53 protein-coding genes and 1 pseudogene (2 of these 54 running past the window's edge) are annotated in these 56,178 nt (G+C 67.2%); 35 read left to right on the plus strand and 19 right to left on the minus strand.

Going from position 1 to position 56,178, the window contains the following annotated elements; translation table 11 throughout:
* The 3 genes from ACQCVD_RS05780 to ACQCVD_RS05790 all read left to right on the plus strand — a co-directional run.
* Positions 1-462: the final stretch of a muconate/chloromuconate family cycloisomerase gene (locus ACQCVD_RS05780; protein ID WP_426822766.1), read on the plus strand. 660 nt of this gene lie to the left of the window's left edge; only the last 462 of its 1,122 coding nucleotides appear in the window; its start codon lies beyond the left edge, outside the window; its stop codon occupies positions 460-462.
* Between the two features lie 36 nt (positions 463-498).
* Positions 499-792, plus strand: coding sequence for a muconolactone Delta-isomerase (catC, locus tag ACQCVD_RS05785; protein WP_426822767.1), 294 nt, complete (start codon positions 499-501; stop codon positions 790-792).
* Positions 793-888: 96 nt separating this feature from the next.
* Positions 889-1,173, plus strand: a complete 285-nt coding sequence (locus ACQCVD_RS05790) for a muconolactone Delta-isomerase family protein (RefSeq protein WP_426822768.1) — start codon at positions 889-891, stop codon at positions 1,171-1,173.
* Positions 1,174-1,241: 68 nt separating this feature from the next.
* Here ACQCVD_RS05790 and ACQCVD_RS05795 read toward each other — a convergent pair whose 3' ends face one another.
* Together ACQCVD_RS05795 and ACQCVD_RS05800 are read right to left on the minus strand one after the other, a co-directional pair.
* On the minus strand, positions 1,242-2,537 hold the full coding sequence (locus ACQCVD_RS05795) for an MFS transporter (RefSeq protein WP_426822769.1): 1,296 nt from the start codon (positions 2,535-2,537) through the stop codon (positions 1,242-1,244).
* Positions 2,538-2,816: 279 nt separating this feature from the next.
* Positions 2,817-3,140: a hypothetical protein gene (locus ACQCVD_RS05800; protein ID WP_426822770.1), complete on the minus strand. Its 324-nt coding sequence runs from the start codon at positions 3,138-3,140 to the stop codon at positions 2,817-2,819.
* Positions 3,141-3,516: 376 nt separating this feature from the next.
* On the opposite strand from ACQCVD_RS05800, the gene pcaH reads away from it, so the two are divergent.
* From pcaH to ACQCVD_RS05825, 5 genes are read left to right on the plus strand one after another with little or no spacing between them, the layout of a single operon-like run.
* On the plus strand, positions 3,517-4,209 hold the full coding sequence (gene pcaH / locus ACQCVD_RS05805; RefSeq protein WP_426822771.1) for a protocatechuate 3,4-dioxygenase subunit beta: 693 nt from the start codon (positions 3,517-3,519) through the stop codon (positions 4,207-4,209).
* A gap of 45 nt (positions 4,210-4,254) precedes the next feature.
* A complete protein-coding gene (gene pcaG, locus ACQCVD_RS05810; RefSeq protein WP_426822861.1) occupies positions 4,255-4,878 on the plus strand; it encodes a protocatechuate 3,4-dioxygenase subunit alpha in 624 nt (207 codons plus the stop codon).
* A gap of 10 nt (positions 4,879-4,888) precedes the next feature.
* On the plus strand, positions 4,889-6,034 hold the full coding sequence (locus ACQCVD_RS05815; protein WP_426822772.1) for a lyase family protein: 1,146 nt from the start codon (positions 4,889-4,891) through the stop codon (positions 6,032-6,034).
* On the plus strand, positions 6,031-6,432 hold the full coding sequence (gene pcaC, locus ACQCVD_RS05820; protein ID WP_426822773.1) for a 4-carboxymuconolactone decarboxylase: 402 nt from the start codon (positions 6,031-6,033) through the stop codon (positions 6,430-6,432). Before ACQCVD_RS05815 ends, pcaC begins: the two co-directional genes overlap by 4 nt.
* Positions 6,433-6,485: 53 nt before the next feature.
* Entirely contained in the window at positions 6,486-7,676 is a 1,191-nt protein-coding gene (locus ACQCVD_RS05825; RefSeq protein WP_426822774.1) for a 4-hydroxybenzoate 3-monooxygenase, read from the plus strand.
* Between the two features lie 40 nt (positions 7,677-7,716).
* Here the strand turns inward: ACQCVD_RS05825 and ACQCVD_RS05830 are convergent, their stop codons facing one another.
* The 6 genes from ACQCVD_RS05830 to ACQCVD_RS05855 form a co-directional block, all read right to left on the minus strand.
* Positions 7,717-9,948 (minus strand): LuxR C-terminal-related transcriptional regulator, encoded by a 2,232-nt coding sequence (locus tag ACQCVD_RS05830; protein ID WP_426822775.1) that lies wholly within the window; start codon positions 9,946-9,948, stop codon positions 7,717-7,719.
* Between the two features lie 154 nt (positions 9,949-10,102).
* Positions 10,103-10,828 (minus strand): SDR family oxidoreductase, encoded by a 726-nt coding sequence (locus ACQCVD_RS05835; protein WP_426822776.1) that lies wholly within the window; start codon positions 10,826-10,828, stop codon positions 10,103-10,105.
* 313 nt (positions 10,829-11,141) lie between these two features.
* Complete coding sequence (locus ACQCVD_RS05840) at positions 11,142-12,473, minus strand: benzoate/H(+) symporter BenE family transporter (protein WP_426822777.1); 1,332 nt, start codon at positions 12,471-12,473, stop codon at positions 11,142-11,144.
* A gap of 32 nt (positions 12,474-12,505) precedes the next feature.
* Entirely contained in the window at positions 12,506-13,264 is a 759-nt protein-coding gene (gene pcaD, locus ACQCVD_RS05845) for a 3-oxoadipate enol-lactonase (protein WP_426822778.1), read from the minus strand.
* Positions 13,265-13,267: 3 nt separating this feature from the next.
* Positions 13,268-14,506 carry an acetyl-CoA C-acetyltransferase gene (locus tag ACQCVD_RS05850; RefSeq protein WP_426822779.1) on the minus strand — a complete coding sequence of 413 codons (1,239 nt, stop codon included), beginning with the start codon at positions 14,504-14,506 and terminating at the stop codon, positions 13,268-13,270.
* 17 nt (positions 14,507-14,523) lie between these two features.
* Positions 14,524-15,300: an IclR family transcriptional regulator domain-containing protein gene (locus tag ACQCVD_RS05855; protein WP_426822780.1), complete on the minus strand. Its 777-nt coding sequence runs from the start codon at positions 15,298-15,300 to the stop codon at positions 14,524-14,526.
* 129 nt (positions 15,301-15,429) lie between these two features.
* Between ACQCVD_RS05855 and ACQCVD_RS05860 the strand changes: the two genes are divergently transcribed.
* Both ACQCVD_RS05860 and ACQCVD_RS05865 read left to right on the plus strand, forming a co-directional pair.
* A complete protein-coding gene (locus ACQCVD_RS05860; RefSeq protein ID WP_426822781.1) occupies positions 15,430-16,173 on the plus strand; it encodes a CoA transferase subunit A in 744 nt (247 codons plus the stop codon).
* Positions 16,173-16,823: a CoA transferase subunit B gene (locus ACQCVD_RS05865; protein ID WP_426822782.1), complete on the plus strand. Its 651-nt coding sequence runs from the start codon at positions 16,173-16,175 to the stop codon at positions 16,821-16,823. Before ACQCVD_RS05860 ends, ACQCVD_RS05865 begins: the two co-directional genes overlap by 1 nt.
* An 84-nt stretch (positions 16,824-16,907) precedes the next feature.
* On the opposite strand, the gene ACQCVD_RS05870 is transcribed toward ACQCVD_RS05865, so the two are convergent.
* Positions 16,908-17,342 carry a PACE efflux transporter gene (locus tag ACQCVD_RS05870; protein ID WP_426822783.1) on the minus strand — a complete coding sequence of 145 codons (435 nt, stop codon included), beginning with the start codon at positions 17,340-17,342 and terminating at the stop codon, positions 16,908-16,910.
* A gap of 261 nt (positions 17,343-17,603) precedes the next feature.
* On the opposite strand from ACQCVD_RS05870, the gene ACQCVD_RS05875 reads away from it, so the two are divergent.
* Together ACQCVD_RS05875 and clpX are read left to right on the plus strand one after the other, a co-directional pair.
* Positions 17,604-19,073 (plus strand): aldehyde dehydrogenase family protein, encoded by a 1,470-nt coding sequence (locus ACQCVD_RS05875; protein ID WP_426822784.1) that lies wholly within the window; start codon positions 17,604-17,606, stop codon positions 19,071-19,073.
* 673 nt (positions 19,074-19,746) lie between these two features.
* Positions 19,747-21,021 (plus strand): ATP-dependent Clp protease ATP-binding subunit ClpX, encoded by a 1,275-nt coding sequence (clpX, locus tag ACQCVD_RS05880; protein ID WP_426822785.1) that lies wholly within the window; start codon positions 19,747-19,749, stop codon positions 21,019-21,021.
* Between the two features lie 34 nt (positions 21,022-21,055).
* Here the strand turns inward: clpX and ACQCVD_RS05885 are convergent, their stop codons facing one another.
* Positions 21,056-21,802 (minus strand): TetR/AcrR family transcriptional regulator, encoded by a 747-nt coding sequence (locus ACQCVD_RS05885; RefSeq protein WP_426822786.1) that lies wholly within the window; start codon positions 21,800-21,802, stop codon positions 21,056-21,058.
* A 362-nt stretch (positions 21,803-22,164) separates the two neighbouring features.
* Between ACQCVD_RS05885 and ACQCVD_RS05890 the strand changes: the two genes are divergently transcribed.
* The 3 genes from ACQCVD_RS05890 (at position 22,165) to ACQCVD_RS05900 (ending at position 25,106) form a co-directional block, all read left to right on the plus strand.
* On the plus strand, positions 22,165-23,139 hold the full coding sequence (locus tag ACQCVD_RS05890; RefSeq protein ID WP_426822787.1) for a malate dehydrogenase: 975 nt from the start codon (positions 22,165-22,167) through the stop codon (positions 23,137-23,139).
* A 122-nt stretch (positions 23,140-23,261) separates the two neighbouring features.
* A complete protein-coding gene (locus tag ACQCVD_RS05895) occupies positions 23,262-24,779 on the plus strand; it encodes an Hsp70 family protein (RefSeq protein WP_426822788.1) in 1,518 nt (505 codons plus the stop codon).
* Between the two features lie 39 nt (positions 24,780-24,818).
* The gene (locus ACQCVD_RS05900; protein ID WP_426822789.1) at positions 24,819-25,106 is read left to right on the plus strand and encodes a hypothetical protein; all 288 of its coding nucleotides are present in this window, start codon (positions 24,819-24,821) and stop codon (positions 25,104-25,106) included.
* Positions 25,107-25,167: 61 nt separating this feature from the next.
* Here the strand turns inward: ACQCVD_RS05900 and ACQCVD_RS05905 are convergent, their stop codons facing one another.
* Together ACQCVD_RS05905 and ACQCVD_RS05910 are read right to left on the minus strand one after the other, a co-directional pair.
* On the minus strand, positions 25,168-25,935 hold the full coding sequence (locus tag ACQCVD_RS05905; RefSeq protein ID WP_426822790.1) for a hypothetical protein: 768 nt from the start codon (positions 25,933-25,935) through the stop codon (positions 25,168-25,170).
* Positions 25,932-26,657, minus strand: coding sequence for a MerR family transcriptional regulator (locus ACQCVD_RS05910; protein WP_426822791.1), 726 nt, complete (start codon positions 26,655-26,657; stop codon positions 25,932-25,934). Before ACQCVD_RS05910 ends, ACQCVD_RS05905 begins: the two co-directional genes overlap by 4 nt.
* Positions 26,658-26,719: 62 nt before the next feature.
* Here ACQCVD_RS05910 and ACQCVD_RS05915 point away from each other — a divergent pair, with 62 nt between their 5' ends.
* The 3 genes from ACQCVD_RS05915 to ACQCVD_RS05925 all read left to right on the plus strand — a co-directional run bounded on the left by ACQCVD_RS05915 (position 26,720) and on the right by ACQCVD_RS05925 (position 31,464).
* Positions 26,720-29,449: a valine--tRNA ligase gene (locus ACQCVD_RS05915; RefSeq protein ID WP_426822792.1), complete on the plus strand. Its 2,730-nt coding sequence runs from the start codon at positions 26,720-26,722 to the stop codon at positions 29,447-29,449.
* 123 nt (positions 29,450-29,572) lie between these two features.
* A complete protein-coding gene (gene folC, locus ACQCVD_RS05920; RefSeq protein WP_426822862.1) occupies positions 29,573-31,045 on the plus strand; it encodes a bifunctional tetrahydrofolate synthase/dihydrofolate synthase in 1,473 nt (490 codons plus the stop codon).
* Positions 31,042-31,464: a DUF4233 domain-containing protein gene (locus tag ACQCVD_RS05925; protein ID WP_426822793.1), complete on the plus strand. Its 423-nt coding sequence runs from the start codon at positions 31,042-31,044 to the stop codon at positions 31,462-31,464. Before folC ends, ACQCVD_RS05925 begins: the two co-directional genes overlap by 4 nt.
* A gap of 41 nt (positions 31,465-31,505) precedes the next feature.
* On the opposite strand, the gene ACQCVD_RS05930 is transcribed toward ACQCVD_RS05925, so the two are convergent.
* The 4 genes and pseudogenes from ACQCVD_RS05930 to ACQCVD_RS05945 form a co-directional block, all read right to left on the minus strand.
* Positions 31,506-32,201 (minus strand): aspartate/glutamate racemase family protein, encoded by a 696-nt coding sequence (locus ACQCVD_RS05930; RefSeq protein WP_426822794.1) that lies wholly within the window; start codon positions 32,199-32,201, stop codon positions 31,506-31,508.
* Positions 32,202-32,310: 109 nt separating this feature from the next.
* Complete coding sequence (locus ACQCVD_RS05935; RefSeq protein WP_426822863.1) at positions 32,311-32,775, minus strand: carboxymuconolactone decarboxylase family protein; 465 nt, start codon at positions 32,773-32,775, stop codon at positions 32,311-32,313.
* Between the two features lie 11 nt (positions 32,776-32,786).
* On the minus strand, positions 32,787-33,140 hold the full coding sequence (locus ACQCVD_RS05940; protein WP_426822795.1) for a GNAT family N-acetyltransferase: 354 nt from the start codon (positions 33,138-33,140) through the stop codon (positions 32,787-32,789).
* Between the two features lie 4 nt (positions 33,141-33,144).
* A pseudogene (locus ACQCVD_RS05945) lies at positions 33,145-34,168 on the minus strand (pirin family protein).
* Between the two features lie 126 nt (positions 34,169-34,294).
* Between ACQCVD_RS05945 and ACQCVD_RS05950 the strand changes: the two are divergent.
* Together ACQCVD_RS05950 and ndk are read left to right on the plus strand one after the other, a co-directional pair.
* Positions 34,295-34,615 (plus strand): hypothetical protein, encoded by a 321-nt coding sequence (locus ACQCVD_RS05950; RefSeq protein ID WP_426822796.1) that lies wholly within the window; start codon positions 34,295-34,297, stop codon positions 34,613-34,615.
* Positions 34,616-34,708: 93 nt separating this feature from the next.
* On the plus strand, positions 34,709-35,119 hold the full coding sequence (gene ndk / locus ACQCVD_RS05955; protein WP_426822797.1) for a nucleoside-diphosphate kinase: 411 nt from the start codon (positions 34,709-34,711) through the stop codon (positions 35,117-35,119).
* A gap of 196 nt (positions 35,120-35,315) precedes the next feature.
* Here ndk and ACQCVD_RS05960 read toward each other — a convergent pair whose 3' ends face one another.
* Positions 35,316-35,936 carry an isochorismatase family protein gene (locus ACQCVD_RS05960; RefSeq protein ID WP_426822798.1) on the minus strand — a complete coding sequence of 207 codons (621 nt, stop codon included), beginning with the start codon at positions 35,934-35,936 and terminating at the stop codon, positions 35,316-35,318.
* Positions 35,937-36,060: 124 nt separating this feature from the next.
* Between ACQCVD_RS05960 and ACQCVD_RS05965 the strand changes: the two genes are divergently transcribed.
* Positions 36,061-37,008, plus strand: a complete 948-nt coding sequence (locus ACQCVD_RS05965) for a GlxA family transcriptional regulator (protein ID WP_426822799.1) — start codon at positions 36,061-36,063, stop codon at positions 37,006-37,008.
* Between the two features lie 32 nt (positions 37,009-37,040).
* Here the strand turns inward: ACQCVD_RS05965 and ACQCVD_RS05970 are convergent, their stop codons facing one another.
* Positions 37,041-37,760: a hypothetical protein gene (locus ACQCVD_RS05970; RefSeq protein ID WP_426822800.1), complete on the minus strand. Its 720-nt coding sequence runs from the start codon at positions 37,758-37,760 to the stop codon at positions 37,041-37,043.
* Positions 37,761-38,011: 251 nt separating this feature from the next.
* Between ACQCVD_RS05970 and ACQCVD_RS05975 the strand changes: the two genes are divergently transcribed.
* From ACQCVD_RS05975 to ACQCVD_RS06020, 10 genes are all read left to right on the plus strand, one after another.
* Positions 38,012-41,572, plus strand: a complete 3,561-nt coding sequence (locus ACQCVD_RS05975; protein ID WP_426822801.1) for a translation initiation factor IF-2 N-terminal domain-containing protein — start codon at positions 38,012-38,014, stop codon at positions 41,570-41,572.
* 200 nt (positions 41,573-41,772) lie between these two features.
* Positions 41,773-42,078 carry a 50S ribosomal protein L21 gene (gene rplU, locus ACQCVD_RS05980; protein WP_426822802.1) on the plus strand — a complete coding sequence of 102 codons (306 nt, stop codon included), beginning with the start codon at positions 41,773-41,775 and terminating at the stop codon, positions 42,076-42,078.
* A gap of 45 nt (positions 42,079-42,123) precedes the next feature.
* Positions 42,124-42,405 carry a 50S ribosomal protein L27 gene (gene rpmA, locus ACQCVD_RS05985; protein WP_426822803.1) on the plus strand — a complete coding sequence of 94 codons (282 nt, stop codon included), beginning with the start codon at positions 42,124-42,126 and terminating at the stop codon, positions 42,403-42,405.
* A gap of 278 nt (positions 42,406-42,683) precedes the next feature.
* Complete coding sequence (gene obgE / locus ACQCVD_RS05990) at positions 42,684-44,201, plus strand: GTPase ObgE (protein ID WP_426822804.1); 1,518 nt, start codon at positions 42,684-42,686, stop codon at positions 44,199-44,201.
* A 246-nt stretch (positions 44,202-44,447) separates the two neighbouring features.
* The gene (gene proB / locus ACQCVD_RS05995) at positions 44,448-45,551 is read left to right on the plus strand and encodes a glutamate 5-kinase (protein WP_426822864.1); all 1,104 of its coding nucleotides are present in this window, start codon (positions 44,448-44,450) and stop codon (positions 45,549-45,551) included.
* A 24-nt stretch (positions 45,552-45,575) separates the two neighbouring features.
* Positions 45,576-46,508, plus strand: a complete 933-nt coding sequence (locus ACQCVD_RS06000) for a D-isomer specific 2-hydroxyacid dehydrogenase family protein (protein WP_426822805.1) — start codon at positions 45,576-45,578, stop codon at positions 46,506-46,508.
* 83 nt (positions 46,509-46,591) lie between these two features.
* Positions 46,592-47,506, plus strand: a complete 915-nt coding sequence (locus ACQCVD_RS06005; protein ID WP_426822806.1) for a D-isomer specific 2-hydroxyacid dehydrogenase family protein — start codon at positions 46,592-46,594, stop codon at positions 47,504-47,506.
* Positions 47,507-47,520: 14 nt separating this feature from the next.
* Positions 47,521-47,724 carry a hypothetical protein gene (locus ACQCVD_RS06010; protein ID WP_426822807.1) on the plus strand — a complete coding sequence of 68 codons (204 nt, stop codon included), beginning with the start codon at positions 47,521-47,523 and terminating at the stop codon, positions 47,722-47,724.
* On the plus strand, positions 47,721-48,116 hold the full coding sequence (locus ACQCVD_RS06015; protein ID WP_426822808.1) for a hypothetical protein: 396 nt from the start codon (positions 47,721-47,723) through the stop codon (positions 48,114-48,116). The genes ACQCVD_RS06010 and ACQCVD_RS06015 overlap by 4 nt, the downstream gene beginning before the upstream one ends.
* Before the next feature lie 261 nt (positions 48,117-48,377).
* Positions 48,378-49,670, plus strand: a complete 1,293-nt coding sequence (locus ACQCVD_RS06020; RefSeq protein ID WP_426822809.1) for a glutamate-5-semialdehyde dehydrogenase — start codon at positions 48,378-48,380, stop codon at positions 49,668-49,670.
* A gap of 115 nt (positions 49,671-49,785) precedes the next feature.
* On the opposite strand, the gene ACQCVD_RS06025 is transcribed toward ACQCVD_RS06020, so the two are convergent.
* The gene (locus tag ACQCVD_RS06025; protein ID WP_426822810.1) at positions 49,786-52,644 is read right to left on the minus strand and encodes an FAD-binding and (Fe-S)-binding domain-containing protein; all 2,859 of its coding nucleotides are present in this window, start codon (positions 52,642-52,644) and stop codon (positions 49,786-49,788) included.
* Positions 52,645-52,919: 275 nt separating this feature from the next.
* Between ACQCVD_RS06025 and ACQCVD_RS06030 the strand changes: the two genes are divergently transcribed.
* The 4 genes from ACQCVD_RS06030 to nadD form a co-directional block, all read left to right on the plus strand.
* Complete coding sequence (locus ACQCVD_RS06030) at positions 52,920-53,573, plus strand: GntR family transcriptional regulator (RefSeq protein ID WP_426822811.1); 654 nt, start codon at positions 52,920-52,922, stop codon at positions 53,571-53,573.
* 97 nt (positions 53,574-53,670) lie between these two features.
* On the plus strand, positions 53,671-54,816 hold the full coding sequence (locus ACQCVD_RS06035; RefSeq protein ID WP_426822812.1) for a cutinase family protein: 1,146 nt from the start codon (positions 53,671-53,673) through the stop codon (positions 54,814-54,816).
* A 93-nt stretch (positions 54,817-54,909) separates the two neighbouring features.
* The gene (locus tag ACQCVD_RS06040) at positions 54,910-55,824 is read left to right on the plus strand and encodes a hypothetical protein (protein ID WP_426822813.1); all 915 of its coding nucleotides are present in this window, start codon (positions 54,910-54,912) and stop codon (positions 55,822-55,824) included.
* Between the two features lie 50 nt (positions 55,825-55,874).
* Positions 55,875-56,178, plus strand: the 5' portion of a protein-coding gene (gene nadD / locus ACQCVD_RS06045) for a nicotinate-nucleotide adenylyltransferase (RefSeq protein ID WP_426822814.1). The gene runs 341 nt beyond the window's last position; only the first 304 of its 645 coding nucleotides appear in the window; its start codon is at positions 55,875-55,877; its stop codon lies off the right edge, out of view.

Below are 56,178 nucleotides of genomic sequence, written 5' to 3' on the forward strand. Positions count from 1 at the left end.
GAGCTCTTCGAACAGCCCACGCCGGCGCATGATCTGGATACCCTGCGCGAGATCACCACCCGTATCGGTGTGCCGGTCATGGCCGACGAATCCGTCTGCTCCCCGGCCGACGCCCTCGAGGTGGTCAAGCGCCAGGCAGCCGATGTCATCGCCCTGAAGACCACCAAGTTGGGTGGCCTCAAGGAGTCGGCCAAGGTCGCCGCGATCGCCGAGACCGCCGGTCTGGCCTGCCACGGAGCCACCAGCCTGGAGGGTCCCTTCGGCACCGCGGCGTCCCTGCACTTCGCGGCCGCCACCCCGGCGATCTCCTACGGCACGGAACTCTTCGGTCCGATGCTGCTCAAGGAGTCCTACACCACCGAGGACCTGGTCTACGAAAATGGTGTGGTGAAGCTGCCCGAGGGCCCCGGTTCCGGACTGGAGCCGGACTGGGACAAGATCGAAAGCTTCACCCGCAAGTAATCCGCCCCGAGATCTGAAATCAGGAGATTTTCACACATGCTGTTTCTGGCACGAATGGACGTCCACTTCCCCGAGTCGATGGACGCTGACACCGTCGCCGACTTCCAGGCGAAGGAGAAGGCCTACTCCGGCGATCTGCAGGAGAAGGGCATCATGAAGGCGATCTGGCGCGTGGTCGGCGAGTACGCCAACTACTCCATCTACGACGTCGACGACCACGACGAACTGCAGAGCATCTTCCAGAACTTCCCGATGTTCAAGTACATGGACGTGCACGTCACCCCGCTGGCCAAGCACCCCAACGCGTTGGAGTACTACCTGCGCGGTTAAGCTCAGCTGCTGACCGGGGCCCTTCGGGGCCCCGTTTTTCTTCGTTTATCGATGCCGCGGCGGGCAACCGCTGCCCACCGCCCCAAGGAGAGGCACATGAGTATCTTCCACGTCCTGCTGAGCGAGCAGATCCCGCACGACATGGACCCGGAGATCAGGGCCGACCACCGCGACCGGCACCGCACCTATCTCCGTGAGTTGCGCGAGGCCGGCGTGCTCCTGCACTCGTGGCGGGCCGTCGGCACCCGCGATGATCTCGCGGTCTTCCGGGTCGCTGACTCGGCGGAGTTGCACGCGGTACTGCTCGCGGCGCCGTTGTTTGATTTTCTGCGGATGGAGATCACCGCCCTGGTGGAGCATCCGGATCCGGAGCGGGGATGAGGAAACCCCGGTCCCTGCGCGGGGGCGGAGCCGAGAGCGCGGGGCCGGGGCGTCGTGAAGCAGCGGTGTCAGACGTTGAGTTTCTCCGGGATGGCCTCCGCCTTCTTCTCGGAGTAGGGGCGGATGCCCACCAGGACGAAGGCCGTCAGGGCGACGATGACCGCCGCTCCCGTGTAGAGCGCGGTGGGGGACCAGCCGGCGTCGAAGAGGTAGCCGACGACCACCGGTGCGGAGACCGCCCCGACGCGGCCGGCCGCCAGGGCCACGCCCACCCCGGTGGCGCGCAGGGTGGGGGAGTAGCTCTCCGGGGTGATGGTGTACATCCCGGTCACGCAGCCGTTGAGCAGCATGCCCACGGCCACGCCGGCGGCGAAGGCGATCGACGGCAGCGCAGTGGTGGTGATGAAGACGACCAGCACCACGGATGACAGCAGGGAGAAGACGATGAGCAGACGGCGGGCGTTGAGGCGCGTGGTCAATGCACCGTAGATCAACGAACCGATGGTGCCGCCGAAGGAGAGCATGATGCCACCCACGATTCCTTGTTCTGCGGACATGCCGGTTTCCGTCAGGAGCTTCGGGGTCCAGGAATTGGCGAAGTTGAAGCCGAAGTTGATCAGACAGAACGCTGCCCAAATCTTGAGGGTGACGGCCAGGTAGCGGCTGTTGAACAGGTCCCGGATGCGGGTCTCGCCGACGGTTGACGCAGGCTCACCCAGGGTGACGGGCTGCCGGTGGCCGAGACGCGCGGCGATGGCCCGGACCCGTTCCTCGTCACCGGGGGCACGGCGCGCGCGCAGGAACTCGGTCGACTCCGGGAGGAAGATCACGGTCAGCACGAGGGCGACCGCGGTCAGGACGGCGCCGGCGAAAAACACCGACTCCCAACCGTGGGTGGGAATGAAACGGTTCGCCAACAGTCCGCACAGGGACGCGCCCAGGCCGTAGCCGGCGGCGTAGATGCTCATCGCCAGGCCGCGGAAGCGGGCGTTGGAGTTTTCGGAGACGATGACCGTGACACACGCCAGAACACCACCGACGCCGATGCCGGTGAACACGCGGTAGAACAGGAGTTCCGCGTAGGAGTCCGCGGTGGTGGACAGGATGAGCCCGGCCAGGTCGATGATGGTGGCGGTGACCAGCAGTTTCTTGCGTCCCCACCGGTCGGCCAGCGGTGCCAGGAGCAGAGAACCGACGCCCACTCCGAGCAGCGCGGAACTGAGCAGCCAGCCGAGCTGGGTACCGGAGAGCCCGAAGTCCTCGGAGACGGCGTTGGCGGTGAACGCCATGGCCACCAGGTCGTAACCGTCGAGGGCGTTGAGGAACACCGTGATGGCGATGATGAACCACTGGTAGGTGGTCATGCGGGAAGAGTCTATGAGCTGACGGATGTCCACGGATTGCCTTTCGTGGTCGAGCCGCACGGGGCGGTACCGTGCGGGTGGACGAATCTGATTCGTGGATATGGCAGCTGCACCCAACCCCTCGGGACCGGGGCTCCGGGGAGGGATGAAGAACAGGAGGCATATCGCTGTGCCCGGTTGCATACCGAGCTGTCTATGGACAGTAGTGCAACAGCACCGGGGGCGAAACTCTTTGGTGAATTTTATTCATCGGGTTCGGGCGGGTGTCGAGATCCTGACTCACATCCCGCAGAGGGCCACCACCAGCGCCAAGGCGAACGTGAGCGGCAGACTTTTGAGGTGATAACCCATCATCCCCGATGGCGCGTTCACCCCGAATACGATGTCGACCATGGTCAGATCGGTATTCGCGCGGGGTCGCCCTCGTCGGTATCCGGTCCACAGTACCGCTGCCAACACCAGCGGAACCGTCAGGGCCGGCAGGCTCATGCCCCAGATGAAGCAGATCATGCCGGCTGCCATGAGGCCGTGGATCAGCAACACCACCAGGGGCAGCCGGGAGGGGACCCCGATGCGCGAGAACAGTCCTGTCAGCTGTGGCAACCTCCAGCACACTGTCTGATGGTACTGGGGCGGGGCGGGCCCGGCTCCGGGGGAATGATCTGTGCGTGGCCCGCAAGGCATACGTAAGTTACCGTCGGAAAATGCTGGATTCGCCCGGAAAAGCCGCGCAACTCACGTATGGATTGCTCCGGCAGGTGAAAACCCGTGGGAAAGTCGCCATTGCTCAGGTTCAGGCCAATAACCCTTAACTACACCCCTGGCCCCACCCTGGGTCAAACTGTAATCTGCATCTCTGCAGGTCAATGGCGGGCGACCAGAATCCTCTCGTTCATATAGCGAACGACTTTGTGCTCTGTGACCTGAGTCCTACCGTAGGTACTCAACACCTCCCGTCACGCAACTGAAAGGGTTGACTGTGCCTCTTCCTCTCTTCGCCCCCACCGAGGGTGCCTACGCACCGTTGCACTTCCCGAAGTACAAGACCACCATCAAGCGCAACCCCAACAATGACCTGATCATGGTCCCGCAGCGCCTCGGCGAGTTGACCGGCCCGGTCTTCGGGGAGCGCGACTTCGGCGACGTCGACAACGACATGACCAAGGCGAATGACGGCGAGGCCATCGGCCAGCGCATCTTCGTCCACGGCCGCATCCTCGGCTTCGACGGCAAGCCTGTCCCGGAGACCCTGGTCGAAGCGTGGCAGGCCAACGCCGCCGGCCGCTACCGCCACAAGAACGACTCCTGGCCGGCACCGCTGGACCCTCACTTCAACGGCGTGGCCCGCACTCTGACGGACAAGGACGGCAACTACAGCTTCTACACCGTCATGCCGGGCATGTACCCGTGGGGCAACCACCGCAACGCCTGGCGCCCGGCCCACATCCACTTCTCCCTCTTCGGCCGCCAGTTCACCGAACGTCTGGTCACCCAGATGTACTTCCCGGGCGACCCGATGTTCTTCCAGGATCCGATCTACAACTCCGTGCCCGCCGGTGCCCGCGAGCGCATGGTCGCCACCTTCGACTATGACGAGACCCGCGAGAACTTCGCCGTGGGCTACAAGTTCGACATCGTCCTGCGCGGCCGCAACGCCACCGTCTTCGAGTAGCCCCCGCCCAGCTCATCCACCTTCAGCCAAGGAGAAGCAATGACCATCATCGACAGCGACCCGAACAACGAGATGCGTTGGGAGGTCTCGAACATCCGCGACCAGGACGAGGCTGAGGCGGGCATCATGCCCTCCCAGACCGTGGGCCCCTACGTCCACATCGGCCTGACCCTCGACGGCTCAGAGGTCATGGTGGAACCCGGCACACCGGGCGCCACCCAGGTCACCGTCTCCGTCACCGACGGCGATGACCACCCCATCGCCGACGCCATGATCGAGATCTGGCAGGCGAACGAGGAAGGCGTGTTCAACTCCCCGCTGGACCCGCGCACCGGGGAGCAGGCCACCGCCGAGGGCTTCCGCGGACTGGGCCGGGGCATGGTCGACGAAAACGGCGCGGTCACCTTCACCACGCTGGTGCCCGCCGCCCACGACGACGAAGAGGCCCCGCACCTGAAGCTGGGGGTGTTCGCGCGCGGCATGCTCGAGCGCCTCTACACCCGGCTGTACTTCCCGGAGAACGACAACAGCACCGACCCGGTCCTGAACGCCGTTCCGGAATCCCGCCGGCACCTCCTGATCGCGGAGAAGACGGACAATGGCTACCGGCTGGACATCCGGGTCCAGCACGAAAACGCCGACCGGGAAACTCCCTTCTTCGGACTCTAGGAGCAGACATATGTCGTTGAGCAGATCAGATTACGTCGACCTGGCGGGCGGAAACACCGCCGCTCACCGCCACCTCTCGGACGAGGCTTTCCTACGCCAGATCCTGCGTTTCGAACGCGAGTTGGCCACCGCCGCGGGCTCCGCTGACGTGCTCGACGACACCCAGGTGGCCGCCGCGCACGCCACCATCGACGGCTTCGACCTCGACGTCGACGCCATCGCCGCCGCCTCCGCCAGCGGCGCCAATCCGGCGATCCCGATCGTCAAGGCGCTCAAGGCCGTCGACGCCACCGGCATCCACCCCGGGGCGACCAGCCAGGACGCCATAGACACCGCGCTGGTGCTGTGTCTGAAGGAGGCGGGTGAGCCGTTGCTCACCCAGCTGGCCGAGGTCCAGAAGATCCTGGTGGAGCTCGCCGAAACCCACCGCGACACGAAGATGATCGGCCGTACTCTCGGACAGCAGGCCACGCCGACCACCTTCGGGGCCGTCGCCGCCGGATGGCTCGAGGGGACCACCGCCGCCACCGCAGACCTGGCCGACGCCCTGCTCGACCTGCCCGTCCAGTACGGCGGGGCCACCGGCACCCTGGCCGCCACCCACCCGCACGGGCTCGAGATCCAGGCGCGGCTGGCCGCACAGCTGCGGCTGCGCCCCACCCCGATCGTCTGGCACACCAACCGCTACCCGCTGATCCGCGTGGCCACCGCACTAGCCGCCGTGGCCGGGGCGGTCCGCAAGATCGCCGGCGACGTCGTCTGGCTCTCCGCCACCGAGATCGGCGAACTCCGCGAGGCCAGTCCCGGCGGTTCCTCCGCCATGCCGCACAAGGCCAACCCGGCTGCGGCAGTGGCCTGCGACGGTTACGCCCGCCGCACCCCGGCCCTGGCCGCGACCATGCTGGACGCGATGGACAGCCGCCACCAGCGCGGGGTGGGAAGCTGGCACGCCGAATGGCCCACCATCCGTGAACTGGCCGCGGCCACCGCCTCCGCCGTGGCCCGGATCCACGCCAGCCTGAACGGGATCACCGTCGACGGCCAGGCCATGGCCCGCAACCTCGAATACGCCGCCACCGGCGACCAGTCCACCGGACACGCCGGGGAACTGGTCGACGCGGTGCTGCACAACTGGAAGGAAGAACAGCACTCATGAGTGAGAACCAGGAATACGAGACCGGTCGCGCCGCCGCCCACGAGGTGGGCATGGCAAACCGACGAGCCGTGCTCGGCGACGCACACGTGGATGCGGCCGTCGCCAAGCAGACCCCGACCACCGAGATGTTCCAGGACTTCATCACCCGCACCGCCTGGGGGGACATCTGGAACCGGGGCGCGCTCGACCACACCCAGCGCCGCCTGCTCACCATCGCCATCCTGACCGCCGTCGGCAATGACGGCGAGCTCGACATGCACATCCGCGCCGCCCTGCGCGCCGGGGTGGACCAGGACCTCATCGGCGAGGTGTTGCTGCACACCGCCGTCTACGCGGGGGTCCCCAACTCCAACCACGGATTCAAGCTGCTGGCCGCCGCCGTCGCGGAAGCCGGATAGCTCCGGGGCAGCACCCGCCAACTCCAGCCATCCCCACTGAAAAAGGAAGATCCATGTCGCACACCCCAGTTGCCATCATCGGTGCCGGCCCGGCCGGCCTGACCCTGTCCCACCTGCTGCACCAGCACGGCGTCGAGTCCGTGATCTTCGAGTCCCGCTCCCGGGAGGATGTCGAGGAGACCGTCCGCGCCGGAGTGCTCGAGCAGGGGACCATGAACCTCATGCGGGAGACCGGGGTGGGCGAGCGCATGGACCGTGAGGCCGACATCGACGAGGCCATCGACATCTCCATCGACGGGCTGCGCACCCGCATTGAGCTGACCGAGCTGACCGGCCACCAGATGGCCGTCTACCCGCAGCACGAGTACCTCAAGGACTTCATCGCCAAGCGGATCGCGGACGGCGGCACCATCTACTTCAACACCTCCGTGGATGAGGTCAGCGGCTACGACGGTGACCGGGTCACCGTCTCCTACACGGATGAAAAGGGCGAAAGCCAGACTCTGACCAGCGATTATGTGGTGGCCGGGGACGGGTCGAAGTCACCGTACCGGAAGCCCGTCCTGGAGCTGGACGGCGCGGTGCGCGACCGGCACGAGTACCCCTACGCCTGGTTCGGGATCCTGGTCAACGCCCCGCAGACCCAGAAGGAGCTGATCTACGCCACCCACGACCAGGGCTTCGCGCTGATCTCCACCCGCACCGAGACCGTGCAGCGCTATTACCTGCAGTGCAACCCGGACGACACCGTGGAGCAGTGGTCGGATGACCGCATCTGGTCCGAACTGCATGCCCGTGTGGATTCTGCGGATCTGCAGGTCTCCGAGGGGGAGATCTTCGACAAGGCCGTCCTGCGCTTCCGTTCCGCAGTCACTGATCCGATGCAGCGCGGCCGGCTCTTCCTGGCCGGCGACGCCGCCCACACTGTCCCGCCGACCGGCGCCAAGGGACTGAACCTGGCGGTGGCTGATGTCGCCGTGCTGGCGCCGGCGCTGGCCCGGGCCGTGAAGCGGAACAACCGGGATCTGTTGGACCGGTACTCGGCCCTGGCAGTGCCGCGGATCTGGAAGGCCCAGCACTTCTCCTACTGGATGTCGTCGATGCTGCACTCCGTCCCCGGGGACCCTCACTTCCAGCACCAGCGTCGCCTGGCGGAACTGGAATCCGTACTCGCCACGGAGGCCGGGCGCACCTACCTGGCCCAGCAGTACGTGGGCAAGGACCTGCCGACGTTCGAGGTGTAGGGGCCCGGCCGGTCACGAGTTCCTAATCCGGCCCGCCCGCCTAACCCCGCAACAGTGCCTGCGGCAGCTCGGCCCGGGAGGACAGCCCCAGCTTTTTGTACACCCGGGTCAGGTGGTACTCCACGGTCTTGGTGGACAGGGACAACTCGCGTGCTGCGCCACGGTTGGTCGCGCCCTCGGCCACGAGCGCGGCAATCTGCTCCTCCTGCGGCGTCAGCCCCAGCCGGTTGGGACGCCTGCCACCCACACCGCCAGCCCGCCGCTCCACGGCGCAGCGGTGCACCATCGTGGTCGCCCCCATCATGGCGAAGACCTCCTCGGCGCGGGCGAAGAACTCCTCCGCCCGGGAGCGGCGCCCGATCCGGCGCAGCACGGCCCCGAACTCGAAGAGAATCCGGGCCTCATAGGCCGGCAGGTTCCGGTCGGTGATGGCGTCCACCGCCTCCTCCAGGCTTTTTACTCCCTCCCGCGTCATGCCACGCTGAATCTGGATGCTGGCCCGCGGAACCAGATTCTTCGCGTGCAGGGAGACGATGCCGCTGCCGCGGTAGCGTTCCTCCGCAGCACTCATGACCTCGTCAGCGGCATCGATTTGCCCGGCGGCGATCAGCGAGTTGGCGTAGATGTCCTCCCAGGGCCAGAATCCCGGCTGCTGGGTGTCTGTGGTGGAGACGATGTTCTTCAGGTTCTTGCCCGCGCGCAGGGCGTCGCCGAGTTCGGCGGCGGTGGAGGTGACGATCATCCGGCCCATCGCCGCCGGCAGCCGCTCCAGGAGGAAGGAGTCCGCCGAAGTCTGCATCCGGGACAGGTAGTGCCGGGACAGCTCGGCCCGGCCACTCATGGCGGTCACCTGGGTGCCGGTCCACAGCAGCAGGGGATTGAGCAGCGGGGCGCCGGTGGATTCGGCCAGCGCCAGGCCCCGTTCCACGACAGCCGCGGCCTGGTGCCATTCCCCCAACACGTAGTGGGTACGGGCGAGAAAGCCCAACTGCCACAGGCCGACCAGCTCAGAATCGCCCCGCACCCGGCGCGAGAGCAGCTCCCGGGAACGGACCGCGTCATCCTGGATGAGCGAGATCCACCCGGTGATCAGATCCGCCTGCTGTTGGCGGCGGATGTCGGGGAAGGACAGCTCCCGCGGCCGGGCGCCGGTGTCGGCGGCGTCGATGAGCATCTGGAAGGTGCTCGCGTCCGAGCAGTGCGGCAGCCACCTCCGGATGCCGTCCAGGTCCCAGTTCGCCAGATGGTGCACCAGTTGCCGGTCGGCGAGGGTGGGGGAGTCGCCGGCGCGGACGAACTCCCGCTGCGCCCGCTGCCGTTGGCCACCGTAGACGGCGAGGTAGCCCCGCAGTTCCGCGACCTCATTGCCACTGCTCTCCAGCTCCAGCCGGGCGGAACCCAGATCAGCGTGGTAGGTGAAGGCCTCGGCGTTGTCCAGTGGGGTTCCCCACGGGCGCTCCACCTGGATGCCCAGACGTTCTCGCAGCGCGTTTTCAATGTGGGGCGGGGTGTCCGCGCGGGTGATCGTGCGGTGCTGCGGACGCCGGAACCGCAGCTGGTCATTCTCCCGTTCCAGTACCCCCGCCTCGATGAACTCACCGGCCCGGGTCAGCTCCTCGGGGCTCAGCTGGTCCACCGGGCAACCATCGGCAGGTAGCGCGACCAGCCGCAGGAGATCATCGCGGAGATCACGGTCGCGCCAGTACTCCGGGATCGGGAGGGCGGGATCCGGAGTGGCCCAGTGGGTCAACGGTGCGGCGTCGAGCAGTTCCCGGATCAGCTGCGGTAGCCCGCCGGCGGCGTCGTGGATGCGGCGGGCGGTGGCGGCGTCGCAGGTGCCGACGACCTGACGGGCCAGCTCCGCGGTTTCCGGCACCGAGAGCGGGGGGAGGGAGAGGACATCGGTGGCGGCGTCCATCCGCCGCGGTGAGGTGCCCAGCAGGATCAGCCGGGGGCTCCCCGGCCGGTGGACCCGGGCGAGGATCCGGTGGAGATCCGCCTCCGGGGCGTGGTGGACGTCGTCGATGATGAGGACGGCATCGGAATCCAGCTCGCCGGGGAGCTGGGACAGGGCTGCCGTGCCGGGCAGCGCGCGCGTCTCCACGGCGTGGTACCCGGGGAGCTGGGAGGCGAGCTCGCGGGCGAAGTGGCCCTTGTCCACGCCCTCGGGTCCGGTGACGAGCAGGAATCTGCCGGTGTCGGTTTCCCGGAGCTCGGCGAGGATGCGGCGCATCAGCAGGAGCCGGCGCGGCAGGAGTCCGGTGGTGAACATGAACCCAGGGTACCGCCACAGGGGTGGTTGCCAGGGGGTCGGGCACGGGTGCCGGTCATCCGGTCCGCCGGGGCGGTGTCCGCATGCCGCCCACCCCCGGAACGGGCGAGGGCCGACAACCCATGCCGGGGGCGGGTAAAGAGCGGCCGGGGGTCTAGGCCTGGTCGCGGGGCATGATGTGGATGCGGTCGATGTTGACGTGCTTGGGCTGGGCGGCTGCCCAGCGGATGGCCTCGGCGACGTCCGCGGCGGACAGGTTGAGCTTGTCGGCGTAGACGGCGTCGGCCTTCTCCTGGTCACCCTTGAATCGGACGAGGGAGAAATCGGTCTCCACCCGGCCTGGGTCGATCTGGGTGACCCGGACCGGATCGCCGACGTGTTCCAGGCGCAGCACGCGGGTCAACGCGCCCTCGCCGAACTTGGCGGCGTTGTAGCCGGCACCACCGGCGTAGGCGGTGAACGCGGCCATGGAGCCGATGTTGATCACGTGTCCCTCGGCGGCGATCAGCTTGTCCAGCAGGGCACGGGTCATCCGCACGGTGCCCAGCACGTTGACGTCGTACATCCACTGCCAGTCCTCGAGGTCGGCGTCCTTGACCGACTCCATGCCCTTCGCGCCACCGGCGTTGTTGACCAGCAGGTCCACGCGGTCGAGCTGGGAGGCCAGGGCGTCCACGGATTCCTGGGAGGTGACGTCCAGCTCGATGGCGGTGCCGCCGGTCTCCCGGGCGACGGCCTCGATCTTGTCCTTGCGGCGGGCAGCGACGACGACGTGCCAGCCTTCCTGCGCCAGAGCTGCCGCGGTGGCCTTGCCGATGCCGGAGGAGGCTCCGGTGACTACTGCGATTTTCTTGTCGTTCGGGATACTCATGGAAGACATTGTGGCGCTGCACACGACCCTGTGCAGGCGGTCACCCCCTCCGGAGCGGAGGGCAGCGGGCGAGCCGGTGGCGGGGCGGCGGAATGGCGCAGCTCACCACGGCTGCGTACCAGTTCGTATGATGAACGTCCGTACCCCCGGTGAATGGACCCTGCCCCCGGTCCGGGAGGAGCGCCGTCGGCTGGCACAGCCCGCGCGGGCGCGGATCACAGGAATGTGGTGGAGCGCCAGCCGCTCGGTTCCACGGGGCCCCGGAAAAGCGGAACCGGTCCCCGCCCCGGGAGGGACGGCGACCGGTGGGGGAGGGGAACAGCTACTTCCTGGCCTCCGCCGTCTTCTCGTCCGCCGTCGTGGGCGTGGACCGGGGGGCCGCTGCCTGGGTAACCTTCGCGGCGGCGGCCTTCTTCGGCAGGTGGTCCATCAGGTAGGCGACGATCGCCCCGAACACCAGCCCCCAGAACGGGGCGGTGATGTTCCAGATCGTCAGCTCCGAGACGGTCACGATGAAGCACACCAGGGCACCGGTGGAGAAGGGGCCCTTGAAGCCCGCCAGGAAGGCGTTCTTCAGTGGGGTCAGCATGGCGATGCCCGCCAGCGCTGCGATGAACGACACCGGCATCGCCAGCATGAAGCCGACGAACGCCGGGGAGATCAGACCCACCAGCACGGCACCGAGACCGGTGACCATCGCGGCGGTGTAGTGGCGTTCCTTGTTCGGACCGGCCACGATCAAAGCGTTGGTGGGCCCGGTCAGGCAGGTCGACGTCGTACCCAGCAGGCCCATCGGCACCGAGGCGATGCCGGACACGGCGGCCGAGAGGTTGGTCCCCTGCCGGTGGCCGGCGGCGCTGAGCACCGCGGTGCCCTGCCCGTTCTGGACCACCACCACGGTGATCGCCAGCGGGATCACCAGTTCCGCGATCGCGGAGAAGGAGAACTCCGGGGTAGTGATCGTCGGTTGGGCGATGATCCCGTTGTCCAGGATGCCCGGGGCCAGCCGATCGGCCCCGACCGCCACGAGCGTGCCGACGACCGCGGCCACCGCCACCGGCGGGGCCACCTTCGACGCCGCGGGGACCGCACTCAGGGCGACGAAGATGAGGATCATCGGGATGGCGATCAGTGGGTCCTCGCTGGCGGAACCGACCAGATCCAGGCCGAAGCGCAGGAAGATCCCGGCGACCATCGCCATCACGATCGTCGGGGGCAGGGCGGCCATGATTCGCCCGATCAACCCGGTCCAGCCGAGCAGGAACACCAGCAGGGCCGTGACCATGTAGGCGCCGATGACCTCGCTGAAGCTCAGGTGCGTCAGCGCGTCGCCGACGATCACCGTGCCCGGGATCGTCCAGAAGTACGCCTGCGGGGACCGGTACAGATAGGTCAGCAGCAGGGTCAGCAGACCGTTGCCCAGAAAGGCGCCGAAGATCCACGAGGACGTCTGCGAGCTGTCGAGATTGCCCGCGGCCGCCGCCTGCAGGATCACGGCGATCGGCCCGGACGCGGAGAAGATCAGGGCCACCAGTCCGTTACCGATCTCCTGCGGTCCCAGATCCCGGATGATCTCCCGGAAGGTGGGACGCGGCAGCACGGGCCGCTCAATCGCCAGGAGGGGACCCACTCCCGGTTTTTTCTCCTCTGTCATGGTGAGACCTCCGAGGTCGTGAGATGACGAAGTCAGTTGGCGAAGTGTGCCTGCAGCAGCTTGTTGACGGCCTCCGGGCGCTCCACGGTGGGCACGTGCGCACCCGGCGAGAGCACCTCGGCCCGGCCGTCCTGAACCTTGTCCGCGATGGACTGCAGCACCTCCGGCGGAGTGGAGGGGTCGGCATCGCCGGCGATGGTCAGCACCGGCACGGCGATCTCGCCGAGTCGGTCGGTGAAGTCCCACCCGGCCAGCGCGTCGCAGCAGGAGGCGTAGCCCTCGCTGTCCGTGCGGGCGATCATGGTGCGGTAGTGGTCGCTGGTGGCCGGCTTCTCGGTGATGAAGTCCGGGGAGAACCACTTGGGGATGCTGCCGTCGGCGATCGAAGCCATGCCGGCGGTGCGGGCGGCGGCGGCCCGCTCGCGCCAGGGCCCGGGCTCACCGAACTTCGGTGAGGTGCACAGGAACGCGGCGGACTCCACCCGGTCGCTGGTGGCGGCCAGGTACTGGGCCACGGCACCGCCGAGCGAGACACCGGCGATCTTGAACTTCTCGACGCCGAGGGTGTCCAGGGTCTTCAGGACGTCGGCGGCCAGATCCGCGACGGACGCGGAGCCCGGGATGACGGGCGAACGGCCGTGTCCCCGGTGGTCGAGGGCGATCACGCGGTGCTCGTGGGACAAGGCGTCGAGCTGCGGCAGCCACATGTCGGTGTTGGAACCGATGGAACCGAGCAGCACGACAGTGCTGTCGCGGTTGGAGCCGTAGGAAACATGGTGCAGGACGGTCATGGTTTAGTTCTCCTTCTCGATGACGGCGGCCAGTCCCTGGCCGCCACCGATGCACATGGTCACCAGCGCACGGTTGGCGTCGGTACGCGCCATCTGGTGCGAGGCGGTCACCAGCATACGGGCGCCGGTGGCGCCGACCGGGTGGCCCAGCGAGATGCCGGATCCCAGCGGGTTCAGGCGCGGGTCCTCGGGGTCGATGCCCCACTCGGCCAGCACCGACAGGGCCTGGGCGGCGAAAGCCTCATTGAGCTCGATCAGGTCCATGTCGTCCAGGGTCAGCCCCAGGCGGTCCATGACCTTCTTCGTGGCCGGCACCGGGCCGATGCCCATGGTCTCCGGGGCGACGCCGGCCACGGCCCAGCCGCGCAGGGTCACCGCGGGGGTAAGCCCCAGTTCGGCGGCCTTGGCCCGTGTGGTCACGATCATGGCGGCGGCACCGTCATTCTGTCCGGAGGCGTTGCCGGCGGTGACCGTGGCGTTCTCGTCCTGGCGGCCCATGATCGGACGCAGCTTCGCCAGCTTCTCCGGGGTGGAGTCGGCGCGCGGGTGCTCGTCCTTGTCGATGGTGACCGCCGGGTCCTTGCGACGTCGGCCCGGCACGGTCACCGGCACGATCTCGGCGTCGAACGTGCCGTTCTCCTGCGCCGCGATGGCGCGGGCGTGGGAGGTCGCGGCCATCTGGTCCTGCTTCTCCCTCGGGATGGAGTACTCCTCACGCAGGTTCTCGGCGGTCTCGATCATGCCGCCCGGGATCGGGTGGTCCTTGCCGCCGGCGGTCTCACGGGCCTCCGCCAGACGGTCCCGGAAGACCATGTTGCCGCCCTTGACGCCCCAGCGGACATCGGCGTCCACGGTGTACTCGACCCGTGACATGGATTCCGCGCCGCCGGCGATGATGAGGTCGGCGGCGCCGGCGGAGATGTGGGCCGCAGCCGTCGCCACGGCCTGCAGGCCGGAGCCGCAGCGGCGGTCCAGCTGCATGCCGGGCACGGACTCTCCCAGGCCGGAATCGAGGGCGACCACGCGGCCGAGCGCCGGGGCGGCCCCGTTCGGGGACGCCTGGCCCAGGATCAGGTCATCGACGTCCTCCGGTTTGATGCCGGTGCGCTCGACCAGAGCCTTGACCACGGTGGTGGCCAGTTCCTGAACGGGAATCTGCGTCAGGACTCCGCCGTAGCCGCCCACCGGGGTGCGCAGCGGGGAGCACAGGACGATATCGGTGTCTTTGTTTTCAGTAGCCATGAGTGAAGGTGTCCTTTCTAGAACAGTTCGGTGGCGGCCAGATCAGCGGAGATCTGGCGGGCCGTCTCCGTGATGGAGGGGAGAAAACGACGGTGCAGGTCGTCGAGGTCGTGGACGGCGGTCTGGGTGGAGAGGTTGATCGCGGCGACCACCTGGCCGTTGGGGGAGTGGATCGGGGCGGCGAGGGAACGCAGCCCCGGCTCCAGTTCCTGGTCCACGATGGCCCAGCCCTGCGTCCGGACCTTGCTCAGCTCGGCGCGGAGCTCGGCCTCGGTGCTCAGGGTGTTGGGGGTCAGGGCTGCGATCTCCGTCTGGGCGAAGTAATCGGTCAGCTCCTCCTCCGGGAGCCCGGCCAGGAGAACCCGGCCCATGGAGGTGGAGTAGGCGGGGAAGCGGGTGCCGATCGTGATCGAGACGGTCATGATGCGGCGCACCGGAACCCGGTTGACGTAGACGACGTCGCTGCCGTCCAGTACGGACATGGAGGAAGACTCGCCCAGGGAGCGGGAGAGCTCTTCCAGCCGTGGCTGTGCGATCGCCGGCAGTCCGAGCCCCGACATGTAGCTGTAACCCAGCTCCAGGATCTTGGGGGTCAGCCAGAACTCGGTGCCGTCGGTGTCGGCGTAGCCGATGCCCACCAGGGTGTGCAGGAACCGCCGCGCGGTGGCACGTGCCAGGCCGGTCGCCTCAGCCACCTGCACCAGCGTCTGTCGGGGGCGGTCCGCGTTGAACGTCCGGATGACCGACAGTCCGCGTATGAGCGACTGGACCTTGGGGGATTCAGGCGTCGACAAGGGGACGCTCCTTTCAGGTCTGTGACGGTCGGGCGGCGCGGGCGGCGCGTGAAGATGGTTTGCTTTCCAAATCAAGTTCACGATACGAACCCTTGTGCAGCCCGTGAACAACAGTGTACAGTGAACGGCATGATTGACAAGACGTTTTCCTCCACTGATGCGGCGGTGGCCGACATCCACGACGGTGCGTCAATCGCCGTCGGTGGGTTCGGCCTCGTCGGTATCCCCACCCTGCTGATCAACGCACTGCGTGAACAGGGCTCCGGTGACCTGACGATCATCTCCAACAACCTTGGCACGGACGGCTTCGGCCTGGGCCTGCTGCTGCAGGACAAGAAGATCTCCAAGTCCATCGGTTCCTACCTCGGTTCCAACAAGGAGTACGCCCGCCAGTACCTGGAGGGTGAACTGACCGTGGAATTCACCCCGCAGGGCACCCTGGCGGAGCGGCTGCGGGCCGGCGGCGCCGGCATCCCGGCGTTCTTCACCACCGCTGGTGTGGGCACGCAGGTCGCTGACGGCGGACTGCCGCAGCGCTACAACTCCGACGGCACCGTCGCGGTCGTCTCCAAGCCCAAGGAGACCCGCGAGTTCGGCGGCCAGCAGTACGTGATGGAGGAGGGCATCCGGGCCGACTTCGCCCTGGTCCACGCCCACAAGGCGGACCGCTTCGGCAACCTGGTCTTCCGCAAGACCGCCCGCAACTTCAACCCTGACGCCGCAATGAGCGGCAAGGTCACCATCGTCCAGGCGGAACACCTGGTGGATGAGATCGACCCCGACGAGGCACACCTGCCCGGCATCTACGTCAGCCGCGTGGTGCACGTCGGCCCGCAGGAAACCGGTATCGAGAACAGGACGGTGTCTAAGTAATGACCTGGGACCACAATCAGATGGCCGCCCGCGTGGCCAAGGAACTCGAGGACGGCCAGTACGTCAACCTCGGCATCGGCATGCCGACCCTGATCCCGGGCTACCTGCCCGAGGGGCTGGAGGTCATCCTCCACTCCGAGAACGGCATTCTCGGCGTCGGCCGTTACCCGACCGAAGAGGAGCTCGACCCGGAACTGATCAACGCCGGCAAGGAGACCATCACCGCCAACCAGGGCGCCTCCTACTTCAGCTCCTCCGATTCCTTCGGCATGATCCGTTCGAAGGCGATCGACGTCGCCGTGCTCGGCGTCATGGAGGTCTCCCAGTACGGTGACCTGGCGAACTGGATGATCCCCGGCAAGCTGGTCAAGGGCATGGGTGGCGCTATGGACCTGGTCCACGGCGCCTCCAAGATCATCGCCATGACCGACCACGTGACCAAGAAGGGCGCACCGAAGGTCCTGAAGTCCTGTGTGCTGCCCCTGACCGGTGCCAAGTGCGTGGACATGATCGTGACCACCCACGCGGTCTTCGACGTCGACCCGAATGAGGGGCTGACCCTGGTCGAACTGGCGGACGGCGTGACGCTGGACGAACTCCGCGAGATCACCGAGGCCGACTTCCAGCTCGGCGAGGGGATCCAGGAGTAGGGGAGCAACTTCCCACCTGAACCTGAAACCGGGTGAGCCGCTGACAGACCGGCTCACCCGGTTTCTTGTTCCCCGGTGCCGCGGTTACCGCGGTTCGGCGCTGTCGACCACCCTGGCCTGCGGCGGCAGCACGAGATCAAACACCCAGGCGTAGACGAAGGTGTAGATCAGGAAGAAGACCAGCAGTCCCAATTCGAGGAAGAACGCCTCTACCAGTGGTACCTGCAGGATGAGCGCCATCAGGGGAACCAGGAAGACGATCAGGCCACCCTCGAAGCCGACCGCATGGACGACACGGCGGAGAAGGGTGCGCTTCTGCGACTGCTGGCGCCGTTCCCAGGCCTCGAACATCGTGTTCCAGAGGAAATTCCACACGATGGCGACGGCGGAGGAGGCGAGCGCGATCACCCCGGAGCTGCCGCCGCCGAAGCCGAGGGAGGAAAGCCCGAAAGTGACCGCCGCGATGGCGATGGCCTCATAGATGATGACGTAGATGATGCGGCGACGGACCGGGGACACAGACGACCTCCTGGGAAAAGTACATGGGAAGCCTCTTACGGGTCACGTCCATGATGCGGTTGTTACTGAAGAAGCCCCGGCGACACGGCCGCACGGCTTCGCGGGACAGGTTAGCAAACCCGGATCGGGACACGCGGGACGGACAGCCCCGGAAGCGGCCGCGGTCAGCTGCAGTTCTGCGGCCGGTCCGGATTTGCAGGCACAATCGGGGTGTAACCGGAACGAAAATCCCCTGGCTCAGACAGCCCCGAAAGGAAAGACATGACCACTTCCGAATCCACCGCCACATTCGCCGGCATCGATGCGAACGCCCACCTGATCGCCGGGGAGTGGCGCCCCGGATCCTCCGAGAGCGTACTCACTGACAGCAATCCTTACGACGGCTCGACCGTCACCGAGATCAAGTTGGCCTCCCGTGACGACGTCGACGAAGCTTATGCTGCGGCGCGGAAGGCCCAGCCGGAGTGGGCGGCAACCACCCCCGCGCACCGCCAGCAGGTGGTCACCCGCGCCGCGGAGCTGCTCGAGGAACACCGCGAGGAGATCGTGGATCTGCTCATCCGCGAGTCCGGCTCCACCCGTGGCAAGGCGAACCTGGAGGTCAACCTCGCTGCGGCAATCACCCGCGAGGCCGCCTCCTTCCCGGCCCGCTCCCACGGTGCCATCATGCCGTCGAACACCCCGGGACAGCAGAACCGCGTGTACCGGCAGGCCAAGGGCGTCGTCGGGGTGATCAGTCCATGGAACTTCCCGCTGCACCTGTCGATCCGCTCCGTCGCCCCGGCGCTGGCACTCGGCAACGCCGTGGTGCTCAAACCCGCGAGCGACACCCCCATCACCGGCGGAATCCTGCTCGCCCGCATCTTCGAACTGGCGGGGGTTCCGGATGGGGTGATCAGCACGCTGGCTGGCCGCGGCTCGGAGATCGGCGACTATTTCGTCACGCACGGCACCCCGGCGTTCATCTCCTTCACCGGTTCCACTCCGGTGGGCAAGCGACTGGGCGCCCTGGCCATGGACGGCGGGCCACTCAAGCAGGTGGCCCTGGAACTCGGCGGCAACGCGCCCCTGGTGGTGCTCGACGACGCCGACGTCGATGCCGCGGTGAAGGCTGCTGTGACCGGCAGCTTCCTTCACCAGGGGCAGATCTGCATGGCCACCAACCGCGTGATTGTGGACCAGTCCATCTACGATGAATTCCTCGAGAAGTTCGCGGCCGCCGCCCGGCAGGTCACAGCCGGTGACCCCTCGGACGAGAAGACCATGGTGGGGCCGATCGTCAACGATTCCCAGCTGGACGGACTCAAAGAGAAGATCGCCACCGCGAAGCAGGAGGGGGCCCGCGTCCTGGTCGAGGGGCCGATCGAGGGCCGGGTGGTCGCCCCACACGTCTTCGCCGACGTCACCGCCGACATGGAGATCGCCCGCGAGGAGATCTTCGGTCCGCTGATCGGGGTGCTCAAGGCGGACGATGAAGCACACGCCGTCGAACTGGCCAACAGTGTCGAATTCGGGTTGAGTGCCGCGGTATTCACCCGTGACCTCGACCGCGGCGACCGGGTGGCCCTGCAGATCGAATCCGGGATGGTGCACGTCAACTCCATCACGGTCGACGACGAGCCGCACGTCATGTTCGGTGGCGTGAAGAACTCCGGTCTCGGCCGGTTCAACGGCGAGTGGCTGATCGAGGAATTCACCACGGACCGTTGGATCAGCATCCGGCGCGGTTAAGACGCAGCGCCCGATGAGGCTTCGGGCGCGGTGAGGTTTTGGGTGCGGTGAGGTTTCCGGCGGGTGCGGTGAGGCGTCGGGTGAAGTGAGACTGCGGGCGGGTGACTGCGTTGCAGAAGCTTTGTGTCAGTTTCGGGTGACAAAACTGACAAGTTCCTTCAGCAACTGTGTCACCCGCTGACACCGAGGTTGCCCAGCGGCCGGAGTCTCAGGGGGAACTGGGCGTTCAGAGGGTGGGCCGCGGTTTGGCCGGTTCGCGGCGTGGTGAGTGTCTGGCACGTGCTGGTGATCCTCCTCAGGTGCGCATTAGCGGGATGCTGCGGCATCCTCGTCGGCGGGGACCCAGCCGGGCAGCTGCACCGGACTCTGCTGGTGATGCTCGTCGGTTCGTTGTTGGTCATCATCTCGCTGGTGCTGACCATCAGTTATTCTGCACAGCTACGAGCGGTCAGCGTGACGGCGATAGGACGAGTTCGTTTCCCGGGGTGGTCCCGGGGAACGGCCGGAAGGTTGACACTTCGCTTAAACTGGAGGCCCAAAGCAGGGATCCGCCCCACCCCAGTCCGGCAAGTCACGCCATACTCGCGTGCGACATGCGCCTGTGGTTAGAGTGGGGGAATAGTCATCTGCTTTGCCGCACGACCTCAACTGTGAAGCGAGAACGAATCACCTTATGGCACGTATGCAAGAAAGCGCCGACCTGCTCAAGTGCTCCTTCTGCGGAAAGAGTCAGAAGCAGGTGAAGAAGCTGATCGCCGGTGGTGGTGTGTACATCTGCGATGAGTGCATTGAACTCTGCAATGAGATCATCGAAGAGGAGATCGGCGCCCAGGCCCAGGAGAACCCGGAGGAGAACACCCTTCCGCGTCCCTCCGAGATTTCTGCCTTCCTGGATCAGTACGTGATCGGCCAGAATGATGCCAAGCGCATTCTCTCCGTAGCGGTGTACAACCATTACAAGCGCATCCGCAGTGATGAGCAGCGCACCCTGAAGAACTCCGAGGAGGACATCGAGCTCGCCAAGTCGAATATCCTTCTGCTGGGGCCCACCGGTTCCGGTAAGACCTACCTCGCGCAGACCCTGGCCCGGTTGCTCGACGTCCCCTTCACCATCGCCGACGCGACCTCCCTGACGGAGGCCGGCTATGTGGGTGAGGACGTGGAGAACATTCTGCTCAAGCTGCTGCAGGCAGCGGATTATGACGTGGCAAAGGCGCAGCGCGGCATCATTTACATCGACGAGGTGGACAAGATCTCCCGGAAGTCGGAGAACCCCTCGATCACCCGCGACGTCTCTGGTGAAGGTGTACAGCAGGCCCTGCTGAAAATCCTGGAGGGCACCACCGCCTCCATCCCCCCACAGGGCGGACGCAAGCACCCGAACCAGGAGTTCATTCAGCTGGACACCACCAACGTGCTGTTTATTGTGGCAGGTGCCTTCGCCGGCCTGGAGAAGGTCATTCAGGACCGGGTGGGCAAGAAGGGAATTGGTTTCGGAGCCGCCATCGAATCCGCCGAGCAGGTCAAGGACAAGGAGATCTTCGGGCGGGTCCGCCCCGAGGACCTGGTGAAGTTCGGGCTGATCCCGGAGTTCATCGGTCGGCTCCCCGTGGTGGCCACCGTGGAGAACCTGGACCGGGAATCGTTGGTGAAGGTTCTTACGGAACCGCGGAATTCCCTGGTCAAGCAGTACCAGCGGCTCTTTGAGATGGATGGGGTCTCCCTGTCCTTCGCCGAGGGAGCCCTCGGCGAGATCGCAGAGAAGGCCCTGGACCGGGGTACCGGTGCCCGCGGGCTCCGGGCCATCATGGAGGAGCTGCTGGTTCCGGTCATGTATGACATTCCGGACCGGGCGGACGTGGTGGGCGTGACACTCACCGCCGAGGCCGTGCGCGGGGAAGCGGAGCCGGAGCTGGCTCTTGACGAGAGCGCGGAAAAGACCGCCTGATCCCGGGCAACTGCCAGGGGGCCGGCGGGAGAAGTTAGGTTTCGTCTCCGTAGATGTCCTGCCCCACCTGCGAGGACGGGCCATCGCCCACCGGCACGAGGTAGCTGTCCTCCCCGGAATGCGGGATATTCGACGTCAGGAAAGCCAGCACGGAATCAACCACCAGTCGGTGGATGCCGCTCTGATTGTCCGGGATTCCCAGGTCCACCCCGAAGGAGGCCAGCGCCGTCTCACCGTTGGATACCGGATAACAGGACAACGCGGAGATCAGCAGGAAAACATCGTAGGCGGAGATCCCGGGGCGGAAGGCTCCGGCATCCTGTCCGAGCATCAGCAGCTTGTCCAGATGGAGCGTGATCGACGCCTCGTCGGGGATGGGGGAGAAGTCCTTCAGATCCGCGTAGTGGTGCAGGTTCTCCAGCAGGATCATCCGCACCGCCTCGGGGTGCTCGGCAAAGCGGAGGAAGATCGCATCGACGAGCTTTCGGACGCCTTCCACCGGCACCGTGGAATCCAGTTCCATATCCTCAGGATCCGGGTGGAGCCGGGCCATCGCTTCGGCTAGGGCCTGGAGGTACAGTCCCAGCTTATCGCCGAAGTGGTAGTGGATCATGCGCTTGGACATACCGGACAGCTTGGCGATCTGCTCGAGCTTGGTGTCGGTGTAACCGTGTTCCGCAAACTCTTCGACAGCGGCGGAAATGACCTGCTCCGGGGAGACCGACTCATCGCCAACATCTCTGGCATCCAGTGCCGAGAAGTCTGATTCGTCGAGACTCATTACGGTCGTCCTTCCGGATCGAGGGGTGGGATTGTGCCGGGATCATCAATCGGTACCATGGTGGGCCCGTGGCGATCGCCTCTATCGTGCCCGAAAAACCCTGCCGGCTGTGGGTAAAGACGTGCCTATTCGTCCGCCCTCCGGACAATCCGCTGGTAGTCCTAGAATGACCGGGGGTAGTCGGGTGGAGCTGTGTTCATCGATCTGCACCGCTTTGGGGGTAGTAACGGGCGACCCGGAATTTGGGGGAGGTGCCGGGTGCCGCCCTCGGGCGGTACTGCATCGCAGGCGAAAGCCCGCGCTGAGTCATTAGGCTGGGGGAGCACACCATGAGTGGAGACTGGACAGGAAGGTTCTAAGACATGACCGCCCCGAAGAAAGTCACCGTGACCGGCGCCGCCGGACAGATCGCCTACTCCCTGCTGTGGCGCATCGCCGCCGGCGAGATCTATGGGCCGGAGATTCCGGTCGAACTCCGGCTGTTGGAGATCCCGGATGCCCTCGGGGCCGCTGAGGGCGTCGTCATGGAACTGGCCGATTCCGCCTTCCCGCTCCTGCACAAAGTGGTTCTCACGGATGATCCGGCCGTAGCCTTCGACGGTGCCAACGCCGCTTTCCTGGTGGGCGCCAAGCCGCGGAGTAAGGGCGAGGAACGTGCGGATCTCCTCCAGGCGAACGGCAAGATCTTCGGGCCGCAGGGCAAGGCCATCAACGACCATGCGGCCGACGACGTCCGGGTGCTCGTGGTCGGTAACCCGGCCAACACCAACGCCCTGATCGCCGCCGCTGCGGCGCCCGACGTGCCGGCGGAACGCTTCAACGCGATGATGCGGCTGGACCACAACCGGGCGCTGGCCCAGCTGGCCGGGAAGCTGGACCGACCCACCACCGCCTTCGAACGGCTGGTGGTGTGGGGCAACCACTCCGCCACCCAGTTCCCGGACATCACCTGGGCCACCGTCGACGACCGCCCGGTCCGGGAGCTGATTGACGGGGACTGGTACACCGGGGAATTCATTCCCCGGGTGGCCAGGCGCGGGGCCGAGATCATTGAGGTCCGTGGCAAATCCTCGGCGGCCTCCGCCGCCTCCTCCGCGGTGGATCACCTGCGCGACTGGGTGCAGGGCACGGAACAATGGGTCTCTGCCGCCATTCCGTCGCCCGGGGTCTACGGCATCCCGGAGGGCCTGGTCGTCGGCCTGCCGACGGTGGCCCGGGGCGGCCGTTGGGAAGTGGTCGAGGGGCTGGACCTCACCGACTTCCAGCGCGAGCGCATCGCCGTGAACGTCACCGAGCTGGAACAGGAGCGCGACGCGGTGGCGGATCTGCTGCCCTGACACGGTGGCTGGCTCGCGGGGCCGACACCGGCCGGGGAACCGGGTGAGTCCCTGCACCTGAAGTTTCCCCAACGGGTGTCGATTCCCCAGCTGGGCGCCCACACCGGTGCTAATGTCATGGCATGCGTTTCGGCATTGATTTCGGCACCACCCGCACTGCGGTGGCGGTTGTCGACCGTGGCAACTATCCCGTTCTCTCCGTGGAGGACACCTTCGGTGACGCCCACGAATACATCCCCTCGGTTGTCGCGCTGCACGACGGGGAACTCGTCGCCGGCTGGGAGGCGGTGGCGCTGGGGGAGGACAACCCCACCCTGATCCGCTCCTTCAAACGGATCCTGACCCGGGAGCAGGTCACCGCGGACACCCCGGTACGGCTCGGCGACAACCCTCGCCCGCTGGGTGATGTCCTGCAGGCTTTCGCCAGCTACGTGTTGAGCCGGGTGCGGGCGCACCAGGAGGCTCTAGGGGACACCTCGGATGTGGAGATTGTGCTGGGCGTGCCCGCCAACTCCCACAGTGCGCAGCGGCTGCTGACCCTGGACGCCTTCACCCGGGCGGGCGCCACCGTGCTGGGCCTGGTCAATGAACCCAGCGCGGCCGCCTTCGAGTACACCCACCGCCACCCGAAGATGCTGAACTCCCGCCGCAGCTCCGTGATCGTCTACGACCTGGGCGGCGGCACCTTCGACACCACCCTGGTCCGGATCGAGGGTACCGAGCATGAGGTGGTCACCTCCCTCGGCATCGGCCGTCTGGGCGGCGATGACTTTGATGAGACACTCGCGGACCTGGCCGTGACCGAGTCCGGGCGAGACAATGATGCTTTCGGCCGGCGCGCCCGCCGCCGTCTCGTCGACGAGGCACGTTCCGCCAAGGAGAACCTCGTGCCCCAGTCCCGTCGGCTGATCCTGGAGCTCGGGGAGCAGGACGTGGTGGTACCGGTCACCGCCTTCTACGATGCCGTGACCCCGTTGGTCGAGCAGACACTGGGGGCGCTGCGGCCGTTGATCGGCCGGGAGGCCGAGGACCTGGACAATGCGCTGAAGGATACCGACATCGCCGGGGTCTACCTGGTGGGCGGTGCCTCCGCGCTGCCCCTGGTGCCCCGGCTGCTGCGCGAGCGGTTCGGCCGACGCGTCCACCGTTCTCCCTTCCCCGCGGCCTCAACTGCCGTGGGCCTGGCGATCGCCGCGGACCCGGACTCCGACTACCACCTGCGTGACCGGCTCTCCCGCGGCATCGGGGTGTTCCGGGAGCGTGACGCCGGTCAGGCCGTGAGCTTCGATTCGTTGGTGGCACCGGAGACGGAGCCCGGGGCGGATGGCAGCATCCGGGTGACCAGGCGTTACCGGGCCGCCCACAACGTCGGTTGGTTCCGTTTCGTGGAGTACGCCGCCATCGGAGCCGCCGCTGATCATCCGGGGGATCTCAGCCTGATCGCAGAGCTCGCGGTGCCCTTCGACCCGGCGCTGGCCGGCGTTACGGACCTGGCCGCGATCCCGGTGGAACGGCGCGACGACGGCCCGGAGGTGACCGAAACCGTCATCGTCGATCCGGACGGCATCACCGCCATCCGGATCGAGGTCGCCCGAGAGGGGGACCCCTTCGTCGTGGAAGCCTCGGTGACCCCGCGTTAAAGCTGCGCGGATCGCCCGCGGAACCAACAAGGGAGGCCCGTGAACTGGTTTGGCGTGGCCGTCATTTCCGCCGCCGCGGTAGTGGCGGTGACGGCGGCGGGGGCGGCCCGACAACCGAAACCGAGCCATCCCCTGGTCGCCAAGACCTCTGCCCTGGGCGGATTCCTGTTCCTCATGGCAGCGGCGCAGTACGCCGTCTCGGTGATCATCAACCTCATCGGCGCCGCCGGACTCAGTCTGTTCCCGGCATTCGCCGGGCTGTTCACTTTCGCGGCCGGATGGATATCTGCTTCGGACCGGGAAGACCCGGGTGGATCTGCGTCGTGACGGGCAGACTGCGGCGGTGTCCGTGCCATCCATGCGGGGAACGGTACCGGGGGCAGCCCGGTTAGGACGGGCTCATGACCAGCTGTCCGGGCTCATCGAGCCATAGGTGGATGCGGCGGACCGGCGTGATCTGCCCGGGCTGCCAGAACCAACGCTGGGCGGTCGCAGAGACCGGGCTGCGCAATGTCAGCGTCACATTCGTGCCGGTGGAGCTGCCCAACATCAAGGCTTCGTCCGAGATGGCCCACTCTCCGTCATCGAAGCGGCGTTGTCCGGTCACCGTGTCAACCGAGGTCCGGGGCACCCGCGCCACCACAGTGCGGCCGTGTCGCAGCACCAACGCGTTGCGGTCGATATAGTACGGCCGCACGCTCTGTGCGGCGAAGAAGCCCCAGAATAACGGCAGGGAATACAGGGACAGGATCAGCAGCACCAGACGGACCCAGGGCCACGGCAGCAACAGCTCCACTGCCATGATCTCGATCCCCACGGCCGCCGAGAACATCACGGGCAGCTGCCAGATACCCTGCCGGGCAGGCAGGGCTACCGCGCCTTCCGGTACCACGACCCGGCCCCGGAACAGCCGCCACAAGTCCGCCCAGGCACCGGCTTCCACAGTGACCAGGCGCAACGGTGGGACCAGCTGGGTCAGTGGCACCCCGAGTCGTCGGGACTGCCGGTGGGACACCAGCAGGAACAGGCTGAACAGCAGGAACTCCCCGGCCAGCAGCGAGACGACTGCCACCGGTCCACTGATCCGGCCGATGCCCACCAGGTACAGGTCAGCGGCCAGGACGCCGAGGCCAATTCCGGCCAGCACTTTTCTCATGACGACTCGGACCCGTCCCCGGAGTCCATCGTCCGATCCGTCAGTACTGCCACCGCACGGCCCTGCGCCCCGGTGACGGTGATCTCGGCGATGCTCAACGGCAGATCACCAGATCGCAGCGTCGAGGTCACCCAGGCCATCAGACCGCGGTCCGCCCAGGACAGCAGCTGGTCAATGAGCGGACCGGCGGCAGGATCGTTGGCCCGCAGCCGGCCAAGGTGCCGCCACGCCTCGCCCGTCCGGCGGGTGATCTCCCGGCAGGCGGGGTCGGCGAGATTTCTCCGGAGCCGTTCCCAGGTGTCCTCGGTGGCCACCCCGACCAGCCCCATCAGGTCCAGGGCGTCGGTCTCCAGGCGGGTCAGGGCGGGATCGGCCAGCAGCTCGGCCACTCCAGCGCGGATGTCCGGGGGCACACCCAGTCCCCCGGAGCGTAGCGCGACCACCCGGCGGCGCTGCTCCTGCAGGGCGGCCAGCCGGGCGTCGATACGTTGCAGCGCCGCGGCGTAGTTGTCCTCGTTGTCGCCCGCGGCGTCGATCTCCGCCAACGGGATACCGGCGGTGACCAGGGTGCGCACCCGCAGCAGGGCGGCGAGGTCGCCGATCCCGTACTCGCGGTAGCCGTTCGAACTGCGCGGGGGCTCCGGTAGCGCCCCGGAGGCGTGGTAGTGGCGGATGGCGCGGACCGAGCAACCGGCGGCCCGGGCGACCTCTGAGATCCTCATGATCCCTGAGTTTTAAACCATGACGTCACGTCGGGGTCAAGCGGAGTTGAGCACCGGCTAAGATGGTGCCCGTGACTGAGCAGACTTCCGAGAACACGAGCACGAACCGCGCCGATAAGCTGCCCAAGTCCTGGGATCCGAAGGCCGTAGAGGCCGACCTGTACCAGGGCTGGGTGGATGCCGGCTACTTCACCGCTGACACGTCGAGCGAGAAGCCGCCGTTCTCGATCGTGCTGCCGCCGCCGAACGTGACCGGCCAGCTGCACATGGGCCACGCCCTGGACCACACCCTGATGGACGGGCTGGCCCGCCGCAAGCGCATGCAGGGCTATGAGGTGCTGTGGCTGCCGGGCATGGACCACGCCGGCATCGCCACCCAGTCCAAGGTCGAGGCGATGCTCAAGGAGACCGAGGGCAAGTCCCGTTACGACTACTCCCGCGAGGAGTTCATCGCCAAGGTCTGGGAGTGGAAGGAGAACTACGGCGGACAGATCGGCGGCCAGATGCGCGCGATCGGTGACTCCGTGGACTGGTCCCGGGAGCGTTTCACCCTGGATGAGGGGCTGTCCCGGGCCGTGCAGACCATCTTCAAGGAGCTCTATGACCGCGGCATGATCTACCGCGCCAACCGTCTGGTCAACTGGTCGCCGGTACTGGAGACGGCCGTCTCGGACATCGAGGTGGTGTACCAGGACGTCGAGGGTGAGCTGGTCAGCTTCCGCTACGGCTCCCTCAACGACGACGAGCCGCACATCGTCGTGGCCACCACGCGCGTGGAGACGATGCTGGGCGACGTCGCCATCGCGGTCCACCCGGACGATGAGCGCTACGCTGACCTGGTGGGGACGACCCTGCCGCACCCTTTCCGTGCGGATCTCACGCTGCAGGTCATCGCCGACGACTACGTGGATCCCGAGTTCGGCTCCGGCGCGGTGAAGATCACCCCGGCGCATGACCCGAACGACTACGCCATGGGCCTGCGTCACGACCTCGACATGCCCACGATCATGGACGAGACCGGCCACATCTGCGACACCGGCACCGCCTTCGACGGCCTGACCCGCGAGGAGGCCCGGGTGCAGGTGCGCGAGGCGCTGGCGGAGCAGGGCCGCATCGTCAAGGAGGTCCGGCCCTACGTCCACTCGGTCGGCCACTCGGAGCGTTCCGGCGAGGCCATCGAGCCGCGGTTGTCGCTGCAGTGGTTCGTCAAGGTCGAACACCTGGCGACGATGGCCGGTGACGCCATCCGCGAGGGTGACACCACTGTCCATCCGGAGTCGCTGGAACCGCGCTACTTCGACTGGGTTGATGACATGCACGACTGGACGATCTCGCGCCAGCTGTGGTGGGGCCACCGCATCCCCATCTGGTACGGACCGGACGGCGACGTGGTCTGCATCGGCCCGGACGAGCAGGCTCCCGAGGGCTATGTGCAGGACCCGGACGTCCTGGACACCTGGTTCAGCTCCGCCCTGTGGCCGTTCTCCACCATGGGCTGGCCGGACGACACCGCAGAGCTCAAGAAGTTCTATCCCACCTCGGTGCTGGTCACCGCGTACGACATCCTGTTCTTCTGGGTGGCGCGGATGATGATGTTCGGCACCTTCGCCGCCGAGATCACCCCGGAGCTCCTGGGCGAGGGCACGGACGGCCGCCCGCAGATCCCCTTCACCGACCTCTTCCTGCACGGCCTGGTCCGTGACGAGCACGGCCGGAAGATGTCCAAGTCCCTGGGCAACGGCATCGACCCCATGGACTGGGTCGAGCGCTTCGGCGCCGACGCCCTGCGTTTCACCCTGGCACGTGGCGCCAACCCGGGCGTGGACCTGCCCGTGGGCGAGGACTCCGCACAGAGCTCACGCAACTTCGCCACCAAGCTGTTCAACGCCACCAAGTTCGCGCTGCTGAACGGCGCCGAGGTCGGCGACCTGCCGGACCGGGCGGATCTGACCGACGCTGACCGCTGGATCCTGGACCGCCTGGAGCAGGTGCGGGTGGCCGTGGACGGCTACTACGACAACTACCAGTTCGCCAAGGCCAACGAGGAGCTCTACCACTTCGCGTGGGACGAGCTGTGCGACTGGTACGTGGAGATCGCCAAGACCCAGATCCCGCGGGAGTTCGCCGACGCCGATGACACCACCCGGGCCCGGGGCCGCAACACCCAGCTGGTGCTGGGTCAGGTGCTCGACGCCGTGCTACGGCTGCTGCACCCGGCCATGCCGTTCGTCACCGAGGTGCTCTGGCGGGCGTTGACCGACGGGGAATCGATCGTCATCGCCGACTGGCCGACCGCCGCCGACACCAACGGTGGGGCGGCCGCCGATGAGGTGGCGGCCCGCCGCATCGCGGACGCCCAGAAGCTCATCACCGAGGTCCGCCGCTTCCGCTCCGATCAGGGCGTCAAGCCCTCCCAGAAGGTACCGGCCACCGTGGACTTTAACGCGGCCGACCTGGCAGGCCAGGAGGAGTTCATCCGTTCACTGGTCAAGCTGGAGACGCCAGCCGAAGGCTTCGCGGAATCCGCCTCCGTGGAGGTGCGGCTGTCCCGGGCAACCGTCGCCGTGGGGTTGGACACCTCCGGCACGGTGGACGTGGCCGCCGAGCGCAAGCGCCTGGAGAAGGATCTGGCCGCCGCCCACAAGGAGCTGGAGACCACCGGAAAGAAGCTGGGCAACGAGGCCTTCCTGGCCAAGGCTCCGGAGGCGGTGGTGGACAAGATCCGCACCCGCCGCCAGGTGGCCCAGGAGGAAGTCGACCGCATCACCGCCCGCCTGGAGGGGCTGAAATAAGTGACAGACAACAACTCCGCCGATAAGCCGGAGGACACCGGGCAGAACCACCCCGACGGCGATGACCTGCTCGCCGAGGCCCTGGCCGCCGCCCGGGACAGCAACTACGACCCGGACGCCGATGTGCCGTTGGGGGACGCCACCCTCAACGAGGCCGGCATCTCGCTGCCCATCGACGTCAACGCGGAGGTCCACACCCCCGAGTCCGCCGAGATCACGCCCGAGGACCTGTCGGAACTGGCGGCGGTCGAAGCGGAGCTGGACACGCGCTGGCCCGAAACCAAGATCGACCCCACCCTGGAACGGGTCGAGCTGCTGATGGATCTGCTGGGCAACCCGGAACGGGCCTTCCCGGTCATCCACGTCGCCGGCACGAACGGCAAGACCTCGGTGGTGCGGATGATCGAATCGCTGCTGCGGGCCTTCCACCGCCGCACCGGCCGCACCACCAGCCCGCACCTGCAGCTGGTGACGGAACGCATCGCGATTGACGGCCATGCGATCCACCCGCGCGAGTACGTCCGCATCTGGCGGGAGATCAAGCCCTACGTGGAGATGGTCGACGCCCGCTCCGAGGTGCCGATGAGCAAGTTCGAGGTGCTGGTGGCCATCGCCTACGCCGCGTTCGCCGACGCCCCGGTCGACGTCGCCGTGGTCGAGGTCGGCCTGGGCGGTCGCTGGGACGCCACCAACGTGGTCGACGCGGACGTCTCCGTGATCATGCCGATCGGCATGGACCACACCGACTATCTGGGGGACACGATCGAGGAGATCGCGGGGGAGAAGGCCGGGATCATCAAGGCCCGTTCCGGCGCCGCGGACGACCCGATCGCCCCGCAGGAGAACATCGCGGTCATCGCCGAGCAGGATCCGGCGGCGCTGGAGGTGCTGCTGCGGCAGGCCATCCAGGTGGATGCCGCCGTGGCCCAGGCTGGCGCCCATTTCGGCGTGGTATCCTCGACGATCGCCGTGGGCGGTCAGCAGTTGCACCTGCGTGGCCTGGGCGGCGACTACGAGGACATCTTCCTGCCGTTGTCCGGGGAACATCAGGCCCGCAACGCCGCCGTGGCCCTGGCCGCGGTGGAGGCCTTCTTCGGAGCCGGGGGTGATCGCGCCCTGGACCGGAACACGGTCAAGGAGGGGTTCGCCACCGTGTCCTCCCCGGGCCGGCTGGAACGGGTACGCTCCTCGCCGACGATCTTCCTCGACGCCGCGCACAACCCCGCCGGCGCTCGTTCCCTGGGTCAGGCCCTGGAGCGGGACTTCGAGTTCACCCGCCTGATCGGTGTGCTCGGCATTCTGGGCGATAAGGACGCCACCGGTATTCTGCAGGAGTTGGAACCCCACCTGTCCGAGGTGGTCATCACCCAGAACACCTCCCCGCGTGCCCTGGACACCTATGAACTGGCGGAGCGGGCCCGGGACATCTTCGGGGAGGAACGGGTGCACGTGGCCGAGCAACTTCCGGGTGCGGTGGAGCTGGCCGTAGAGTTGGCGGAAGACACCGACATCCAGTCCGGCTCCGGCGTGATCATCACCGGTTCAGTGGTCACCGCCGGCGAAGCTCGCACACTATTCGGGAAGGACCCGGCATGAGTCAGAAAAACGACATCGAGTACGGCCCCTTAGGTCCCGGCCATGCACCGGCGAAGGATCCGATGAAGGGGCTGCGCGGCGTCATGTCCGGCACCCTGGTGATGGAAGCCATCACCCTGCTGCTGGTGCTCACCGTGATCCTCCAGGTCGATGACGGCGCGCACTGGACCACCTTCAACTGGGTCTACGTCACCGTCATCGGCCTGGCCCACCTGGTGATGGCATTCCTGCAGCGTTTCCGCTGGGCCCTGCCCGTAAACCTGGTCCTGCAGGTGCTCGCCCTGGCCGGCATCTTCGTGCACCCCTCGATGGGCATCATGGCGCTGATCTTCATCGCCGTGTGGTGGTACCTGCTGCACCTGCGTAAGAACATGATCGAACGCATGCGGCGCGGCCTGCTGGTCACCCAGCACACCTAGTAGCCGGTTCCCGCCCCGTCGGCTGATCCTCGCCCACCACTTCAGTGGTCGGCGAGGATTTCTCTTGTGATCGCCGCAGCGTGGACGCCGGCGGTGTCGATGCAGGGCAGAGGGCTACTCTCATCGTCCAGCAGGAGCGGCAGCTCGGTGCAGCCCAGGATGACGCCCTCCGCCCCCTGGGCCTTCAGTCTGCCGAGCACCCCGATGAACTCCTGGCGGGTGGTCTCCTTGACCACGCCGTGCTCCAGTTCCGCTTCGATGCATTCCTGCATCCAGTCGATCTCGTCCGGCTCGGGGAGGGAGACGGTGATGCCGGCGTCGCGCAGCGGCTGAGCGAGGAAATCATTGTTCATGGTGAAGCTGGTGCCCAGCAGCACCACGTGTCCCATGCCCCGGGCGCGGACGGCGTCCCGGGTGGCGTCAACGGCGCTGATCATGGGGACCGGGGACTGCTCCACCAGGCGGTCGTAGACGATGTGGGTGGTGCTCGCGGACAGGCTGACCACCTCCGCGCCGGCGGCGACCAGCCTGTTGACCGAGGCGAGCAGGTACTCGGTGAGTCCCGCCACATCGTCTGCGCGGAGGTAACGGAAGACCTCGAAGGGGCTGAGCGAATCGATCGTGACCGCCGGCAACGCCTCCGGTCCCAGCCTCTCTTGGACGCTCGCAATCAATGCGCGGTAGTACACCACCGTGGATTCCGGCCCGGTGCCGCCGACCAGTCCCAGTCGCTTCATGGTTTCTCCCTGTTCCTGTATACGTCAGGTGGTTCCTTGCCCCCTGTGTACTCCGCGGGGCAGCGGGGCAGCCACCCGATATTCCCCGCCGCCCCGGTCTGTGCAGTGGCTACTGGCGTTTACCCAACAAGGGGTGAGCACTGGCGATGGAGACGCGGTTGAAGGCGTTGATCGCCGTGATCGTCCACTCCAGTGCGGCCACCTGCTCTTCGGCGAAAGTCTGGAGCGCCACGACACCGGCCTCGTGACCGCGCCCGTCCTGCAGCAGGGTCAGGGAGTCTGCGAGTTCCAGGGCGGCGCGCTCCCGGTCGCTGAACTCGGTGACCATGCGCCACGCTGGCAGCGCATCCAGCTGCCACTGCGGTACCCCGGCCTTCACCGCCCGGGGGACGTGGAGACTCAGACAGGTGCCGCAGCCGTTGATCTGGGAGACGCGCACGTTGACCAGTTCAATCAGGGACAGCGGGAGGTCCACCTCCGGATAGACCGTGCGCAGCTCGGCGGAGACGTCGAGGAGTCTGCGGTAGACCTTGGGGAAGAACTTGTCGATGTAGGGCGGGTGCGGCAGTTTCATCGGGTCCGGCATCACAGGCCTCCCAACTTCTCTTCGAGCACCTTCAGGTCACTCGTTGTGCCGGGGCGGTGCTGACCCTGGTGGCCCTTCTTCTCCAGGTATCCCTTGACGAAGGGGCACACGGCCACGATGCCGGTCTGTTCAGCGGTGGTGGCGTTCAAGGCCTCGCCGATGAGGATCGAAGCCAGGCCACGTCCCCCGAACTTTTCGGGGACCTCGGTGTGGTAGAAGATCCGTTCTCCCCCGTGGTCTAGGTACTGGGCGAAACCGCCCAGTTCACCGGTGTCCGGGTAGCTGATCTCGAAGCGGTGCTCGGCCTCATTGCGGGTGACCGCGACCGGGGTTCCTTGCTTGTCCTGTGTCATGACGTCAGTTCCTCTCTTCTGGTCGGGCCTGTGGCGCGGGGTTTCGACGTGGGGTGATGGTGGCGTTGGGCAGGGTCGGGGCCGGAAGCCGGTCCATTCCCCGGGGGTCGTGGCTGACATAGCCCCGGGTGTGGCCGAATCGCTCCCCGTGGTCCTGCCATTCCTGGCGGTACCGGGCGATCTCCTCGTGACTGCGGCCGATGAAGTTCCACCACATCACCACCTCCTCGGTAAAGGGGGGGCCCACCGATCAGCACCATCCGGGCCGGGACACCGCCGGTGTTGCGCAGCCGCAGACGGGTTTCGCCGATGCCGGTGTAGGCGAGCTCGGTGGGCGCTACCGCGACACCCTCCAGCTCCACGTCGCCCGTGTCGAGAAGTAGACCGTGCTCGTATTCCGGATCCACGTCCAGGAGCAGCTCCGCGCCGGGATCCAGGCGCAGCTCCGCGCCCAGCAAGGGGGTGAAGGTCGTGATGGGGGAGGTGTATCCCAGCAGGGAGCCCATGAAGACCAGGGCCTGCCCGCCCTCGAAGGGCACTGTCTCGGGGGCGTGGTGATCGAAGCGGCGGCCGGTCTGGCGGTCGGAATCAGGCAGCACGGTCCACAGCTGGACGCCGTGAAGCACCGTCGTGTCCTGCGTGGATACCTCGGAATGGCAGATTCCGGTCCCCGCCGTCATGAGGTTGACTTCACCGGGGAGGACGACGGCGTGGTTGCCGCCGGAGTCGTGGTGGGTGACATTTCCCTCGAACAGCCAGGTCACGGTCTGCAGCCCGGTGTGTGGGTGCGGAGCGACGTCCATGCCGCCGGTGGCGGAGACGTCGTCCGGTCCGTAATGGTCGACGAAGCACCAGGCCCCGATCAGGGAACGCTGGCGTTGTGGCAGGGTGCGGCGGACGGTCATGGCGCGGGGCCCGCCGAGCGGCACTTCCCGGGAGGTGATGATCTCCACTCTGGCGCCGTCTGGGCAGTGCGGCGGTGCGGGGGCGAGCTCGCGTTCATCGGGATGGGGGTCGAGGTTCGTCATGCTCCCAGTGTAGCCATGTTGACGTGTCACCAACATGGCTCCGGGTCGGGCCGCTGTCGCCGTGACGGTAGCCGATGCCCTGTTGTCGCTGGGCCGGGCGGCGGCGTCGGCGGTACTGTGAGGAACATGCGTGGACTCTACTTCGGCTTGGCGGTGCTATTCTGCGTGGTCGCCCTCATCCTCAATGTCGTCGATGTGGCCGCGATCCTGGGGATCATCGCCATCGTGGTGGCGGGGATCTTCCTGGTGCTCGGTCTCCGCGTGACCGCCGCGCGTCGGGAGCCGGCGAGGGTGGAACTCGATGCGGAGCAGGAGCAGACCATCCGGGCGATGGTCGCTGAGGGACGCGACAGCGCTGCGATCAATCAGGTTCAGCTGTGGTTCCGCGGAGTCACTCCGGAGCAGGCGCGGACAGCGGTGGCGGCCCTGCGTGGCACGGCCCGGTGACGCCGGGGCGGAGGCGGCCCCGCGTTCTGCGGCGGAGATATTGTTGTGGCCCTCAGCGCGACGGGGACGGACCGCTTCGGTACAGTGATCGGCATGACTGAACGCACTCTCATCCTCATCAAGCCGGACGGCGTCACCAACGGCCACGTCGGCGAGATCATCGCCCGCATCGAGCGCAAGGGCCTGAAGCTGGCTGCTCTTGACCTGCGCGTCACTGACCGCGAGACCGCGGAGAAGCACTACGAAGAGCACAAGGACAAGCCCTTCTTCGGTGAGCTCGTCGAGTTCATCACCTCCGCTCCGCTGATCGCCGGCATCGTCGAGGGCGAGCGGGCCATCGACGCCTGGCGCCAGCTGGCCGGCGGCACCGACCCGGTGTCCAAGGCCACCCCGGGCACCATCCGCGGCGATTTCGCCCTGACCGTCGGTGAGAACGTCGTCCACGGCTCGGACTCCCCGGAGTCCGCCGAGCGCGAGATCGGCATCTGGTTCCCGAACCTCTAGGGCCGCCGCTGCTCTTGACGCATACACCCCGTCCACCGGAACTGATTCCGGTGGACGGGGTGTATGCGTGATATGGACTCCGGGGAGCCCGGGTGGCCGTGCTCCAGCACTGCCGTGGTGCGGGCCGGGCACCTTTCCCCGCCGCCCCACCTCCCGCGAGTCTTCCCCGGGAGGTGGGGGAGGGGCCACCGGCCGACTACTTGCTGCCGGTGGCGGAAGCGAGCAGGTTACTGCCCGGCAGGGGCTCCTTGCCGCTGACGGCAGAGTTCCAGGCCGCGGTAGTGGCCACCGTGGCGAAGTTGGAGTTCAGCAGCGCCATGAGCGTCTCGTGCACCTGCTTGGCGGGGGCGGACCCGGCCTCATTGGACAGGTTGATGGCGCCGGTGGCGTCGGACAGCACCTCGACGGTGACGCCGCGCGGCTCGGCGTCCACGGCGGTGGCCAGGATGCAGTTGTTGGTCATGTAGCCGACCAGGGTGATGGTGTCGACGTTGTGGGACTTCAGCCAGTCCTCGAGGCCGGTCTCGGGGAAGACCGAGCTGTAGTTCTTGGTGACCCGGTGCCAGGCGTCTCCGACGCGGGACTCGATCTCGGAGTGGGAGCGCTGCCCCTCGCTGCCCGGTGCGAAAACCGGGAAGCCCTCCTCATACTGGTGCTCGATGAGTGCGACCGGCAGGCCGTTCTCCTCCGCGGTCTCGATGATCTGGTGGATATTGGCCAGCGATTCGTCGCGGGGCGGGTACTGGATCTCCAGAGGGCCATTGAAGTACTCGTTCTGCACGTCGACGACGATCAGGGCGCGGCGGGGTTCAGTCATGGAAAATTCCTCCTCAGGGGGTTCTTCCGGCGGTCGTTCGACCGGCCTGGGAATCATTCTGACAGTTGTGATGGGCTATCGTGAGTGGCACAAGCGCACACTTTCGATGGAATTGAGCCAAAGCATGCAGATCGCGGTCCACGTCTTCGAGGGCATCACGATGTTTCACGCCGCCGCGCCCCTCGCGGTCTTCGGGGAAGTCACCCGGCTCGGGCTCGCCCCGCACTGGGAAACCGTGCTCTGGAGCGCCGACGGGCGGTCCGTGCGCACCGCGGAGGGGCCGGTCCTGGAGAACCTGGCGGGCCCGGAGGCGGCAGCCGCGGCGGACATGGTGGTTCTGCCCTCCTGGTTCCCCGATCTCCGGGCACCGGACAGGCAACTGCTCGAGATCCTGCACGCGGCGCATGAGCGCGAGTCCACCGTGGCGGGGCTGTGTCTCGGGGCCTTCCCGGTGGCGGCCTCTGGGCTGCTGGACGGCCGAAGCGCGGTGACCCACTGGCGTTCGGTCGACCGGCTATCGGAACTGGCACCGCAGGTTCAGGTCCAGTCGGAGGCGCTCTACCTCGATCACGGTGACATCCTCACCTCCGCGGGCACGGCCTCCGCCCTGGACGCCTGCCTGCATCTGGTCCGCTCCCGGTTGGGCGCCGACGCCGCGAACGCCGTCGCCCGGCAACTGGTCATCGCCCCGCACCGCGATGGTGGCCAGGCCCAGTACATCGAACGGCCGATCCCCGCCGGTGGCTCGGATGATGACCTGCAGGAGGTGCTGCAGTGGGTGCTGGCCAATCTGGATCAGCCGTTGTCGGTGGCCGAGCTCGCCGCGCAGGCGAACATGAGCACCCGCAATTTCACCCGGCGTTTCCGGGAGCGCACCGGTGCCACACCGGCCAGGTGGATCAACGCGCGACGCCTCGACGAAGCTCGCCGATTGCTGGAGATCACCGACTGGTCGGTGGAGCGGATCGCGCACACCTGCGGTTATGCCTCAGTGGTGACCTTCCGGCAGAATTTCCTGGCCAGTTATGACACCACCCCGACCTCCTACCGCAGGCACTTCACCGCCTCCTGAGGCGGCTGCCTGTTACGCGTCGGTACCCGGCGTCAGCGCGAGCGGGACTCGCGCAGCGTGCGCACCCCGACGGGGGTGAGTTCCACGAGGTTCCGGGGCTTATCCGGGCCGGAGTCGATGCCCGAAACCCGGACGATTCCGATCTTCTCCAGCTCCCGACAGGTGGTGTACAGGTGGTCGATGTCGGTGTCCACGGCCTTCGCCAACCGCCACAGGCGCACCTGGATGCCGTCCACGGCCCCGATCCGGCTCAGGCCACCCAGTACCGACCGGGCGTCAGGGCTGCTCACCGCAGCGATGCGGCTCGCCGTAGCCTCCTCGAACGGTGCCTTCTCCAGGGCTGCGGCTGCCCGGCGCCGCCCCAGGAGGCGTTCCCGCCGGCTGGCCCGCAGTAACGCCCAGGTGCTGGTGGCGGTCATCGCGAGGAACGTTGCGGGAGCGGCGATCACGGGCTCGACCGAGGTGGGTTCCAGGGCGAAAGAGGCGAGCATGGTCACGCCGGGCACGATGAACGGCGCCAGCAGCTCCGAGCGGGTGTGGTCAGCGCTGGAAAGGGTGCGCTGTTCCGTGCCACCGCCGCGCAGGAACTGTGGGTGGGTCAGCGCCAGCACGCCGAAGGCGGCGACGGCGACGAGGACGCCCCACAGTGGAAGATCGAACCGGATCAGGGACATCGCCGCGCCGAGCCCGATGCCCGGGACCAGTGCTCTGCTGAGTTCTCCGGCACCGGTCGCATTCTCACGTGTGCCCATCGCCGGACAGACTACCCTGCGGTCCCGTCTGGTCGGGTCACCAACTGGCGCGAATGTTTCTGTGCGACAATGGAGCGACGACTAGACGCAGTTCGCTTCCGGTTCCGCACCGGAATCCGCTGAACCGCTTCGACGTCCCCGACCGAAGACTTGAATAACCCATACCCGCAGTTCTCCTGCGCGGCGGCGGCAGCACACGGTACTGCCAGCGCCCGGGAGAATTGACGGGGACAATGACATAGGAGTTGAACATGGCAGATTCCGCCGACGCCACCCCCGACAGCACCGAAGATCCGCGTCCCCACGGCCGCCGCCGCAGCACGCGCAAGACCACCAGAAAAACCTCCCCGGCTCCGTCGACCGGCAACACCACGGGTACCGCAGCCACCGCGGAAACCGGGCCGGAGGCCGCCGGTGACGGCGGTGGAGACGGGACGAAGGGGAACGCCACCCGGAAGCCGGGCCAGAAGTCCACGCCGCGCAAGACCTCCCGCAAGACCAGCCGGAAGACGGCCACCAAGCGTGCCGACGCCCCCGCCGTGGCGCAACCGCAGGAGGAGAACCCGGTACCGGCTTCCGCGGTGCTCGCTGCGGACTTCGACCGCTCCCAGCTGACCCCGAAAATGCGGGTGCACGCCCTGGCGAAACTGCTCGGTATGACCTCCAAGGACGTCATCGCCGCACTGGACACCATCGGCCTGGTCAAGGTCGCGCAGTCCACGCTCAGCCTGGAAGAATCGGGCGCACTGCTCGACGCCTTAGGCAAGCCCGCCGAGGAAGCCCCCGGCAATCCGGATGCGGAGCCGGTGGAGAAGATCCGCCAGCGGGTGGAGAAGAACGTCGCCAATGAGATCCACCAGATCGAGGAGAAGGTCGAGCGCGAGCTGGCCGAGCACCCCGCGGAACCGGCCGGAACCGGGCCCGCCAGCGCCACGCAGGAATCAGGGGACACCTCGGCAGCAGGTGCCGTATCCATCCCGGACAGCTTCCTCGCGTCCGCGGAAGCTGAGCGAGACGCCGAGCTCCTGGAGGACGTCGTCTCGGACATCACTCCGGCCCCGGTCGACGAGCCCGTTTTCCAGCCGCCGATTTTCCGGGCCCCCACGGTCGGCGAGACCACACAGACCGCCGAGCCGGCAGAGGACGCACCGACGGCCGACGCCACCACCGAGGGCGATGCTGCCCCGGAGGAGCAGGACAAGGAGGCCACCACCGCGACGTCACGACGCCGCCGCCGGGGACGTCGGGGCGGTAGCCGTGGCCGCGGTGGGGAGGAGCAACCGACCGGCGAAGACGTCTCCCAGGTGGAAGACGTCGAGCCCACCGGGGACGGGGAAGCCGTCGCCCCCGCGGCTCCGGAGGAGGTGACCGAACCAGAACCGCTGCCCGAGGAGCCGGTGGCACTGCACGGCTCCACGCGACTGGAGTCCCAGAAGCGCCGTCGCGCCGAGATGCGCGAGGAAAACAAGAAGAAGCGACACATCGTCTCGCAGGCGGAGTTCCTGGCCCGGCGGGAGTCCGTCGACCGCACCATGGTGGTGCGCGAACGTCACCGACACGATCACCCGGGACTGGTCACACAGGTGGGCGTGCTCGAGGATGAGCTGCTGGTCGAGCACTTCGTGACCTCCGAGGAGCAGGCGTCACTGATCGGCAACATCTACCTCGGCCGCGTGCAGAATGTGCTGCCCAGCATGGAAGCCGCCTTCATCGACATCGGCAAGGGGCGCAACGGCGTGCTCTACGCCGGTGAAGTGGACTGGAAGGCCGCGGGGCTGGGCGGTCGTTCCCGTCGCATTGAGCAGGCACTGCGTAGCGGCGATCAGGTTCTGGTTCAGGTGACCAAGGACCCGGTGGGACACAAGGGCGCTCGCCTGACCACCCAGATCTCTCTGGCCGGCCGCTTCCTGGTCTATGTGCCGGGCGGCCGTTCCGCCGGCATCTCCCGGAAGCTGCCCGCACCGGAACGCAAGCGGCTCAAGGAGATCCTCAAGGCCGTGGTGCCCGGCCAGGGTGGAGCGATCATCCGCACTGCCGCGGAAGGGGTCTCCGAAGAGGCCATCGGCGCGGACGTGCAGCGGCTGCACCAGCGGTGGGAGGACATCCAGAAGGCAGCTGAGAAGGAGAAGGACTCCAAGGGCGCCAAGCCGGTGACCATGTACGAGGAGCCGAACATGTTGATCAAGGTCATCCGGGACCTGTTCAACGAGGATTTCCAGCGTTTGGTGGTCGACGGCCCCAAGGCGTGGAACATGGTCCACGCCTACGTTCAGTCCGTGGCCCCTGACCTGCTGGACCGCGTGCACAAATTCGATCGCGCGGCCCATCAGGACCAGGACGCCTTCGGGCATTACCGGGTCGACGAGCAACTGCAGAAGGCGTTGTCGCGGAAGGTGTGGCTGCCCTCCGGCGGTTCACTGGTCATCGACCGCACCGAGGCGATGACCGTCGTCGACGTCAACACCGGCAAGTTCACCGGCTCCGGCGGCAACCTGGAGGAGACGGTGACCCGCAACAACCTGGAGGCTGCGGAGGAGATCGTCCGGCAGCTGCGGCTGCGCGACATCGGCGGCATGATCGTGGTTGACTTCATCGACATGGTGCTGCCCGAAAACCGTAGCCTGGTGCTGCGCCGTCTGACGGAGTCGCTGGGGCGGGACCGTACCCGGCACCAGGTGTCCGAGGTGACCTCTCTGGGGCTGGTCCAGCTCACCCGCAAGCGCCTGGGAACGGGGCTGCTGGAGACCTTCTCCACCGAGTGCGAACACTGTGGCGGGCGCGGCCTGATCCTGCACGAGGATCCCGTCGAGCACGACGAGGCTCCCGTGTACAGCAAGCATGCGAAGAAGCGTCCCGCCGCACCGGCGGCCCCGGCTCCGCACGAGCACCCGGCGGCGCAGGCCGCGCACCGGAACACGCCATCGGCGGCTCCCGTGGCGGCGGAGACCTCGGATCCGGAGAAGAGCCTTGAGGAGCTCGCTGCCGCCGTCGTGGTCGAGGACGGGGCGACGGAGCGGGACACCGCGTCCGGCAGCTCGCGCGGGCGGGGACGCCGGGGCAGCCGGGGACGGGGCCGGCGTCGGTCGACCGAGCGCACTGAGGTCGTCACCGAGCGCCGGGTGCCCGTCGAGCAGCCGGAGGATGAACCGGATCCGTCCAGTGAGCTGGAGAGCATCGTCGCAGCGGCCGTGGATCGCGCGGACCAGGAGGATCCGGCGGAGCCCAGCGGTGCCGCCTACACCGCAGTGGAGCAGATGCCGACGGAACCGAAGGCTGAGGCGGCCGATGCGGCAGCGCCGAAGGGCGGTTATGAGCAGGCCGTCGCCGAGTTCGAGGCCTCGCCCCGGCGTAAGCGCCGCACCCGCGGAAACTCGCGTTCCGACCACCGCCCGGATCCCGCGGATTACCAGGCGACGGACTCCCGTGTTCCGGCTGGCCGGGACACGGCGGCGGAGCTCCCGGAGACCGGGCAGCCGGTGACCCCGGCTGAAGCCCCGGCGGAGACCCCTGCCCCGCGGGGGCGGCGGAACCGTCGTCGCGTGGTACGCCGCCACACCGGAACCACCGGAGAATCGCAGGTTTCCGCACCGGAGACCAGCCCCACCCGACAGGCGGAGCCGGCCCGGCAGGACGCTGAACGGGCGGACAAGCGCAGTGGTCGGGGACGGCGCCGGGTGGTACGCAAGGCTCCGACCGTCTCCGCTCCCTCTGCGGCTCCGGAGCCGGAGGTGGCCCCGCCGGCCCGGAAGAACCCGACAGCGGGTGCGCGCTCGCGCTCCGGGCGTCGTTCGGCGCGGCGAAGCAACCGCTGATAACGGCGGTTTGTCATTCCGGACGTGAACGCGGTATTCTTTGACAGTCGCTGTTTTGGGTCCCGTGAGCGTGTCAGTGACATGCGATCGAGACGTCCGGATCTCCGGTAGACCCGAAACGCTAACAGCAATTTCAGTCCAATCAGACTGCTGGGCTCCCGGCCGTCTGAGTCGAGTTATAGATAAGGGGTAGCCCTCCTATGTACGCGATCGTCAAGACCGGCGGAAAGCAGTACAAGGTTGCCGAAGGTGACCTCGTCAAGGTCGAGAAGATCGAGGGTGAGCCGGGTTCGTCCGTGGCTCTCACCCCGGTTCTGCTCGTCGATGGCGCAACCGTCAAGTCCAAGGCTGAGGATCTTTCCTCCGTCAGCATCAATGCCGAGATCGTCGAGCACGCCAAGGGCCCGAAGATCCGCATCATGAAGTACAAGAACAAGACCGGCTACAAGAAGCGCCAGGGTCACCGTCAGCCGCTGACGGTCCTGAAGGTCACCGGTATCAAGTAAGCCCGTTCCAGGGCAATCGAATAGATCCCAGAGGAGGGACTACCAATGGCAACCAAGAAGGGTGCTTCAAGCTCCAGCAACGGTCGTGATTCCGAGGCCAAGCGCCTTGGCGTCAAGCGATTCGGTGGCCAGCAGGTGAAGGCCGGAGAGATCCTGGTCCGCCAGCGTGGCACCAAGTTCCACCCGGGCGAGAACGTCGGTCGCGGTGGCGACGACACCCTCTTCGCCCTGGAGACCGGCGCCGTGCGCTTCTCCACCAAGCGCGGCCGTCGCATGGTCAACATCGACCAGAACCAGCCGGCAGAGCCGGTCACCGTCGACGCTTAGGCTGCTAGCGCGACTGCGACGACTTCATCCCCGGGGCACCCGTTGGTGCGCCGGGGATTAGTCTTTGTCATCACCGATGGTGGAACCCGGAGGTGGGATCTGCGTGGGTACCGCGTTCTGTCGCAGTTGGCCGCACCGAAGTCAGGCGCTACCGATCGCACCGGTCCGACTCGTTTTTTGCGCCTGGGCCAGCGCGGTCCCGCCCAAACGCAGCTTCACCCCCGGTAGAGCGGTGATAACATCAGCCTACCGAGCACTATCTATTGGAGGAATGTCCCATGTCGTCCCGTTTTGTTGACCGCGTGGTCCTGCACCTCGCCGCCGGCGACGGTGGCCACGGCTGCGTGTCCGTACACCGGGAGAAATTCAAACCGCTCGGCGGACCGGACGGTGGTAACGGCGGGCACGGCGGGGACATTGTCCTGGAGGTCTCCAACCAGGTGCACACGCTGCTGGACTTCCACTTCCGTCCGCACATCAAGGCCGAGCGCGGGGCGAACGGTGCGGGTGACCACCGAAACGGCGCCCGCGGCAACGACGTGATCCTGGAGGTCCCGTCGGGCACCGTCGTCCGCGACGAGCAGGGGGAGACCCTGGCGGACCTGGTGACCCCCGGAACCCGTTTCATCGCGGCTAAGGGCGGCTTCGGTGGCCTCGGGAACGCGGCGCTGGCCTCCAATGCCCGCAAGGCGCCCGGCTTCGCCCTCAATGGTGAGCCGGGCGTGCAGCAGGACCTGGTGTTGGAGCTGAAGTCCATGGCCGATGTCGGCCTGGTCGGCTTCCCCTCAGCCGGTAAGTCCTCGTTGATCAGCGTGATCTCTGCGGCGAAGCCGAAGATCGGTGACTACCCCTTCACCACCCTGGCCCCGAACCTGGGGGTGGTCAACGTCGGACACGACACCTTCACCGTCGCGGATGTGCCCGGCCTGATTCCCGGCGCCAGTGAGGGCAAGGGGCTGGGACTGGATTTCCTGCGCCACATTGAACGCACCGCCGTGCTCGTGCACGTGGTGGACACCGCCAGCATTGAACCGGGACGAGACCCGGTCTCTGACATCGAGGCGCTGGAGGCCGAGCTCGCCGCCTATCAGGAGGCGCTGGCGGAGGACACCGGGCTGGGGGACCTGCGGGAGCGGCCCCGATTGATCGTGCTGAACAAGGCCGATGTCCCCGAGGCTGAGGAGCTGGCGGAATTTGTCAAGGAGGACCTGGAGGAGCAGTTCGGCTGGCCGGTCTTCATCATCTCCGCGGTGGCCCAGAAGGGGCTGGATCCGCTGAAGTACAAGCTGCTGGAGATCGTCCAGCAGGCGCGCAAGTCCCAGCCGAAGGTCAAGGCGGACCCCTCCCACACCATCATCCGGCCGCAGGCCGTCGACGCCGGTGCCAAGGGCAGCGGCTTCAAGGTGGAACCCGATCCGCAGAACCCGGGTGGTTACGTGGTCACCGGAGAAAAGGTGGAGCGCTGGATCCGGCAGACCGACTTCGAAAATGACGAGGCGGTGGGATACCTGGCCGACCGGTTGGCCAAACTCGGCGTGGAGGACGCCCTGTTCAAGCAGGGCGCGACCGAGGGCGTGGAAGTCACCATCGGTGAAGTGACCTTCGAGTGGGAGCCGCTGACGGGCGCGGGCGTCGACCCGACGTCGTCGGGCCGCGGCACCGACGCCCGGTTGCAGTCCAACGAGCGCGTCTCCGCGGCAGAGCGCAAGCGTGCCTCGCAGGCACGGCGCGGCCTGATTGACGAATACGACTACGGTGACGGGGAGGAAGCGTCCCGCACCCGTTGGGAAGGGTAGCTCCGGCGGACTTTCTCCGGTTTTCCCAGGTATTTCCCAGGTCATTTCCGTCGGCCCCACAAAAGCGGGGGTGAAAGTCACCTGGTACCTCTACCATCGGTAGCCATGAATCAGTCAAAGGAACCGATCGACACTGACGCGCTTCTACCGGTGGAGCCGTATAAGGACGACGAGACCTCCGATGCCGATTTTCCCGCCGTCGCTGAGGCCACCGCTGAGGGACCGGCCTTCGGCCACGAGTCGGAGATGCGGGACCGGATCCGCAACGCCAAGCGAATCGTGGTGAAGATCGGCTCGTCGTCTCTGACCACCGATGATTTCCACGTCGACCCCAACCAGATCAACATTCTCGCCGATGCCCTGCAGGCCCGGATGATCCGGGACAACGACGTCATTCTCGTCTCATCGGGAGCCGTCGCCGCCGGCATGGCTCCGCTCGGGCTCACGCAACGTCCCACCGACCTGGCGACCAAGCAGGCCGCCGCCGCCGTCGGACAGGTGCACCTGGCGCATGAATGGGGCCGCTCCTTCGCCCGCTACGGCCGTAACATCGGTCAGGTGCTGCTGACGGCCTCGGACGCGGGACGTCGGGACCGTGCCCGCAACGCCCAGCGGACCATCGACCGGCTCCGGCAGCTGCGCACCATCCCCATCGTCAACGAGAACGACACCGTGGCGACCTCTGAGATGCGGTTCGGGGACAACGACCGGCTGGCCGCGCTCGTGGCGCACCTGGCTTCGGCCGACGCCCTCGTGCTGCTGTCCGACGTGGACGGCCTCTACGACAAGAATCCGGCGGAACCGGACGCCAACTTCATCACCGAGGTGCGCAGCGGCAGGGACCTCAAGGGAGTCATCGCCGGCGATGGTGGCAAAGTGGGCACCGGCGGCATGGCCTCGAAGGTCTCCGCAGCACGGCTCGCCGCCCGGGGTGGGGTTCCGGTGCTGCTGACCTCCGCCGAGAACATCGGCCCGGCCTTGGACCACGCGCAGGTGGGAACTGTTTTCCACCCGCAGGAGAACCGCCTGTCGGCCTGGAAATTCTGGGCGCTCTACGCCGCCGAAAGCCAGGGCACCCTGCGGGTCGACGCCGGCGCCGTCAAAGCGGTCACCGCCGGTGGCCGTTCCCTGCTGGCGATCGGCATCAACGACGTCGACGGCGACTTCCGCTCCGGTGACATCGTGGAGATCACCGGGCCGGAGGGCGAGATCATCGGCCGTGGCGAGGTGGCCTACGATTCGCAGACCCTCGAGGGCATGCTCGGCCAGCACACCCACGACCTGCCCGACGGCATGCAGCGCCCGGTCATTCACGCGGACTACCTGTCCAACTACGCGTCCCGGGCCTGAATACACCTCGGATAGTCTGGGGGCATGAAGTTCACGATGCACCCAGGGCCGTGGCCGGACGTGATCGACGAGGTCGTCGCCGCCGGCCACACTTATGTCACCGACCCCGCCGAGGCTAAGTTCCTCATCTACAACGGGGGCCGCGCCGAAGGCGGCGCGGACGGACTGCCGAGCCCCCTGCCGGAGTCCATCGGTTTTATCCAGTACCCGTTTGCCGGGGTGGACCACCTGATCGACAGTGGCCTCATCAAACCCGGGGTGCGGTGGGCCAACGCCGGTGGTGTCTACGGCCGTCCCGTCGCCGAGATCGCCCTGTCGCTGTTGCTCTCCCAACTGCACCAGGTCAAGGCGGCCGCCATGGCGGGTAGCTTCCGTGACCGTGGCGAACTGGACGCCCGGCAGGGCTGGCTGTTCCATGACACGACGGTGGCGCTGATCGGGGCGGGCGGCATCGGGCGGGAACTCATCAAACTGCTGGAGCCGTTCGGTGTGCACGTCATCGCCGTCAACCGCTCCGGCCGCGAGGTTCCGGGGGCGGACGAGACTTATCCGATGGACCGGGCCGGCCACGTCTGGTCCCGGGCGGACCACTTCGTGCTGACCGCGCCGCTCACCGAGGACACCCGCGGAATGGTGGATGCGGGGGTACTGGCCAAGATGAAGCCGGACACGGTGCTGGTCAACGTCGGCCGCGGACAGCTCGTGGTCACCGATGACCTCGTGACAGCATTGCAGAACGGCACCATCGCGGGAGCAGCGATGGATGTGGTGGACCCCGAGCCACTACCGGACGGGCACCCGTTATGGCAGCTGCCGAATGCCACGATCCTGCCGCACATCGCCGCCACCGGGCGTATCGCCCGGCTGCTGGTGGCCCCGCAGATCATCGAGAACGCCGCGGCCTTTGAACGCGGTGAGCGGATGCCCACCGAGGTGGACGCGGAAGCCGGATACTAGAAGGCGGGGCCACCGCCGCCGTTCCGGCGCTACACTGACCGGGAGTGACCCAACACCAGAGACTTTGAGGAAGGACCGACCCAGTGAAATTCGCGATGCTGCCGGAGACGTGGGAGAACACGATCGCGGAGGTGGAGAAGGAGGGGCATGAGTTCGTCCGGGAACTGTCTGACGCGGACTTCCTGATCTTCACCGGCGGTCCCGGGGACCTTCCCGAGATCCCGGACAACCTCAAGTGGATCCAGCTGCCCTTCGCGGGGGTTGACGCCTTCAGCACCGCGGGTGCCCTCAGCGACAAGGTGCGCTGGGCCAATGCCTCCGGCACCTACGGACCCACGGTGGCGGAATCCTCCATGGGTCTGCTGCTGGCCGTGCTGCACCAGCACAAGACGGTGACCCTCGCGAAAACCTGGGACGTGCGGGACGAGGTCGCCGCCGGGACGGACTGGCTCCACGCCAATAAGACGGTGGCGTTGGTCGGTGCCGGAGGAATCGCGAAGGAGATGATCCCGATGCTCAAACCCTTCCGCACCCGGATCATCGCCGTGAATAACTCCGGGCGGCCGGTGGCGGGGGCCGATGAGACCGTTCCGATGGAGCAGGCGGACCACGTCTGGGGAGAAGCGGACTACTTCATCGTGCTGCTCCCGCTGACGGAGCAGACCCACCACTTCTTCAACAAGGACCTCTTCGCCAGGATGAAGAAGACCGCCGTAGTGGTCAACGCCGGCCGCGGGCCGCTGGTCAACACCGACGATCTCGTAGCGGCGCTGCAGGACGGGGAGATCGCCGGTGCCGCGCTCGACGTGACGGATCCGGAGCCCCTGCCGGACGGTCACCCGCTGTGGGACATGAACAATGCCCTGATCACCCCGCACACGGCGAACACGCCGGAGCGCATCGAGGCACTCACCGGTGCATTGACCGTGGAAAATGCGCGGGCCTTCGAGGCGGGGGAACGGATGCCGCACGAGGTGGACGTCGCCGCCGGTTACTGACCGTCCACCGGCGCTTGTCACGGCATGACTGGCTCTGCCGCCACGGTGGCCGCCGGTGTGATGAAACCTGGGAACCCGACCACCCGGACCGTGGCCACCTCAGGGTCCACATCGGCCCGGACGTGCTGCTGCGTGACCTCGACCCGGGCTTCCCGGTGGCCGAGGAACCTGCTGACGGGGGCGGTCAGCCGGCGATGGGGACGCGGCCGGTCCGGTGACGGACGAGGCCGATGCGGCGGAGCTGGCAAAGTATCTGCGGGAACTGGGCCCCGATGACGTCAAGCGCCGCGTCCTGACCATGGTGGACGGCACAGTCTACGCCCGACTCAAGGACCTGAGCGACCGGAAGGTCTCGCTGCAGCCGAAGGTCCCAGCGACGATGGTGTCGGGTAAGGACCGGGAGACTGTGCCGACACCGGGGGAGCCACAGCTGAAGCTGGACTCCAATGCCGTGGACACGTGGATGCAAGGCATCGTCTACAAGGAGAACGGGATACCCGGCATCGATCTCCGCCCACCGGACGGCCCTCGTGCGGTGAAGAGGCTCGCGGACAGGGCGGCTTCCCCCGTGGAAGCGCATCGTCTATCCGGAGGCGGCCGGGCCGGGTAGAGGTGGCGGGAGCTCAGAGGGAGTCTCCCACAGCGGGGCGTTCCGGCACCGCGGTGGGCGGGGCCTCGGGAGTAGACTCCACAGTGAGACCCGCAGTCTGTAATTGAGGCCGACGACGTGACATTCAATCCGGGTGCCTCCCACATCCGAGCGAGGCCCCGGAACCGGCGCAGAATCCGGACAGCCGGCAACGACAGTCGCCCGATCGCCACCCCCGGATGACCAGAGACCGGCGTTGTGCTGCGACTTTCGTTATGCTCGATGAGTATGACGGACGCATCAAACATCCGAGACACTGAACGCGAAGAAGTCCTGACCAAGGCCCGCGCCGCCAAGGCCGTGGCCCCGGTGCTGGCACAGCTGCCGACGCCGCGCAAGAACGAGATTCTCAACGCCGCCGCTGAGGCGTTGATCGAGTCAACCGATAAGATCCTGGCCGCGAACCAGAAGGACATCGATGAAGGCCGCGCCAACGGCATGGCCGAGTCCCTGGTCGACCGCCTGAGCCTGGACGCCGACCGCGTCAAGGGGATCGCCGGGGGACTGCACCAGGTGGCCGGCCTGAAGGATCCGGTGGGTGAGGTCCTCACCGGCCAGGTCATGGACAACGGCATCCAGATGCGGAAGGTCCGTGTCCCGCTGGGTGTGATGGGCATGGTCTACGAGGCCCGCCCGAACGTCACGGTCGATGCCTTCGGCCTGGCGCTCAAGTCCGGCAACGTGCCGCTGCTGCGTGGCTCCAAGACCGCCCGGAACTCTAATGCGCAGCTGGTGGAGATCCTGCAGGACGTGCTCGAGAAGTTCGGGCTGCCGCGGGAGGCCGTGCAGCTGCTGCCCTGCGAGTCCCGCGACAGCGTGCAGGATCTCATCACCGCTCGCGGACTGGTGGACCTGGTCATCCCCCGTGGCGGTGCCGGCCTGATCAACGCCGTGGTCACCGGCGCCACGGTGCCGGCCATCGAGACGGGCACCGGCAACTGCCACTTCTACATCCATGACGATGTGGATCTGGACGCCGCCATCGATATGCTCATCAACGGCAAGACCCGCCGCTGTAGCGTGTGCAACGCCACCGAGGTGGCCCTCCTGGACGCCGGGCTGCCGGACGAGGACAAGCTGAAGGTGGTCAAAGCCCTGCAGGAGGCCGGGGTCACCGTCCACGGCAAGGTTGCGGAGCTCGAGTCCTTCGGCGCCACCGATGTGGTGGAGGCCACCGACGAGGACTGGACCGACGAGTACCTCTCCTTCGACATCGCCGTCGCCGTCGTCGGCGATGTGGATGAGGCCATCGCCCACATTGCGAAGTACGGCTCGGGCCACACCGAGGCCATCGCCTCGAACAACGTCTTCGCCGTCCAGAAGTTCGCCGACGAGGTGGACGCCGCCGCCGTCATGCTCAACGCCTCCACCGCCTTCACGGACGGTGAGGTCTACGGCATGGGTGCGGAGATCGGTATCTCCACGCAGAAGCTGCACGCCCGCGGGCCGATGGCCCTGCCGGAGCTGACCAGCTCCAAGTGGATCCTGCAGGGCACGGGGCAGACCCGGCCCTAAAGCCACAGCCTGGCCACTGAGGGCCCGCCACAACCCGCCTGCGGTGGTCCCGGAACCACCGCAGGCGGGTTTCGTTCTCCGTCGGGATCTGTCGTCGGTTGACTGTGTCCCCGCATTACCGCGGCGCCGTGGCCTGCTCCAGGATCTCCAGCACGTGCTGGTAGTTCTGCCCGGTGGCCCGGGTCATGCCGATCTCACAGGTCCGGTTGCAGGAGGCGTGGGCTTCGGCATCCAGACGTGCCACCTCGGCCGCTTCCGGGGCGGTGGCCGAAGCGGTCAACTCCGGGTGGAGCATGCCACGGTCCCCGGCGAAGCCGCAGCATCCCCAGGTGATCGGGACATGCACGGTGTCGGCCGCGACCGCCGCGACCTGCCGGAGATCATCGTCGATCCCCAGGTGGCGCGAGGAGCAGGTCGGGTGGAGCACGAGCTCCGACACAGCGTTGGTCGTCTCCAGCTCGGAGAGCAGGTGGCGCGCGGTGAAGGTCACGGCGTCGAGGACCTCGATCCGCTCATCGGACAGCAACTTGGAAAACCCTTCGGTGCAGCTGGCGGCGTCACTGATCACCGGCAGGCTGCCGCCGCGGGTTGCGGTGCGCGCCAGGTGCCGCACCCGGGCCGCCATGGTCTCGTGCCCGCTGGACATGCCCTTCGAGGACCACGGCGTGCCACAGCACAGGGAGTCGATTCCGGCCGGCACCAGCAGCGTGGCACCGCTGCGCTCGAGCAGTCGCCGGAATGCCTCGGTGACCCCGATCCCGTCTGCTTCAGGGCCGAACATGGTGTTCACGCATGCCGGCAGGTAGATGCCGAGAACCTTTGTCTCCGGCCCCGGCGGTGCTCCGAAGAAGCCCTGGCGCGGCGCGCGGCGGGAACCGCCGCCGGGGAGGCCGGCATCGTATTGCGGCACGTTCTCGGCTCCGGCCACCTGTCGCGCGGCAGTGGTCGCTCCGCGCACCAGGGCGGCGGGGAGCCTGTCCGCGATGCTCAGCGCCAGGGAACCGCCGACGGTGACTCCGCTCCAGGCGCGGGCGGCCAGGTCCCACCCAGCGTCCGCCAGCTTCCCTGCGTCCTCCCGGCGTAGCCGCCGGACCAGGTCACCGGTGTTGATCTCCACCGGGCAGGCGGTCTGACACATGCCGTCCACCGCGCAGGTCTGCATCCCGGCATAGTCGTAGTCCTTCTCCAGCTCCTCTATGAAGGCCTGGTCGCCGCGGGCGCGGGCCTTGGACTGGGCGCGGCGGACCACAATGCGTTGGCGCGGGGTCAGGGTCAGTTGCCTGCTGGGACAGACCGGCTCGCAGAAACCGCATTCCACGCAGCGCTCGGCTTCTTCCTCGATCGGTTCGGTGACCTTCAGGTGCTCGGTATGCGCGCCGGGCCTCTCTTCGAGGATCACCCCGGGATTGAGCATCCGGCCCGGGTCGATCGCCCCCTTGAGCTCGAGCATGACCTCGTAGAGTTCATCGCCGTATTGGCCGCGGACGTAGGGGGCCATGGCCCGGCCGGTCCCGTGCTCGGCCTTGAGGTTGCCGTGGAAGCCCCACACCATCTCCGCCATGGCGTCGTTGAAGGCGTCGTAGCGGATCAGCGATGCCTCGGTGTCGAAGCGGTCCGCGATCACGAAGTGCAGGTTGCCGTCCTTGGCATGGCCGAAGATGACACCGTCGTCGTAGCCGTGCTCCCGGAACAGCTGCTGCAGGGACTCACTGGCGGTGGCCAGGTCGGGCACCGGGACGACGATGTCCTCGAGCAGGGCGGTGGTGCCGGGACGTCGGTTGCCGGCGACGCTGGCGTAGAGACCCTTGCGGAAGTTCCAGGCGGCGGTGCGGTTTGCAGGGTCCGCAGCGAAGGCGGCCGGTGAGAACAGTTCCACCCCCTCCAGAACTTCGGTTCCCGCCCGCCGGTAGTATTCGATCTCCTCGGCGGTGTCGGCCTGGTACTCGATGAGCAGGGCGGCCTGGGTGCCGACCTCGAAGCCGTTGATCGCCGCCGGCGTGCCGGTGATGGACTGGCCGACCCGGATGGAGGTGGCGTCCATCAGCTCCAGGGTGGCGGCTCCCGTGGTGACGAGGGCGGGCAGAGTGCGGGCGGCGGCATCCAGGGTGGGGAAGACCGCCACCGACGTGGTGGTGAGCGGGCTGACCGGCACCGTGCGGAACACCGCTTCGGCGACGAACGCCAGGGTTCCCTCGGAGCCGATGATGAGGTGCACCAGCAGGTCCAGGACATTGTCGAAGTCCAGGAAGGCGTTGAGTCCGTAACCCATGGTGTTCTTGAGGGAGAACTGCCGCTCGATGATTCGCACCGACTCCGGGTTCGAGCGCACGCGGCGCTGCAGCCGGATGAGGGCCTCGACGAGTTCGGGTTCCTGTTGCCGCAGCTGCCGTTCCGCGTCCGGGTCGGCGGAATCGATGACAGTGCCGCTGGTCAGCACGAAGACCATCGACTCGAGGGTGCGGTAGGTGTTGAACTCGGTGCCGCAGGCCATGCCGGAGGAGTTGTTGTTGATGACGCCGCCAATGGTGGCAGCTGCCTCGCTGGCCGGGTCCGGACCGAATTTGTGCCGGTAGGGGGCCAACTGGGCGTTGACCTGACGGACCGTCGCACCTGGTTGCGCCCAGAGACGGGCACCACCGTCGAGCACCCGGATGTCGCGGAAATTCTTCCGGACGTCGATGAGCAGTCCCTCCGTGGAGCCCTGCCCCGCGAGACTGGTTCCCCCGGAGCGCAGGGTCACCGGCGTAGCGCTGTCCCGTGCCGCACGCAGGATCTGGCCCACTTCACGGGCATTGTCCGCGACGATGACCGCCTGCGGCGTGCGGTGGTAGTGCGAAGCGTCGCTGGCGTAGGCGACCCGGTCGATCAACCGGGTGTGGATCCGTTCCGGGTGAGTGACCGCCTCACAGATGCCGGTGGGCAGGGGCGGGGGCACCATGGTGGGGGCTGGGGTGGGTGCGGTGGTGGTGGTCATGCTGCCTCATTCGGGAAGTGTGTGCCACAGGTGCCGGCCGACAGGAGGGTAGGGAGGACCAGCAAAAGTTGTTGGACAATCTGGGGTTCTTGTCCAGCAATTATCGGGCAGCGCGATACGTGAGTCAAGTCACAGGCGAGGTTTTCTGGTGGCACAGGTCCCGTGGGGTAGGCGGCTCCGCGTTATCGACGTCGCCGGACGCGGCGTCGACATGCGGGGTCCGGGCGGCCACGGTGGGCGGCGGGGCACCGCTGGTGCCGACGTAGGATGAAGGGATGGACATGGGCGATCGGGCGGGACAGCCGGCTGCAGAGCAGGTGGGTGAACACCTGCGTGCCCGGGTGCTCGCCGGTGAGTTGGTGCCGGGCACGGCGCTGGGGGAGGTGGAGATCGCCGCCGAGTACGAGGTTTCCCGGGCGACCGCGAAAAGCGCCATCGAATCCCTGGTGGCCTCGCGGCTGCTGAGTCGGCGGGTGCACCGGAGTGCCCGGGTGACACGTCTCAGCCCGACTGACGTGGAAGACATCTACCGGACGCGCGAACTCATCGAGTCCGAGGCGGTGCGCCGGCTGGCGCAGCTCCGGTTGGCCCCGGCGGATGCCCGCGGCGCCAACGCAGAGATCGCCGCAATGGGGGAGGCCTCACCGCTGGAGCTGGTGGAACCCGACGTCCGGTTCCATTCCGCACTGGTGGACGCGCTGGCCAGCGAGCGCACCTCCGTCATCTACCGCGGACTCAGTGACGAGATCCGGCTGTGCATGGTCCAGGTGCAGGGGGCGGCGCTGTTGGCGGAGGGCACCATCGTGCGGGAGCACGAGCTGCTGCTCGACTATATCGAGACCGGGGATGAACCGGCCGCAGTGGCGCTGCTACAGGAACACATCTCCCGCTCGCGGCGGCGTCTGGCCACCCGGCTCCGTGGGGGTTGATCCGAAAACCCGGCAGAAGCCCATTCCTTTGGTTACTCTGACATTCAGTTGAGAGTGGAATATCGGGATCCACTCCGGAACCCTCAGGAAGAAGAACATGGGCCGATTCTCCGGATACTGGGGCCGGCGGGCAGCGGCGTTCCTGGTGGCATCGATCCTGACCATCGCCGGGCCGGCGGTCGCCACAGGTAGTTCGCTCAGCTCCGGCAGCTCGGGTGGTCCCACAGTCTCCGGGAGTTCGGAGTTCCCGCAGGGGACAAGTTCCACTCCGCAGGAACGCGTGGATGCCCGTCTGCACGAGGAGGTCGCAGCGGGCAACATCGCGGCTCTGGTCGCCGAGGGGCACCTGGTCCGCCTGGTGGAACTCGGTTACGCCGAGGAACTCGTGCTGGCCGGCTTCGTGGATGAACTGGTGGAGATTGGTTACTATGACCCGGCACTCGGCATCGAGGAATCCGGGGTCTGTCCTGAGGTGGTGGTCATCGCCGGGCGTGGCAGTGGCCAGAACTTCAAGCTCATCCCCACCCGCTACTCCGACACCGCCCCCTGGGTCTCCAACGGCCGGGAGGCGGAGACATGGCGGCTGTTCTTCCGGGCGGTCGAGGAACAGTACCGGCGTGACCACCCGGGTGAGTCCCTGATGGAGGATGTGTACGTCCTGGGGTTGGATGAGAGCCTGTACCCGGCCACGCATTTCCGCCCGGAACAGGGTCTCTCGGCGGCAGGCAGCAGCGCCGGGCAGGTGGTGAAGGACACCGCGGCCAACTTCTTCGACAGCCTCGAACGAGGTACCGAGGGGGTCAGGGCGGCAGTGGAACTGGTCGAGGAGACCGGCTGCTTCCCGCAGTACATCCTGGCCGGTTACTCCCAGGGCGCCGCGGCCCTGGCGAATGCGGAGAAACCCCTGGCGCAGCGAGGAACGCTGGCCGGTGCCATCTATCTGGGCAACCCCCTGCTGGAGCGCCACAGTCCATGGCTGATCGGCCAGGGGGCCGAGGGTGGTGGGGTTCTGCGATGGCGCGGCCCCAGTTCCGATCAGCTGGCCGCCACCGATAACCGGCTCGAATATTGTCTGGCCGGTGACCTCGTGTGCGACCTGCACCTGCAGTCGCTCCCGGCGGGCAGTTCCCGGCTCACCGGTACGCACCTGGACTATTTCACCGACGTCCCCGCGCACCGGGCGGATGAGCTGCAGGTCACCCGGAACTTCGCTGCCTGGGTGGACGAGGTGCGCCTCGGCTGACACCTCATTCCGGCCCGGAGACGTTCCCGCTCCGATAGTCTGACGGAAAAGATAGTCTCTTTTACTGGTCGGTACCCGGGTAGGAGCTGCGGCATGAGAAGGCGTCGGATCTGTCCCCTCGTGTCCCTGCTGACCGCGGTGCTGGTCCTGGTGCCCGGGGTGGGCACCGCCGCGGCCGGGGCGTCGACAAGCTCCCAGACGCAGGACCTGCAGCAGTGCCCGGAGCTGGTGGTGCTGGTCGCTCGCGGCAACAACGACGCCGGCGGGGACTTCGCGCCACGACGCTACGGCGGGCCGACGGGGCGGCAGTCCAACGGCCATGAAAGTCAGCGGGTGGGAGATTTCCTCGAATTCGTCGAGCAGCGCTACCGCGACACCCATGACGGGGAATGGCTGCTCGCGGATGTTCAGGTTTACGGCCTGAGCGAACAGTTCTATCCGGCCGACATCCCGATTCCGGAGATCAAGGACGACAGTGATGTCCTCACCCTGCTCAGCAGCGCCGGGGATCTGACACAGGATGTCGTCAGCGGGATCCGCCGCATGGTGACGGTCGGTGCAGCCGGAGCCCGGGCCGGAATCGAGGACTATGAGCAGCGCACCGGGTGCGCTCCGCACTACCTCCTCTTCGGCTACTCGATGGGAACGATGGTGCTGGCACCTCAGGAGAGGTGGCTGGCCGAACGTGGGCGGTTGGCCGGCGCAGTCTATGTGGCCAGTCCCTTCCAGGTCGGCGGCCACAGCCCGGTAGCAGGGGTGTCCTCGACCAGTACGGGGCTGCTCGGCCACCTGCCGCCGCCGCTCCGGCCGGAGGCCGGCACCGCGAACCGGGCGTACTACTGCCTGCCCGACGACCCGGTCTGTGATCCCTCACCGCGGGCTCTCGACCGGGCCCTGGCGGAGGACGAGGGTGGTCCGCACGCCCACTACTTCCGTGACCTGACCGGGCCCGGTGTGGCGGCGCTCGCGGACACCATGGGCGGGTGGATCGACCGGACCCGGCACTGATGGCCGCCTGCCCCACGGCGCCCGGGTTGACACCGATATACTTCCGGGCCATGACCGTCTCACATTCCCCCGCATCCCCGTCCGGCCCCGACACCGGGAAGCCCGCGCTGCGCATCGGGGTGATGGGCGGTACCTTCGATCCGATCCACAACGGTCACCTGGTGGCGGCCAGCGAGGTGGCGCACCGCTTCGACCTGGACCGGGTGGTGTTCGTGCCCACCGGTCAACCGTGGCAGAAGGCTCACAAGAAGGTCAGTCCCGCCGAGGACCGTTATCTGATGACCGTGATCGCCACCGCCGCGAACCCGCGTTTCACCGTCAGCCGGGTGGACATCGACCGTGGTGGCCCGACCT

It is taken from the genome of Corynebacterium halotolerans (assembly GCF_050107895.1).
Classification (GTDB): domain Bacteria; phylum Actinomycetota; class Actinomycetes; order Mycobacteriales; family Mycobacteriaceae; genus Corynebacterium; species Corynebacterium halotolerans_B.

What these genes read in the sequence shown, in the direction of transcription:
- catC (WP_426822767.1), top strand. Translation starts at nt 499, where the DNA reads ATGCTGTTTCTGGCACGAATGGACGTCCACTTCCCCGAGTCGATGGAC.
- ACQCVD_RS05790 (WP_426822768.1), top strand. Translation starts at nt 889, where the DNA reads ATGAGTATCTTCCACGTCCTGCTGAGCGAGCAGATCCCGCACGACATG.
- ACQCVD_RS05795 (WP_426822769.1), bottom strand. Translation starts at nt 2,537, where the DNA reads ATGACCACCTACCAGTGGTTCATCATCGCCATCACGGTGTTCCTCAAC.
- ACQCVD_RS05815 (WP_426822772.1), top strand. Translation starts at nt 4,889, where the DNA reads ATGTCGTTGAGCAGATCAGATTACGTCGACCTGGCGGGCGGAAACACC.
- pcaC (WP_426822773.1), top strand. Translation starts at nt 6,031, where the DNA reads ATGAGTGAGAACCAGGAATACGAGACCGGTCGCGCCGCCGCCCACGAG.
- ACQCVD_RS05825 (WP_426822774.1), top strand. Translation starts at nt 6,486, where the DNA reads ATGTCGCACACCCCAGTTGCCATCATCGGTGCCGGCCCGGCCGGCCTG.
- ACQCVD_RS05830 (WP_426822775.1), bottom strand. Translation starts at nt 9,948, where the DNA reads ATGTTCACCACCGGACTCCTGCCGCGCCGGCTCCTGCTGATGCGCCGC.
- ACQCVD_RS05835 (WP_426822776.1), bottom strand. Translation starts at nt 10,828, where the DNA reads ATGTCTTCCATGAGTATCCCGAACGACAAGAAAATCGCAGTAGTCACC.
- ACQCVD_RS05840 (WP_426822777.1), bottom strand. Translation starts at nt 12,473, where the DNA reads ATGACAGAGGAGAAAAAACCGGGAGTGGGTCCCCTCCTGGCGATTGAG.
- pcaD (WP_426822778.1), bottom strand. Translation starts at nt 13,264, where the DNA reads ATGACCGTCCTGCACCATGTTTCCTACGGCTCCAACCGCGACAGCACT.
- ACQCVD_RS05850 (WP_426822779.1), bottom strand. Translation starts at nt 14,506, where the DNA reads ATGGCTACTGAAAACAAAGACACCGATATCGTCCTGTGCTCCCCGCTG.
- ACQCVD_RS05860 (WP_426822781.1), top strand. Translation starts at nt 15,430, where the DNA reads ATGATTGACAAGACGTTTTCCTCCACTGATGCGGCGGTGGCCGACATC.
- ACQCVD_RS05865 (WP_426822782.1), top strand. Translation starts at nt 16,173, where the DNA reads ATGACCTGGGACCACAATCAGATGGCCGCCCGCGTGGCCAAGGAACTC.
- ACQCVD_RS05875 (WP_426822784.1), top strand. Translation starts at nt 17,604, where the DNA reads ATGACCACTTCCGAATCCACCGCCACATTCGCCGGCATCGATGCGAAC.
- clpX (WP_426822785.1), top strand. Translation starts at nt 19,747, where the DNA reads ATGGCACGTATGCAAGAAAGCGCCGACCTGCTCAAGTGCTCCTTCTGC.
- ACQCVD_RS05885 (WP_426822786.1), bottom strand. Translation starts at nt 21,802, where the DNA reads ATGAGTCTCGACGAATCAGACTTCTCGGCACTGGATGCCAGAGATGTT.
- ACQCVD_RS05890 (WP_426822787.1), top strand. Translation starts at nt 22,165, where the DNA reads ATGACCGCCCCGAAGAAAGTCACCGTGACCGGCGCCGCCGGACAGATC.
- ACQCVD_RS05895 (WP_426822788.1), top strand. Translation starts at nt 23,262, where the DNA reads ATGCGTTTCGGCATTGATTTCGGCACCACCCGCACTGCGGTGGCGGTT.
- ACQCVD_RS05905 (WP_426822790.1), bottom strand. Translation starts at nt 25,935, where the DNA reads ATGAGAAAAGTGCTGGCCGGAATTGGCCTCGGCGTCCTGGCCGCTGAC.
- ACQCVD_RS05910 (WP_426822791.1), bottom strand. Translation starts at nt 26,657, where the DNA reads ATGAGGATCTCAGAGGTCGCCCGGGCCGCCGGTTGCTCGGTCCGCGCC.
- ACQCVD_RS05915 (WP_426822792.1), top strand. Translation starts at nt 26,720, where the DNA reads ATGGTGCCCGTGACTGAGCAGACTTCCGAGAACACGAGCACGAACCGC.
- ACQCVD_RS05925 (WP_426822793.1), top strand. Translation starts at nt 31,042, where the DNA reads ATGAGTCAGAAAAACGACATCGAGTACGGCCCCTTAGGTCCCGGCCAT.
- ACQCVD_RS05930 (WP_426822794.1), bottom strand. Translation starts at nt 32,201, where the DNA reads ATGAAGCGACTGGGACTGGTCGGCGGCACCGGGCCGGAATCCACGGTG.
- ACQCVD_RS05935 (WP_426822863.1), bottom strand. Translation starts at nt 32,775, where the DNA reads ATGAAACTGCCGCACCCGCCCTACATCGACAAGTTCTTCCCCAAGGTC.
- ACQCVD_RS05940 (WP_426822795.1), bottom strand. Translation starts at nt 33,140, where the DNA reads ATGACACAGGACAAGCAAGGAACCCCGGTCGCGGTCACCCGCAATGAG.
- ACQCVD_RS05950 (WP_426822796.1), top strand. Translation starts at nt 34,295, where the DNA reads ATGCGTGGACTCTACTTCGGCTTGGCGGTGCTATTCTGCGTGGTCGCC.
- ndk (WP_426822797.1), top strand. Translation starts at nt 34,709, where the DNA reads ATGACTGAACGCACTCTCATCCTCATCAAGCCGGACGGCGTCACCAAC.
- ACQCVD_RS05960 (WP_426822798.1), bottom strand. Translation starts at nt 35,936, where the DNA reads ATGACTGAACCCCGCCGCGCCCTGATCGTCGTCGACGTGCAGAACGAG.
- ACQCVD_RS05965 (WP_426822799.1), top strand. Translation starts at nt 36,061, where the DNA reads ATGCAGATCGCGGTCCACGTCTTCGAGGGCATCACGATGTTTCACGCC.
- ACQCVD_RS05970 (WP_426822800.1), bottom strand. Translation starts at nt 37,760, where the DNA reads ATGGGCACACGTGAGAATGCGACCGGTGCCGGAGAACTCAGCAGAGCA.
- ACQCVD_RS05975 (WP_426822801.1), top strand. Translation starts at nt 38,012, where the DNA reads ATGGCAGATTCCGCCGACGCCACCCCCGACAGCACCGAAGATCCGCGT.
- rplU (WP_426822802.1), top strand. Translation starts at nt 41,773, where the DNA reads ATGTACGCGATCGTCAAGACCGGCGGAAAGCAGTACAAGGTTGCCGAA.
- rpmA (WP_426822803.1), top strand. Translation starts at nt 42,124, where the DNA reads ATGGCAACCAAGAAGGGTGCTTCAAGCTCCAGCAACGGTCGTGATTCC.
- obgE (WP_426822804.1), top strand. Translation starts at nt 42,684, where the DNA reads ATGTCGTCCCGTTTTGTTGACCGCGTGGTCCTGCACCTCGCCGCCGGC.
- proB (WP_426822864.1), top strand. Translation starts at nt 44,448, where the DNA reads ATGCGGGACCGGATCCGCAACGCCAAGCGAATCGTGGTGAAGATCGGC.
- ACQCVD_RS06000 (WP_426822805.1), top strand. Translation starts at nt 45,576, where the DNA reads ATGAAGTTCACGATGCACCCAGGGCCGTGGCCGGACGTGATCGACGAG.
- ACQCVD_RS06020 (WP_426822809.1), top strand. Translation starts at nt 48,378, where the DNA reads ATGAGTATGACGGACGCATCAAACATCCGAGACACTGAACGCGAAGAA.
- ACQCVD_RS06025 (WP_426822810.1), bottom strand. Translation starts at nt 52,644, where the DNA reads ATGACCACCACCACCGCACCCACCCCAGCCCCCACCATGGTGCCCCCG.
- ACQCVD_RS06030 (WP_426822811.1), top strand. Translation starts at nt 52,920, where the DNA reads ATGGACATGGGCGATCGGGCGGGACAGCCGGCTGCAGAGCAGGTGGGT.
- ACQCVD_RS06035 (WP_426822812.1), top strand. Translation starts at nt 53,671, where the DNA reads ATGGGCCGATTCTCCGGATACTGGGGCCGGCGGGCAGCGGCGTTCCTG.
- ACQCVD_RS06040 (WP_426822813.1), top strand. Translation starts at nt 54,910, where the DNA reads ATGAGAAGGCGTCGGATCTGTCCCCTCGTGTCCCTGCTGACCGCGGTG.